Origin of the sequence: Kurthia sp. Dielmo, assembly GCF_000307285.2 — a bacterium.
GTDB classification, from domain to species: domain Bacteria; phylum Bacillota; class Bacilli; order Bacillales_A; family Planococcaceae; genus Kurthia; species Kurthia populi.
Genome location: NZ_HE578957.1, coordinates 458645 through 505241 on the forward strand (window position 1 = coordinate 458645; position 46597 = coordinate 505241).

Below are 46597 nucleotides of genomic sequence, written 5' to 3' on the forward strand. Positions count from 1 at the left end.
TTTCCACATGTCGCGCTTAATTCCGTAACAAGTCGATAATTATGCGATAGCGGTTGCTTTCCATATGTTAAACCTAATTGATTCACTGGATAAGAATGATTACCAAGCACATACTGACGAAGTACGGTCGCATCTAACGGACTATGTATACGATGATAATCTGCTGGACTTAAATAAAAGACAATAAATTGCCCCTCTTCATAGCGTTTCGCATGTTCTTCTTTCCCTAATAAATCTTGAAGAGAATAATTTTTCCCTTTCACCCTAAATTTTTGCTGTACTGTAATATTTCCAAAAGATTCGATTTTTGCATCTACTGGGCTAACAATTTCATTTGAGGCAATTGGGCGTGCTTCTGTCATTAATTTTCTTGTGAAAAATGTTTGTAAAGTTGGAAATTCATCTAATTCTTTTGAAACTTCTGTTATATCAATTCTGTAGAATTGTTTATATGATGGAATGAAACTTTTGCTAATACGGCTCGTCATTATATGTTGAAGCATTTTTGATGTTATTTTGTTATTTGTTAGTTCGATCATAGTGCGGTATACTTTTTCTTTAAGCATCTAGTTTAAACTCCCTTGTTATCTGTTTGGTTTCTTAACTAACAGTATAATAAAGCTATAAGAAAATAAAGGAGCATAATTTATGTTTTTACTCCAAAGAGTCGATGAGACTATAAAAAAAGTAAAGTCACAACTAGCGAATATTGTTACTTTATGTAATATTTCATTCGGTGGTGCCTCGATTATGGCAACGTTTAACGAAGCCTATAGTCATGCCGTCCTTTATATTTTCATTGCAGCGCTGTTGGACCGCTACGATGGGAAAATCGCTCGAAAATTCAACCAAGAATCTGAACTTGGTAAACAACTTGACTCAATGAGTGATATTATCTCATTCGGTGTCGCTCCGGCCTTATTATTATATTCATATGTATTATTCCAACTAGGTCCTGTAGGTATGATTGCAGCCGTATTATATATTGTATGCGGCGCATTTCGTCTTGCGCGCTTCAATGTCACTGAAGCAAATGGTTGTTTCACGGGATTACCTATTACTGCAGCAGGTGTTATTTTAACCGCTTCATTCTTGATTGCACCATTTATCAATCCAGGAGTTTACTTGGTTATTTTCCTTGTACTATCTTATACAATGGTTGCAAATTTTCAGCTAAAAAAAATATAGTGGACAAAATGTAAGCACGATGGATAAATCCATCGTGCTTTTTTACATAAAAAAAAGAATCGCACAATCGCGATTCTTTCCTTTTTAAATTACATTTTTTCTATTGCTTTTAATACAACTTGTGTTGAATGTTTTGCAGCAATCGTTAAAAATTCATCAAAGCTAATATCTGATTGTTTCCCTGCAATATCTGACAATGCACGAATAACAACAAATGGTGTTGCGAATTGATAGCATACTTGCGCAACTGCTGCCGCTTCCATTTCAACAGCTTTCATTGTTGGGAAGTAGTTACGTACTGTTTCAACGCGTACAGGGTCATTCATAAATGAATCCCCTGTTGTAATTAATCCTGTGGCTGATTGGTGTTCTCCAACTTCTGCTACGGCCTGCTCTGCAACTTCCATTAAACGAGCATCTGCTTTAAAGCCTACAGGCATTTGTGGTACTTGACCCATTTCATAGCCAAAAATAGTTGCATCTACGTCATGATGACGTACTTCATCCGAAATGACGATAGCACCCACATCAAGATTTTCATCATAGCCGCCTGCTGATCCTGTATTGATGACCACATCTGGTTGATATTTTTCAAGTAAAATCGTTGTCGACATTGCCGCATTCACTTTGCCAATACCTGATTTTAATAAAATAACATCTTTATCTTTATAGGTGCCTTGTGTATATTCGCTATTTGCGATTGTTTCTGTTGTTGTGTTTTCTAACGTTGCGCGTAAAAGTTCTACTTCCTCTTCCATTGCGCCGATTACTGCGATTTTCATAATAAGTGGTTCCACCTTTCAAATTCTATCTTCTATACGATATACAAAAAATCCTGTAGTCGTCAAGAACTACAGGATTTTTTTATGTTTTAATATGTGCCATCCAATGTTTTTAAGACATCGATTTGTTCAGCTTTCCATCCTTTATCTGCAATCCACTGTACCGTCACACGATATTTTTTCAAACCGTCTTCAGAAGTGACAATTCCGATTGTACGATTATTTGCGCCACCATTTTTCACACGAATAATTTTCATCGTTTCTTCTGGAATATTTGTTACAGTTGCAAATGTTTTCACTTTTTCTTGCCAGTCAAGCGATGTCCCATCATAAGCAGAAATGTGGCCTTCACCAATATTTTCTGTTTGCTCAGTTTTCGTTACTTTCCAAGCTGAATCTACAATCGTCATTTCTACATTACTGTCGCTTGATTCGCTTTGAGTTACAGTAGAACGTTCTGTAATATCTTTTTTCAAATCTTCTTCACGTTGCTTGGCTTTTTCTTCTTTCGCTTGCTCTTTGGCTTTTTGTGCATTTGTAGCACTTGAATCTGTCGCTTTTTGTTCATTTTTTGGTTCATCAACTGCTTTTTGATTAGAACCATCATATGTAAGAACAAAATAGCCAACGATTACAATTAAAATACTAACAACAGCAATCGCGATATTTAATAATTTATCGGATTTTTTATTTGGTTCCGGCGTTGGGTTATATCGTCGACGTCTTTGTTGTGGTGGTTGTTGATCCAATATCATCACCTCATAAACACATCATAGCATATTTTATATAAATCGTGCGCTCTACATATATTACAATAACGCTACATTTTGCTAACAAAATAAAAGCGACAGGAATTTTCCTGCCGCTTTTTATTTTAGAAGTTAATTATTTTACTTCAATAATTTTAACGTTAAATTCGCCACCAGGAGTAACGATTTTTACTGTTTCGCCAACTTTATGACCGATTAAGCCTTTTGCGATTGGCGAATCATTTGAAATACGACCTTCAAATGGATCAGCTTCTGCAGAGCCAACGATTTGATATGTCTCTGGTTCATCATCTTCCTCTTGAAATGTAACCGTACGACCAATTGTACATACGTCTGAACCGTCTGCAGTTTCTTCAATAATAACCGCATTACGAATCATTGTTTCAACTAATTTAATACGGCCTTCAACAAAACCTTGTTCGTCTTTCGCTGCATCATACTCAGAGTTCTCTGAAAGGTCACCATAGCCGCGAGCGATTTTAATACGTTCTACAACTTCTGGACGTTTTACGGTAATTAAATCTTCTAATTCTTTTTCTAATTTTGCTTTACCCTCTGCAGTCATTGGGTATTGTTTTTCTGCTGACATGGTAGTCACTCCTTAATTACTGTACAGTATTGAACCATTTCTTAGGAACAGAACATGATTGCTCTTATTGACTAAGCTATCCCCAGTAGTTCGTAAGGTTAAACGAGATTTCTATTCCTCCCATATCGGCAAGTAATAAAAATACTATGTCGCTTACTAAAATGTAGTAAGCGACATAGTTATTAGTTAGTTTGAAGTCGCAAATAGCAAAAGCTACCAGCTAAAAGACAAATTCTCACTATCCATAATATTACACTATGTTGTTAGATTCAAGAATTGTTTTAATTTTTGTAACCATTAAATCAATTGCGACCTTATTTTCGCCGCCTTCAGGAATGATAATATCTGCTGAGCGCTTCGTTGGTTCGATAAATTGATTATGCATTGGACGGACAACGCTTAAATATTGATCAATAACTGAATCCATTGAGCGTCCACGTTCATTAATGTCTCGTAAAATACGACGAATAATACGTAAATCTGCATCTGTATCGACGAATAATTTCATATCCATTAAATCACGTAAATTTTCATCTGCTAACACTAGAATCCCTTCGATAATAATAACGTCTTGTGGTTCAATGTGTACGGTTTCTTTTGAACGTGTGTGTAAAGCATAATCATACACAGGTTTTTCAATTGATTCACGATTTAATAGTTTTTTAATGTCTTGAGCTAATAATGCATTATCAAATGCATCTGGGTGATCATAGTTTGTTTCTAAACGTTGTTCAAATTCTAAATGACTTTGATCTTTATAGTAATAATCTTGTTCAATTACAACGACAGAACGGTCTTTAAACACATCTAAAATAGCATGTGTAACACTCGTCTTACCTGAGCCTGAACCTCCCGCAATACCAATTACAACTGGGCGACTTTTTGTCATCTATCGCATCTCCTTACGCATCATATCATATGAGTTTACTTTGTGTGGGCATTTAAAGCGTACAATTTCTAGTGGGTGACGAGCAGCATCTAATGAGTTGCCTTTTTCGTCAAAAATTTCTTCTACAACAACGCGGAAGTTTTCAATATTTGGTCCGAAAAACTCTACTTCATCACCTGGTTTGAAGTAGTTACGTTGTTGCAATGTAATCATTTGTGTTTCTTCATCATAGTCTAATACCATACCACAGAAGTCGTATGTAGTTTGTTTGCTATGAGTACCAAACATTTGTTGTTCAAAACCTGGCTCGCCTTCAAAGAATGAAGAATCCGTTTCACGATTTGCACATTTTGCAAGTTCTTCTATCCATTCTTTTTTGACAACAAAGTTTTCAGGGTCTGCACAGTACGCATCCATTACTTTACGGTAAACCGTAACAACTGTTGCAATATAGTGAATTGATTTCATACGACCTTCTACTTTCATCGAATCAATCCCTAATTCAATGATTTTAGGAATGGATTCAATTAAGTTTAAGTCTTTTGGACTCATTGCAAATGCTTCATCGCCTTGTTCAAATAATGGTTTTTCTTCACCGTCTTCAACAGCATATAAATCATAATCCCAGCGGCATGATTGACAACAGCCACCACGATTTGAATCTCGAGCTGTCATGTGGTTTGAAAGCACGCAGCGTCCTGAATAAGCGATACACATTGCACCATGAACAAATGATTCGATTTCAATATCCACATTTTCTTTCATTAATTTGATTTCTTCTGCTCCTGTTTCACGTGCTAATACAACACGGTTTAGACCTTCATCTTTCCAATATTGTACGGCTTTCCAGTTTGACAATGATTGCTGAGTTGACAAGTGGATTTCAAGTTTTGGCGCCACTTCACGGCATGTTTCAATGATAAGTGGATCCGCTACAATAATGCCTGTTACACCTGTTCCCTCAATAGCCATTAAATAGTCTTCTAGGCCATCCATATTATCATTATGTGCAAAAATATTCGTTGTTACGTAAATCTTTGCCCCGTATTTATTTGCAAATTCGACACCTTCGCGCATTTCATCAATTGAAAAGTTACCTGCATTTGAGCGTAAGCCAAATTCTTGGCCTCCGATAAATACAGCATCTGCGCCATAGTGTACAGCAATTTTTAATTTTTCTAAGTTACCCGCAGGTGCTAGTAACTCGGGTTTTTTCGTAATAACGCGTTTACCGTCGATAATCTCGCTAATACGATTATTTATTTCAATTGTTGCCATCGTATTTTGCTCCCTCCTAGTAAACTGTCTCTTTGAAGAAGAAGCCTGTATCTAATGGACGTAGTGCTGGTTGAATTGCTTCAATCGCTTCGACTAATTCTTCTTTCATATCGATATAAGTATCTTCGTTTTCGAAATATGCATCAATTGCTTTACGGTATTGTTCTACAACCGTTACAATATAAGCTTCTTCATGAAGGACCCCTTCAATACGGAACACATCAATATTTGCTTCAAATAATTCTTCTAACTCATCAATGATACACATATCTGCTGGTGAGTAGATATGTGTACCATTATAATCTTCATAAATCGGATATTTATTGCCACGTTCTTTATCGTATAAAAACATATTACGTGCTTCTTTACGATTTTCTACTTCCATAGCTTTACCTTGGTATAAAAAATAATTACCTAATAAAGGACGTTTAGACTGGAACATACAAGTCATTCCATGTACTTGTACTTCAATTTCTACATCTGCATTTTCTTTAATTTCAATAATTTCTTCTACACCTAGCTCGCGTGCAAGATACGCACGTGTAGCGCCTCGTTTGCCCCAATAATTAGCTTGAAACCAGTTGGTTGCAATCGTCTCAGCATCCCAGTGTAAAGGCGTTTTAGAGTCTAACTCGCGCTTTGTCATAACAACTGCGGGATCACCAAAATAAATGGCATCTACACCAATTTCATCAATAGCTTTCATATAAGGTGCAAGCAGTGGCACACGATCGTTATGAAAAATCGCATTCATTGCGACATATACTTTCTTGCCTGCCGCATGGACTAATGTAGTAATTGTTTTTACATCTTCCAATGTAAATTCGCCTGCTAAACGTAAACCAAATTTTTCTTCACCAATTAAAAAGGCATCTGCTCCTGCTTCAAGTAATGCTTCTACATGTGAAACGGATTTTGGTGTTACGAGTAATTCAGGTTTGTTCATCGATAGGTCACCTCTTACTTTTTAATACAAACTAATAACCCATCACCTATTGGGAAAAATGTTGATTGGTAATCGTCGTTTTGAATGACCCAATCAGCAAAGTGGTGTAGGTTACGAATCATTGTTCTTTTTCTTCTAGGTACATCTTTCATGTCTAAATCCGACAAACCATGCATATACATGTTGTCGATATATAAAATACCACCTTGTTTTACAAGTGGGCTATATTTATCAAAGAATTTTTGATATTGCCCTTTTGCCGCATCGATAAAGACGGCGTCAAAGGCTTCATGATTTGATGCGATATCTACTTCTAATGCGTCTCCTTCAATGAGCTCAATGCGCTCCGCTTCCTCTGAACGTGCTATAAAACCTTTCGCATTCGCAATACGTGTCTCGTCACGTTCAATTGTAACAATTTTACACTGTTTTACTGCTCTTGCCATACGAATAGCAGAATAGCCAATTGCACTACCTACTTCTAAAATTCGTTTAGGCTGTTGAATGCGTAACATTTGTAGCAATGTTTCAATGGCCGGTAATTGCATAATTGGCACATAATTATCTTCTGCGAACTGTTCCATTTCTAGCAATAAATCACTTCGCTCAGAAATGAAGGAGTTCGTGTATGCATCTGAAATGTTCACGTCTAACGCTCTCCTTACATCTATACAAAATACACTTTATCCTATCATAAATGCATCTAAAAAGCGAGAGTACAACAATTGTGTCACGACTTCGTAAAAAAAGAGCATTGCATTGTGCAATACTCTTTCTCTAAATACTATTTAATGTATTTTGCTACATTTTTTTGATGTTCTGCATATGTTTTAGCAAAGTGATTTTTACCATTTGAATCTGCTACAAAATAGACATACTCTGTTGAAGCTGGGTCAATTGTTGCTTTTAATGATTCAATACCTGCATTTGCAATTGGACCTGGTGGTAACCCTTTATTTGTATATGTGTTATACGGATTTTTCACTTTTAAATCTTTGTATAATACTCGATTTTTATGTTTTCCTAATGCATATAATACAGTTGGGTCCGTTTGAAGTGGCATCCCTTCTTCAATACGATTATAAAATACACTTGCAATGGTTTCACGATCTGTACTTGCTGTTGCTTCACGCTCAAGTAACGATGCAAACGTTAAGAATTCATGTACCGACATTTTCTTTTCTTTTAATGTTGGTAAGTATTGTTGGACGATTGCATCGGTTTGCTTAACCATATCTGTTGCGATTGTTTCAAGTGATGGTTCTTTTTCATAGAATGAATAAGTAGCAGGATATAAATATCCTTCTAATGCATAACGAATATCTTTATCATTGACTGCTTTTGTTACTGTATCAGGGAATTGCTCTTTCATATTCTTAATAAATGCTTTGCTTGTTACTAAATCCATAAATTGTTCTTTTGAATAATCTGTATTTTTTGCAACACGTTCAGCAATTTGATCGATTGTAAGCCCTTCTGGTACGGTTAATGTAAACTCTGGTGTTCGGTAAACCTTACCAGTTTTTAAACTCTTAATAATTTCTTCGATTGTCATTGCTGGAGACAATTTATAAGTACCAGCTTGGAATCCTGCACCATTATTAAATTTCGTATAATATTTGAAGATTTTAGCATTCTTAATAATTCCCTTATCTTCTAATGTTGCGGCGATTGTATCAATTGATGACCCAATTGGTACTTCAATTTTAACATTTTTATCAGAGTCTTTATCGACAGGTTTTAATGCACCTTGTACGTAGAAATATCCACCTACACCGACAATTAATACGAGCGCGATAATAATTGCGGTTGTAATTAATACGATTTTTTTCACAATTTTTTGCTCGCTTTGACGTTGTTTTAATTTTTCCAGTTGTTTTTCAGACGATTGAGAATCCACAACATGCCCTCCTTTTTTCCACATTTCATTATACATGGTTCTGTTCGATTGCACAAAAAAATGAGGCAACAAAACGATGCCTCATTTTTATAATTAGTTTGCTGAATCGTCTAAACTCATAATGGTATTAATAACTTCTTCAAGCATTTCCCATTCTTCTTCTGATTCAATCTCAAAAAGTGCTTCGCCACCATCATCTGCTGGTAATACTTCTGCTGCTTCAATAAATATTTCTGCCGTTTCATCATCTGTATCTTCACAGAAAATTAAATACGTTTTTTCACTATTTGTTGGTTCAACACGAGATAAAATTTTGTAAACTGTTTCGTCGCCGTCTTCATCGTATTCAACGAATGTTAGGCCATGAAAGTCTTGTGCCATTTATAACGCTCCTCTTAGTCTTCGTGACCAGATAAGATTTCAGTTAAGATTTCTTGGACTTTTTCAAACTCTTCATCAGATTCGATAGGTGCTAATCCTTGTTCGCCAGCTTCATTTTCTGTGATGATTGCTACTTGAAGTTCAGGTTCTTCTACCTCTTCTTCAACGAATGCAACATATGTTTTTTCGCCAACAGTGAAACGTGCGATAACAACAAATTTAATTTCGTTACCATTATCATCTACTGCTACGATATGTTCAGCTGATACTTCTTCATCGACACCATTTGATAAACGTTCTAGCACTTCTGCTACTGCCGCTTGATCTTCTGGCGATTCGATTGGTTGTAAATCTTCGTTACCTTCCGCATCCACAACGATAACCGCTGCTTGAACTTCAGAGCCGCCTTCTTTTTCTTCTGCAAATAAGATAAAGTTTTTATCGTTTGCTTCAAAGCGTTCGATAACTGCGAAAACGATTTCGTTTCCGTTTTCATCTACTGCTACTAAATGTTCATGGTTGTGCTCTGCCATCTGTGACATCCCCTATTCGTTATCTGTATTGTGTAATGCTTCGTCAATTAACGTCCATTCTTCTTCACTGTCAATCGGGAATAATTCTTGACCGTTTTCAGTATCTACAAGTTCAGCAGCCTGCATAACAGGTTGCGCTTCATTTTCGTCATAATAAACGATGTAGTTTTTACCATCGATTTCAAGACGACGTTCGATTGCAAAAACGATTTCATTTCCCTCGTCATCTTCTGCTACTAAATGTTCATGGTCATGTTCTTCATGATTGTGGTCATGGTCGTGACCCTGGCCTTCTTCAGGTTTAAAGTCACCTGATTCAACCAAATCATTTAACATATCATTGATTAAATCCATTTCTTCTTGCGTTTCAATTTCACCGAACGCTTCGCCGCCCATTTCTGTCGGTACTAGTGTTGCAGCTTGGATTTCATTGCCAACTGCTTCATCATTTGTCGCATAAAAGATAATGTATTTTTTATCATTTGCTTCAAAGCGCTTCACAACGACTAATTCAATTTCTTTATCCTCATCATTCTGGATATATAAACGTTCTAATTCGCTCATGTTTTTGCCGCCTTTTATGATTGTTTCGATTGCTCTTCAATAATTGATTCAATAAACTTCCATTCAGAAGTATTTTCAATTAAATCAAGTTCCCCATCGTCCGTTAAAATTACTGGAATAATATCTGTTTTTCCTGTTTCATCTTCTTCGTAACCGACAGCCGCATATAATGCGAAGCGTTTACCAAAGCGATTACCTTTTGCTTCTTTTGTAATAACAGAAAGTTGTTCGTATAGATTTTCATTGCCATCTTCATCTACTAATGTAATGACTTTAAATGGATCTTCTTGCGCTTCGATGTCTTGTGCTACAACGTTTTCATTGTTTAATTCTTCGCTCACGTTCGTAGTCTCCTATGCTTCTGTATTTTCTTCTAGGTTGTTGAAGATATCTTCAATATATTCTTGTTCTTCTGGTGTTTCGATATCGCCTAGTTCGCCATCTTCAGCATTTTCGTCGATTGACGCTACGTATACGCGTACATCTTCTTCATCTGATTCATCTTCTACATAATAAAAGATATATGATTTGCCGAATTTATTGCCTTCATCTGATGGTTCGATTTTGTAGACAATTACGGCTTGATGTTCTGCGCCTTCTTCGTCAACAATAATAAATGTTTGATTTTCTTCCATGTTTGTCACCTCTAAAATGATTTGCGATCTAAATAGCCTTGTAAAATCATTACAGCTGCCATTTTATCGATTACTTTTTTACGATTTTTCCGACGTACATCTGCTTCAATTAACACGCGTTCTGCAGCCATTGTTGTTAAGCGTTCATCCCATAAAGTTACTGGAAGAGAAAATTCTTCTTCTAATTTTTCTTTATATGCGATTGATGCTTCACCGCGTGGACCTACTGTATTATTCATGTTTTTTGGGAAGCCAACAACAAATTCTGTTACCCGGTATTCTTTGACTAATTCGCCAACACGTGCCAATCCAAATTCGCCATTTTCTTCATTAATTTTAATTGTTTCGATACCTTGTGCTGTCCAGCCTAGTGCGTCACTTACTGCAACACCAACTGTTTTTGTACCGACGTCTAAACCCATTGCTCGCATTATTTTGCCTCGTTATTCTTTTTGATATAAAACTTTACTAATTCTTCAACAATCTCATCACGCTCAAGTTTACGCATTTTTGCACGTGCATCTTGATGACGTGGGATATAGGCCGGATCGCCAGATAATAAATATCCAACAATTTGATTGACCGGATTGTAGCCTTTTTCTTCTAGTGCCGCATGTACAGAAAGCACTGTTTCCTTTACTTCCTGTTCCATAGATTCTTCCGGGAAATTAAATTTCATCGTTTGATCGAACTTACTCATGCAATGCACCCCTCTCAGATTCATTAGAAACCATATACCTAGAGTATAACGGAATTAATGATGGTTTTAAACTGATTTAACTGTTTCGTATACAGATTGTAATGCGGTATCAAGTTTCGAAGCGTCTTTCGCACCAGCCATCGCCATATCTGGGCGACCGCCACCTTTACCGCCACATTGCTCTGCTACAGATTTCACGATATTGCCTGCATGGTAATCTTTACCCGCGATATCCTTTGTTACACCTGCACAAAGCATAACTTTGTCATCTGCTACTGCACCAAGAACGATAACTGCATTGTTCATTTTCGCTTTTAAGTCATCCATTAATTGACGAAGTTGACCATTGTCTTTTGCTTCAACGCGTGTTGCAAGAACCGTTACACCATTAATTTCTTGCGCATTATTTAAAATGTCACCAGCTTGTGCTGCAGCCATTTTTGCAGATAATGATTCATTTTCACGTTGTTGTTCTTTTAATTCGTGTTGTAAATTTTCAATGCGCATTGTTAAATCTTTTGGATTTGCTTTTACTAATGCTGCTGTTGCTTCAAGTACATGTTGTTCTTCTTTTACTGCTTTATAAGCTTCTTTACCTGTTACTGCCTCAATACGTCGAGTGCCAGCGCCAATTCCGCCTTCAGAAACGATTTTGAATAAACCAATTTCAGATGAACGTTTTACATGAATACCACCACAAAGTTCGATTGAGTAATCTGATACTTGAACAACGCGTACAACGTCACCGTATTTTTCACCGAATAACGCCATTGCGCCCATTGCTTTTGCAGCGTCGATTGGCATTTCTTGAATGATTACTTCGATATCGTCCCAAATCTTTTCATTCACTTCTAATTCAATTTGTTCTAATTCTTCTTTTGTTACAGCACCGAAGTGAGAGAAGTCAAAGCGTAGACGGTCTGGACCTACATAAGAACCTGCTTGGTTAACGTGGTCGCCTAATACATGTTTAAGCGCAGATTGCATTAAGTGTGTTGCTGTATGGTTTTTCACGATTAAATTACGTGCTTCACGATTTACAGTTGCATGAACATCTGCATTTAATGCTAATTCGCCACTTTCTACGATGATTGTGTGTAATGGTTGACCATTTGGTGCTTTTTGTACATCTTTTACAGTTGCTGTGAATGCTTCGTTTGAAATCGTACCACTATCGGCTACTTGACCACCCATTTCAGCATAGAATGGTGTTTGAGATAGAATAACTAACACTTCGTCACCTTCAGATGCTACTGATACTTCTTGGCCTCCAGCAATCATTGCAACAACTTGTGTATCTACATCTAATGTGTCATATCCAACAAATTCAGATGCTTGCGTTAAGTTTGCTAACACTTCTGATTGTACATGCATTGAATCAACATCTTGACGTGCTGCGCGTGCGCGTTCACGTTGTGCTTCCATTTCTTTTTCAAAGCCTGCTGCATCAACTGTCATATCCACTTCAGCTGCATACTCTTCTGTTAATTCTACAGGGAAGCCATATGTGTCATATAAACGGAATGCGTCAGCACCAGGGATAAATGTTTCACCTTTAGCTTTTTGTGCTTCTACTACTTCATTGAAAATAGAAAGACCACCATCTAACGTTTCGTGGAAACGGATTTCTTCATTTTTCACGACTTTCATGATAAATGCTTCTTTTTCATCTACTTCTGGGTAGAAATCTTTCATTACTTCCCCAACTGTTGGTACTAATTCAAACATAAATGGTTTTTCAATACCGATTTGTTTTGCATAACGTACTGCACGACGTAATAAACGACGTAATACATATCCGCGACCTTCATTTGATGGAAGCGCGCCATCACCAATTGCAAATGCAACAGTACGAATATGGTCTGCAATAACTTTAAATGGTGTATTGATATCTTCTTCAGAACCGAAGATTTCTGATAAATCTACTTCACCAGGACGTTTGTATTTACGATTTGCAAACTGCTCGATTTTTTCAATAATAGGCATGAATAAATCTGTATCGTAGTTTGTTGGAACATCTTGTACAACAGATGCCATACGTTCTAGTCCCATACCAGTATCAATATTTTGTTTTGGAAGTGGTGTGTATGTGCCATCTGGATTATGGTTGAATTGAGAGAATACTAAGTTCCAAATTTCAAGGTAACGTTCGTTTTCGCCACCTGTATATAATTCTGGATCTGTTGGGTCATTACCATATTCTTCACCACGATCATAGAAGATTTCAGAGTTTGGACCTGAAGGACCTTCGCCAATATCCCAGAAGTTTCCTTCAAGACGAATTAATCGTTCTTCAGGAATACCAATTTCATCTTTCCAAATGTTATAAGCTTCTACATCTTCAGGGTGGATTGTAATTGATAATTTTTCACCATCAAAGCCCATCCATTTTGGATCTGTTAAGAATTCCCATGCATAGTGAATCGCTTCTTTTTTGAAATAATCGCCAATTGAAAAGTTTCCTAGCATTTCAAAGAATGTATGGTGACGTGCTGTTTTACCAACGTTTTCAATATCATTTGTACGGATGGCTTTTTGTGCATTTGTAATACGTGGATTATCTGGGATAACCGAGCCATCAAAATATTTTTTTAATGTAGCAACACCTGAGTTAATCCATAGTAACGAGTTATCATTGATTGGAACAAGCGGCATACTTGGCTCTTGTTTGTGATTTTTCTCTACGAAAAATTCGATATATTTACGGCGAATTTCTGATGCTTTCATTGTATATATTCCTCCTAGATAATGATGATTGCGATGGGCAAGCACAAAATAAAAAGTCCCCATCCCTAGAAAGGGACGAGAACTATTGGAACGTTTTCGTGGTACCACCCTAATTCATACACAGCAAAAGCTATGTATCTCTTAGCACTATAACGTAGTGAACGGCAGTGATTGGCTGCACTCCGGATTAGCTTTCGGATAAAATGTAAGGAAATTCTCACAGCCAAGGAATCTCTTTCTTTGCATTACATCACTATCGTACTTTTTCCGTCATCGTTTTCATCTATTCTATAGATGATTATAAGAAAAAGGTCTGACAGTGTCAATTGCTAGTATTAAAGAAACTGCTGTGGTGTCACGCTGTCCATCCCAATCATCGGATCAATAGTTGTAATATTTTCCGTTGTGAGACGTTTCTCCGAATTATCCGTTGAATAATCGGTTTCCTCAGCTGGTACTTCTTCAGATTCAACTTCGCCTGTTAATCGTCCTACAAGTGTTGTACGACGTGATACATCTGCAATATTTTGAATACCTCGAACAAAGGTATCCGGTTCTCCACATAAAATTAAAAAGTCTTTGGCACGTGTCAATCCAGTATATAGTAAATTTTTTCGCAACATTTTATAGTAGCTTCTTACAACAGGCATAATGACCATTGGAAATTCACTGCCTTGTGACTTATGAATCGAACAACAATAAGCAAGTGTTAATTGACTTAAATCTCCACGTGAATATGTCACTTCATTACCGTCAAATGACACAATTAACTGATCGACATTATCGGTCGTTTCTTTCGCACGGAAAATTGCAATAACTTCACCCATATCTCCGTTAAAAACATTACTTTGTGGTTGATTAACCAGTTGCAATACTTTATCGCCGATACGGTACGTTGTATCACCAAAAGCCATTTCCTTTGTTTTTATACTCTTTTTCGGATTCACTAGCTCTTGAATCATACGATTTAAATTATCAATTCCCGCATCCCCGCGATACATAGGGGCTAATACTTGCACATCATAAATCGTAAATCCTTTTTTCAGCGCACTTTGAATAATTTGTGATACAACAGTTGGAATTTGAGCTGCGTTGGACTTGATAAAAGAACGGTCAGCTGTCTTAGCTGTCAAATCTGGTGGAATGATATTATGCTTCAATTGGTGGGCCATCTCTACAATAGACGAACCACTTGCTTGACGATATACCTGTCCTAATTCCACAGTTGGTACAACATGTGAATCAAGCATATCCTTCAATACTTGCCCTGGGCCAACAGGTGGTAATTGGTCCTGATCCCCCACAAAAATAATTTGGCAGTCTTCAGGTAACGCTCTAAGAAGCTGATAGGCAAGCCAGGTATCTACCATTGACATTTCATCAATAATAATTAATTTCCCGACAATATCACGTTCTGTATCTTCTTCTGGGTCTTCTTGTCCTGTAAACCCTAATAAGCGGTGAATTGTTTGCGCAGGAAGCCCTGTTGACTCACTTAAACGTTTCGCAGCGCGACCTGTTGGTGCGGCAAGAACAATTGGAAACGGCGTATCCTTATCATATTCTTTCATATCAAGTGAAAGTCCATGAAGTTCAGCATACACATCTACAATCCCACGCACAACCGTTGTTTTCCCTGTACCTGGTCCCCCTGTCAAAATCATCGCAGCACTATTAATTGCTGTCACAATTGCATTTACTTGTGGCTCAGCATAAACAACATTAAAGCGTTCTTCTGCATCCCCAATCCATTTACGAATCTCTGAGCTAGGAAAAGCAGATTGCTCCTCATTGCGTCCGATTAACTCTACTAATTTCTCAGCAATACCAACTTCAGAATAATAAAGAGATGGCATATATAAACGCTGCGCTTCACCACAAATTTTGCCGTTTTTTCCAAGATCAATAATTGAGTTTGAAATCGCTTCGATTGAAATCGTGACAGGCTGACTTTTCTCTAATAAATCTTTTGCCTCAACAATTAAATCTTGGGCTTCCATATAGACATGACCTTCTGATAAAGCCATTTGATTTAACAAATGCAGTATAGCTGCTTTAATTCGTCCAGGATTGTCTCCTGTAATTTCAAGTTGCTCCCCTAAATCATCTGCGCGATTAAAACCGATGCCACTTACATCTTCGATTAAGCGATATGGGTTTTCTTGTAGTATTTGAAGTGTTTTACCTTCATATTTTTGATAAATACGTACTGCAATCTGTGGGCCAAATCCCCATTCGCCAAGCTTGATTAAAATACGGTCCATACCAAGATTGGCTTTTAATACTTCTCGAAGGGTCTCTTTTTTATCATCTTTTAAACGAGGGACATTATCAAGAGCATCGGGCTCTTCAATGATTTTTTTTATGGCATTAGGTCCTAGCTTTTCAACAATAAGTTCTGCTGTCCGCTTACCAATACCAGGAAATAAATCACTCGATAAATATTGAATAACACCTACTTCAGTTGCTGGGATTTCTTTTTCAAATGAAGTTGCTTGAAATTGCAGACCATATTTTGGATGTTGCTTTAAATTTCCTTGAAAACGATACATTGCTTCGGTATCGACTTGTGGAAAATAACCTGCGACGATAATTTCTTTTTCTTTATAATCTAGATTCGTCTCCTGAATTTTCAACTTAATAATCGAAAATAAATTTTCCTTATTATGAAAAATGGAGACGACAGGTCGACCCACCACAAAGAGCGGTTCTTCCGCAAAAAGTGATAAATTTTCAGTCAACACTGTCACCTCCTATTAGTCTTTACGTTGCATAAGCATATCGTAAATATATTTTGCTTGATCAAACTGTGGCGCAATTTCAAGCGCCTTTAACAAATGTGTTTTTGCCGCTTCTACATCATCTGTTGAAACTGCATATAAAACACCTAAATTGTAATAAGCATCTGCGTTATTTTCATCCAATACAAGCACAGCTTCAAGCTCTGGTTTTGCAAAATCAAACATTTCAAGTGATGCCATTAAAATCGCATTCGCTAAGCGCACTTGAATATCTTCAGGTGCTAATTCTGCTGCACGCTGCATATATGGTAGTGCAAGTTTTAAATTCCCAGCATGTTCAAGTGATTTCGCTAACATATAGTATGCATCTGGACCTTCAATACCTGCGCGAATTGAACGTTCGTAAATTTTAGCTGCTTCTTCATAACGCTCATTATTATAATAAAGATTTGCTAAGCCGTAATAAGCTGTTGCTGCTTCTTCATCTAATGAAATCGCTTTTTGGAAAAATCGTTCTGCACGCTCCATATCATTCATACCTGCAAGTAAGTTACCAAAATTAATATAACCAACTGTTTCTTCAGGTTTTTCTTCGATTGCTTGCGTAAATGCTTTTACAGCATCTTCAAAGCGTTCTTCTTGCATCGCTTTGATGCCTTCTTCATTATAATTCAATTGTGACACCTCTATTATCCTACATATGTTAATTTTTCGCCGTCTTTAAATACTTCATCAATTGTTGCGCCACCTAAGCACACTTCACCATCATACAATACAACAGATTGTCCTGGCGTAATCGCACGAGTTGGTTCTGAGAACGTTACATGCCATTGATCGTCCCCTGTAATTTCAACAGTCACTGGTACATCTTTTTGACGATAGCGGAATTTCGCTGTACAGTCGAATTTTTGTGGTAATTCACGTTTTGTTGAAAAACTTGTTTTGACGGCTGTTAAGCTTGTTGAATATAATTTATCATTGTGGAAACCTTGACCTACAAGTAATACATTACGTTCTAAATCTTTTCCGACAACAAACCAAGGTTCCCCGTCACCACCGATTCCTAGACCGTGACGTTGCCCTAATGTGTAATACATTAAGCCATCATGTTTGCCCATTACTACACCATCAAATGTTTCCATATTGCCTGGTTGTGCAGGTAAGTACTGGCTTAAGAACTCTTTAAAGTTCCGTTCACCAATGAAACAAATACCTGTTGAATCTTTTTTCTTCGCAGTCGCAAGTTCTGCTTCTGCTGCGATTTCACGTACACGTGGTTTGACAATTTCACCGATTGGAAACATAACATGTTCTAATTGTTCAGGTGATAATTGATTCAAGAAGTACGTTTGATCTTTATTATCATCAACACCACGGAGCATGACACGATTACCGTCTACATCCGTTCCCATACGCGCATAGTGACCCGTCGCCACATAATCTGCGCCAAGACGTAATGCATGTTCAAGAAACGCTTTAAACTTAATTTCTTTGTTACACATAACATCTGGGTTTGGTGTACGACCTGCTTTATATTCTTCAAGGAAGTACGTAAATACTTTATCCCAATATTCTTTTTCAAAGTTTACGGCGTAGTATGGAATCCCAATTTGGTTACATACTTTAATAACATCTTCATAATCTTCTGTTGCTGTACACATACCATTTTCGTCTGTGTCATCCCAGTTTTTCATAAAAATACCGATTACATCGTATCCTTGCTCTTTTAAAATATGAGCCGTCACGGATGAATCGACGCCTCCTGACATGCCGACTACGACACGCGTTTCTGATGGATCTTTTACTGCTTTTGTCATTGTTTTACTTCACCTTTTCTTGTTATTTCGTTAAACGTTTCACAATATCAATAACGGTTTGTGCTGCACGTTTGATTTGCGCCGAATCCAAACCATAACCAAAGCTAAAACGAATCGAATTACGTAATTCCTCTGCTCCTTTGCCATACATAGCAAGTAATACATGAGAAGGTTCTAATGAGCCTGCTGTACAAGCAGAACCACTTGAAACAGCAATTCCTTCGATATCTAGATTGATTAAGAATGATTCAACATCCATACCATTGAAGCTCACATTGAGCACATGGGGTAATGCGTGAAGGGCATCTCCATTAACATGGTAGGCTATACCCGCTTCGTCAAATGCTGAAAGAAGCATTTGACGATAACGCGCATATTCTGTTGCTTTTTCTTCCATAGAACTTTGCGCTAGCTCTACTGCCTTTGCAAAGCCGACGACTGCTGGAACATTTTCTGTACTTGCACGACGTTTTCGCTCTTGATCCCCACCAACAATAAGGGATTGTAAATGCGCTTTTGGACGTTCATAGAGAAAACCTATTCCTTTTGGACCGTTCAATTTATGTGCAGAAGTTGATAATAAATCAACCCCGAGTGCATCAACATCGATTTTTTCTAAACCAAACGCTTGTACCGCATCTGTATGGAATGTAGCGGTATGGTCTTTTAATAGCGCCCCAATTTCAGCAATTGGTTGCTTCGTACCTACTTCATTGTTCCCGTACATAATCGTAACGAGAATGGTATCGTCACGTAATGCACGTTTGAAGTCGTCGATAGCAATCATACCATGTTTGTCAACAGGAAGATATGTCACGTCAAATCCTTCTTTTTCAAGCCGTTCACATGCACGAAGGACCGCATGATGTTCCACCTGTGTTGTAATAATATGTCGGCCTTCATTTTGATGCGCATAAGCTGTGCCGAAAATTGCCAAATTATCCGCTTCAGAACCTCCACTTGTCAGGACAATTTCATGGTCTTTCGCCCCAATTGAGCGCGCAATAAAACCACGCGCATTGTCTAAATATTTGCGCGCGTGTCGACCAATGCCATGAATAGATGAAGGATTTCCATATACATCATTCATAACCGCTACCATTGCATCGATTACTTCTGGATGCATCGGAGACGTCGCTGCGTGGTCTAGATAAATTTCAGTCATTAAAAAAATCTCCTTTAATCGTACAGCTTGTGCTGCAGTTGTTTCTTAAATATAGAACATGTAATTACTGTCGTCTGTTGACTCTGTATATTTTGCTAAGTCTTCTAAATTTGTTTTATCTAACACTTCTTTAACAGCATCACGCACACGAATCCATAGCTCACGTTGTGGTGGTGCTTCATTTTCAATTCCCTCAACCGGTTGAATTGGTCCTTCTAGCACTTTAATGACATCGGCTGCAGAAATCAAATGTGGTGGCTTCGCTAACATATAACCGCCGTAAGCACCTCGTACACTTTTCACAAGTCCTGAGTTACGTAGTGGTGATACTAATTGTTCTAAGTAGGCTTCAGAAAGATGATTTTCTGAGGCAATTTGGCGCAATGGAATCGGCCCCTGACCATATTGTTTTGATAGTTCGATCATAATTGTAAGACCGTATCGTCCTTTAGTTGAAATTTTCATATAGACACCTCTGCTTCATAATACTGTTATCACCTAAGTATAGCATATTCCCTTCCAATTCACTCGGTTTTCAACTATCATAAATAGTACGAAAAAGGAGTGATTTTTATGTCCAATGAACCTCTTGCCTATCGTATGCGTCCAAAAATGCTTGATGATGTTATCGGACACCGCGACTTTATTGGCCCAGAAACGACGTTATATAAGATGATTCAAAAGGGGCATGTGCCATCAATGCTTTTATACGGTGAGCCTGGTATCGGCAAAACATCACTCGCTTTTGCAATTGCAGGAACGAGTAAATTGCCATTTTATGCATTGAATGCAACACGCGCTGGCAAAAAAGATGTAGAAGATATTGTAATAGAAGCAAATCTACAAGGAACTGTGCTACTTTTTTTAGACGAAATTCATCGTTTTAATAAACTACAGCAAGATACATTACTTCCTCATGTAGAAAGTGGCAAGGTCATTTTAATTGGGGCGACAACAGAAAATCCATTCCATGATGTCAATCCTGCCATTCGCTCTCGTTGTGGAGAAATCAAACAATTAAAGAGATTAACAAACCATGATTTAATTGATCTCTTAAACCGTGCACTGAAAGATGAAAAGCGTGGTTTAGGTCACTACAAAATAAAAATAGCAAATGAACAGCTCGAAAAAATAGCAATAGCAAGTAATGGTGACGGTCGCAAGGCATTGACATTACTTGAATCTGCTTATTACGCTTCTGATGAAGTAGAAGATGTAGCCATTATTAAAGACCGCACACTTGATCAACTGGCTGAGCGTATTGGTGTTTATGGTGATAAAAAGGGCAGCCAGTTTTATAATTTATTATCTGCACTCCAAAAATCTGTACGTGGTAGTGATGTCAATGCAGCGCTCTATTATTTAGCTATGTGCCTTGAAAATGGCGATCTTGTAGCTGTTTCTCGAAGACTTCTTGTGATGGGCTATGAAGATATCGGATTAGCCGCACCTGAAATTGGAAGTCATGTCCTTGCAGCTTGTCAATCTGCTGAACGTTTAGGCATGCCAGAAGCACGAATTCCTCTAGCACATGCAGTGATTGAAATGTGTTTAGCCGAAAAATCCAATTCAGCCATCCTTGCAATTGATAAAGCAATCGAAGCGATTCATAGTGGTAAAACTGGCGATATCCCCATGCATTTGCGTGATGCACATTACAGTGGCGCCAAAACATTAGGCGTTGAAGGCTATCAATATCCTCACAACACACCTGTAGGTACATTCGGTGGGTGGGTTGATCAACAATACTTACCAGACAATCTTGTTGGTACCGAATTCTACAAACCAGTTATAGCCGGACAAGAAAAGCGAATGGCCGGTATTTATGACCATTTGAATAGATTGATGAAAGACCATAAATAAACGTAAAAAGTCGAAATCTTTATATTAGATTTCGACTTTTTATTTTAACGCTGAATTTCACTAATAAATTTATACCGGTCTGCACGATACACACTACGAACAATTTCAAAAGGTTGCCCACTATCTAAAAAACTTGTTCGCTTAATTAATAATACGACCCCACTAGGTGGAATATGTAAAAATTGCGCATCTTCTTTTGTTGTCAAAGCGGCTTCCATTTGCTGAATTGCATTACCAATTGTCAATTGATAGTGGGATTCAATTAATGAGTAAAGAGATGTTTGTAATTTTTCAGCTGTTAAGCCTGGGAATAATTTTGCTGGCAAATACGTTCGCTCTATCGCCATTGGTTCCCCGTCCGCATTACGAATACGCATGATTGAATAAACATCTTCTCCTGACTCTATTAATAAATCTTGTGCCAATTCAAATGGTGCAGGTTTTCGTTCAAACTTTACAAGTTGGCTACTTGGAACCATACCTCGCGCTAACATATCCTCAGTAAAGCTTGTTAAGCCGTTTAAAGGTTGTTCAAGCTTAGGACTTGAAACAAAGGTACCACGCCCTTTTTCACGGTATAATAAGCCATCATTCACTAAATTTGTAATCGCTTGTCTTACCGTCATTCGACTTACATCATACTGCAAAGCCAATTCGCGCTCTGAAGGAATTACCTGTCCTACCTTATAAATTCCTTCTGCTATTTTCTTTTTTAATTGTTCTTCAATTTGCATATACACCGGAATGTGTGAACGTTTATTAATCATTTCCCCGCTCCCCCTGATTAGTCCTAGTTGTCTATACCGCTAATATTCATCATATAACAAAAAAACTGCCCGATACAACTCGGACAGTCAATAAAATTATGCTATGATTAACCTTGCACACGAGTAATTGTGATATCGCTCAAAATATCACGAATCACCCAACTCGCTGCAATCAATCCAACTGATGATGGAACAAATGCATTTGATGATGGAGGCATTTTCGCTTTACGAATTTCAGCTTCTGGTTTACCAACTGTTTCCGCCACATCTGGACGAATTACAATAGGACTTTCATCAGAAAAAATAACTGGAATGCCTTTTTTGATACCTTCTTTACGAAGTTTCACACGGATAACTTTTGCAAGTGGATCCATAAATGTTTGTGAAATATCGGCAATACGGAAGCGTGTTGGATCCATTTTATTTGCAGCACCCATACTTGAAATGATTTTCACATTACGCTTTAGACATTCTTTCATAATATGAATTTTATAAATAACTGTATCACTTGCATCAATTACATAATCAGGGTTATAGCTGAAGAATTTTTCATATGTTTCTTCTGTATAAAACATGTGCAAATCAATGACTTCACAATCTGGGTTAATATCTGCAATACGTTCTTTCATTACAGCAGATTTTGATTTACCGATTGTTGACATATACGCTACTAGTTGACGGTTAATATTTGTGATATCAACATCATCCTTATCAACTAAGATAATACGGCCAACGCCACTACGCGCCACAGCTTCTGCTGCAAATGAGCCAACGCCACCAACACCTAAGATGGCAACTGTTGTATTTTTTAATAGTTCAAGGCCTTCTTGACCAATCGCTAGTTCATTACGTGAAAATTGGTGTAACATATCATTCACTCCGTTGTGTTTAAAATTCCTACTTAAAAGTAGGCGTCTCTCAAAATATAAACAATTCGCTTCAAAATTGCAAGTAACCAACTAAGAATTGGAGGAATTTCACTATGCGTGCTATTTTTAATTTTACGCTAAATGCTCTTATTTTCGCGCTAATCGGTGCTGTCATTGCGTCATCTTTTTATCCTTCACTCGACACAAGCTACGCACAGCTACAAAAAAATTATGACGACTACGTTAACGCGCAGGCACGCTTTATGACAGAACCGTCAAAAAACAATATACAAAAAGTCGATCAACATGAGAATTTTATCTTTCCAGCAAGCTATGTTTTAGAACAACAATCCTGGTTAAATTCATTTGTTTTGCGTAAAAAACCGGTTTTAACAAGTAAACAGCAGCAAACATTACGCTATCAATTAGCAAATGCTGAAAAACTGAATGAACAATTTCAACAAACTGCTCTACAACAAGTGTATCATGCTGAAAATTTAGCACCTTATTTACGTGCAAATAATGCACAGACTGATAAACATGTTTTTGTAACACATGATAGTAATGGTACATCTATTTCATTTGATGCAAATAATACGATATTCAAAAATGTTTTCACAAATTCAATTACAGCCAATTATTTTTTAATTAAAGAAAAAGATACTACATTTTACTTACGAAAAGAACTTGGTTATCAAATCGAATCAAAAACAACTGACGCAATAACAATTAAAATGGGCAATAATCGCCTGCATTTTAATGCAATAATTAAGTCTGATGAATAAACGAAAAAGTCAGGAATCTTATTTTGAATAAGATTCCTGACTTTTTTAATTAAAGCATTTAATAATTTCGTTGTAGCATCGGATACAGTAACAAATAAATCAATCTGCCTTGTACTGGGCACCCCTCTGTATAAAAGCAATGCCTTGGATATGCTAACGGGTCAATATCTCGTTGACGATATTTGTCTACGAATGCATTCATCATAACCGCAATATTATAATTCTCTGCAATTGGATGATATGTCCAAGTAAACCAACGTGTTAGTGCATTATCTGGTAAGGTAGCAAGCAGACGTTTAGAAGCTCTATCTTCACCTAATGCACTAAGGACGGCTAGGCGTAAATATTGCTGTTCAACTGTCCAAGTAGTCATTTGATTCAAATAATCAAATGATTTTTCAAAATTTCGCATATCAAAAGAAACTGCCGCAGCTTTAAAGTATGCCCTATTACGTTCCATATCAGAAGATTTTTCACTTAGTTCTAGTGCACGCTGTAAGTATGTTTCATTTCCTTTATAATCGCTTAATAATAACAAAGCATCTACACAATTTTTATCGTACGAAAAGGATGTTTGTGCAAAGTCGAATCGTTGTTGGTCATGTGTTTGCTCATATGCTAAATAAGCAAAATGTTGTGCTAAATCATGCGCATTCTTCGGTATAAATTCAATATTCTTCGCTTTTTGCAATCGTTTACGTGTGACCTCGTCTTCAATGCTACGCTCATCACATAGTCGCGCTAATTGCCATTTTTCTCGATCTATAATCGTCGCATCTGTTCCAGAACAATATAAAGTCTGCTCATCTTCTAACAAATGCCATTCAGAAAACTCCTCTTTATAATAGTTTTCTAATTGAGCTGTATAACTATATACGGTCGTTTTCGAAACATCACAAATCGTTGCTAATTGTGTAACGGTTAAAATAGGTGGAATAAAATTAAACTTCATGCCAAATTGTAATACGCCTGCAATGAAACCACCTTTCTTACGCGCCTTTATGTGCTTAGTTGTCACATACCGATGTGTAAATAAAAATAAAGGCTCACTTTTAATATCCAATTCAATTAACGCTGCATCTAGCATGACTAGCAATTGCTTTTTGTCTGTACGCATCGTATTACTACTTAGCGATGTTTCTGAAATGAGTAATCGCCAACAATCATCGATATGCTGCTGAAAGAAATCTTTATAAGGTAGAGCTGTAACCTTATAAAGTTTGTTCCATGCTTCAAATAACGAGTCACTTGCCTTGGTTAAAATAATTCCCATGCTAAGTGAATAATAAATATTTTCTTCTAATCCTTTTACAAGTAATAATAACGTATTTTCTCCAATATGGTGTGGCATAGCAGAAAAATCAAGCACGTAGACAATTTCTTTTGTCCATGCATGCTCAATGGCTACATAACGATCTGTTACATCAATAATTTCACCAAAGAAAAATATGGGTTGTTGCCATGTATGGATGAGTTTTTTTAATTTTGATTGCGGTTCTTTCTTCATACGTTCCATCATAAAATGAGGCCAGTTTGGTACGACACCACTCAAAAAGAAATAGCTATCTTCCGCAAGTCTTCTAGCCGTATGTTCATCTAGTTTTTTCTCCATTTCTTGAAAAAACATAGGAGATAGCCAGCGTTTTACTTGATCAAAATCATTTTCATATTTCGTTAAAAATTGTTGTACAAATTTTTGTTTGATGGTCATGAAGTGATATTCTACCGGGGCAATGTTTTTTTGTGTTATAGGTTGTTTCTTCAAACCTTCCACCTCCCTTTTGAAATCAATCCGAAAAAAGAGATTGTCCTCATAAAGTATGGACAATCTCTTTGTATCGATTCATATACCCTTTTTACACACAAAAAAACAAATCCCATTGTGCCGTCAGTTTTCACATCGTTTTGAGCCCGCTTAAAGCAGTTATTTGTTCGCACAACTTGCTCGAAAGTCCCACCTAACAGGCATGATCTAAAAAGTTGTATATGAACAAAATCTCAAAAATAAATATGTTCGGTCAAAACTGATTGCAGCTGTCGTACACCGCAGGATTTGTCGTTACAGTTATACTATCACTTTATTCTATTTTGCGCAACTTTTTTATCTAATAAAACGCTTACATTATTATTTTATGAAATAAAAAAGCTCGTAGTCATCGCTTTCGCAAATCGTACGAGCCTTCATCATTCAACAATTAATCTTCGTCAGCCATTGTTTTAACACGAATGTGTAAATCATCAAGTTGAGCCGTTGCTACAGCTGATGGTGCGTCTGTTAATAAGCAGCTAGCTGAAGCTGTTTTAGGGAACGCAATTGTGTCACGTAAGTTATCGCGACCAGATAATAACATGATGAAACGGTCAAGACCGAATGCTAAACCACCATGTGGAGGAACGCCGTATTCAAAAGCATCCATTAAGAAACCAAATTGTTCTTGCGCTTGTTCTTGTGTGAAACCAAGTGCTTTGAACATTTTTTCTTGTAGATCTTTTTCATAAATACGTAATGAACCGCCACCTAATTCATAACCATTAAGCACGATATCGTACGCTTGAGCGCGAACTTTACCAGGATCTGTATCCATTAATTCTAAATCTTCATCGAATGGACGAGTGAATGGGTGGTGAGCTGCAGAGTAACGACCCGCTTCTTCATCATATTCAAGTAATGGCCAATCCGTAATCCATAGGAATGCAAAGCGAGATTCGTCAATTAAACCTAAATCTTTACCTAATTTTTTACGTAAAGCGCCTAGAGCGTCTGCTACTACTGCTGCTTTATCAGCTACGAATACTAATGTATCGCCAGGTTCTGCACCCATACGTTCCATTAATTTCACGCCGTAGTCATCTTGGAAGAATTTACCGATAGGACCTGTTAAACCTTCAACGCCTGTTTCAGTAACTTTAATCCATGCAAGACCTTTAGCACCGTAACGACCAACGAATTTTGTTAATTCATCTAAATCTTTACGAGAATATTTATCATTTGCACCTTTGATGTTTAAACCTTTAACTTGTTTACCATCTGCAACTGTTTGAGCAAATACTTTGAAGCCACAGCCATCTACAACATCTGTTAAATCGATTAATTCTAAATCGAAACGAACATCTGGTTTATCTGAACCGTAACGTGCCATTGCATCGTCATATTTCATACGTTGGAATGGACGTGGTACATCGATGCCTTTAACTTCTTTCATTACTTTTTGGATTAAGCGTTCGTTAATATCAAGAATTTGTTCTTGGTCTAAGAAGCTCATTTCCATATCGATTTGTGTGAATTCCGGTTGACGGTCAGCACGTAAATCTTCATCACGGAAACAACGTGCGATTTGGAAGTAACGTTCGAAACCAGAAACCATTAATAATTGTTTGAATAATTGTGGTGATTGTGGCAGTGCATAAAATTCACCATCATGAACACGTGATGGTACTAAATAGTCACGTGCGCCTTCTGGAGTTGATTTTGTTAAGATTGGTGTTTCTACTTCTAAGAAACCTTCATCTTGTAAGAAGTTACGTACTACTTTTGTTACGTCAGAACGTAATTTAAAAGTTTTGTACATTACAGGACGACGTAAGTCTAGGTAACGATATTTTAAACGTAAATCTTCATTTACTTGAATGCGGTCTTCAATTTGGAATGGTGGTGTTTGTGCTTTGTTGATTAATGTTACGTTATCAACATACACTTCGATAGCGCCTGTATCTAAGTTTGGGTTAACCATTTCTGGTGTACGTGCACGCACTTCCCCTTCAACTTCGATTACATATTCACTACGGAATGAATCTGCTAAATCTAATGCTGCTTGAGAGTTTTCTGGGGTGAAAACAACTTGTGTTAAACCTGTACGGTCGCGTAAGTCGATGAAAATTAAACCACCGAAGTCACGACGATATTGTACCCAACCTTTTAATACGACGCGCTCGCCAACGTTTTCAGCGCGTAAAACTCCACACTCATGTGTACGTGTTGCCATTGTGTAATTCCTCCAATTAATGTGTTTGTAAGTAGTTCACTAAATCATGGAATGGCACTTTTTCTTGTGTACCAGTTTCCATATTCTTCACAGCTGCAGCGTTGTCAGCAAGCTCTTGTTCACCTAACACAAGAACCCATTTTGCACCTTGACGGTCTGCGGCTTTCATTTGCGCTTTCATTTTACGACTCGCGTAGTCAATTTCAGTAGCGATGCCTTTTGCACGGAAGGTGCTTGCAAGCTCTACTGCTTTTTCTTTAGCGGCGTCATCCATCGATACAATGAATACTTCTAGCGCACTATCTGTTTCTAATTCTTTACCTTCTGCTTCTAATGCAAGTAATAAACGTTCGATACTCATCGCAAAACCGATACCGGCCATGTCTGGACCACCGACTTCTTGCACTAAACCATGGTAACGACCACCACCACAAAGCGTTGTAATCGAACCAAATCCTTTAGATGTGCTCATGATTTCAAATGCTGTGTGATTGTAGTAGTCAAGACCACGTACAAGGTTTGGATCTACTTCATATTCGATACCTAGTAAATCTAAATAATGTTTTACTTTTTCGAAGTATGTTGCAGATTCTTCATTTAAGAAATCTGTTAAAGAAGGTGCCGTTTCCATCAATGGATTTTCACGGTCTACTTTACAGTCTAAAATGCGTAATGGATTTTTTTCTAAACGATTTTGACAATCTGAACAAAATTCGTGAATATGTGGTTCAAAGTGGTTAATCAGCGCGGTACGATGCGCTTCACGAACCTCCTTATCGCCTAGTGAATTAATCACTAATTTTAAATCTGTTAAGCCAACTGTGCGATATACATTCATTGCAAGTGAGATAACTTCTGCATCAATTGCTGGATCTTTACTGCCGATTGCTTCAACACCAAATTGTACAAATTGACGATAGCGACCTGCTTGTTGGCGTTCATAACGGAACATTGGTCCAATATATGAAAGTTTCACTGGTTGGTCTGGTAAACCATATAGTTTATGTTCTACGTAAGCACGTACTGCTCCAGCTGTACCTTCAGGACGTAATGTTAATGAACGATTACCACGGTCTGTAAATGTGTACATTTCTTTTTGTACGATGTCAGTTGTATCCCCCACACCGCGTTGGAATAATTCAGTTGATTCAAACATCGGTGTACGAATTTCTTCATAGCGATATGTGTGGCATAGATGACGAATAGTTTCCTCTACTTTTTGCCATTTTGCTGATTGCTCTGGTAGGATATCCTGTGTTCCTCTTGGTACTTTAAACGTCATGTGTATGCTCCTTTCAAAAATACTGAATTACGTGTCGAGAAGGGACGGAAAATAAAAAAGGCCGCCGTCCCTTGCAATAAATGCAAGGGACGACAGCTCATTAAATTCAGCTTCCGCGGTTCCACCCTAGTTGGTCATTACTTTGTAATAACCCTCTCTAATCGGATAACGGCCGATTCCGTTTTCCCCTAATAAGCCTGCTGCGTTTCGAAGAAAAACCTCACGAGTGTTATTCACTAATTCACATCATAAGAAAACTTTCAGCCATGATTTTCTCTCTCTGGAAAATGTCTTGAAATTAGCTACTTGCTCGGTCATAGGTATTTGTTAATAATGTCAGATTACTTCATATCATAATAAGAAATAAGGGAGATGTCAACTTTTTCTGAAATGTTACATGATATTTCGTTCATGTCAAAGTTGTAACATTTTTGAAATATACTAGCTTTTTGATGGGAAAATTTTATACTATATAAGAAAGGGAGGACGATCATGAATAAAAAATTATCAAAAATCATGCTATTTATGATTGCTGCAATGCTTGTCATTTCAACGGTCATGATTTCTAAACCTGGCACTTCGCATGCGGCAACGACCACATATAAAACAACGGACTCGTTAAACGTACGAATTGGCCCAGGTGTGAAATATTCAAAGGTTAAAACACTTAAAAAAGGCGCAATTGTAACAAAAGTAAAAACTAAAGGAAATTGGTGGCAAGTAAAATACACAGCTTCAAAAACAGGCTGGGTAAACGCGAAATACTTAAAAGCAGTTAAAACGGTTACCGCTACTACTCCTGCTAAGAAAACGTATTATTATGTAACTGAACCAACAGGTTTAAACATGCGTGCTTCTTATACGGTTTCAAGTAAAAAAGTTGGCGTTACAATTCCTTACGGTGCTAAAGTAACAATCAAAAAAACAGCTAAAAATGGTTGGATTCAAGTAACTTACGGTAGTAAAACAGGTTGGATTAATGCAGATGAGCGCTATGGTTTCAAATCAACAACGAATATTTCCTTCACTGCGAGCGCTCCATCTCAAATTAAATATGTACTTGTTCATGATGACATGAATGTACGTAGCCTACCTTCAACAGTGGCTCCAAAATTAGGTACAGTTTCTACAAATTACTCAGCACGCATTTTACGCGTTTCGGATTCAAATTGGGCTGAAATCCAATATAGCGATTCACAAAAAGGTTGGATTTCTTTAAAAACATCTGACACAACTGTAACAACTGAAAAACCGGACCAAGTTTCAAAACCAGTAAACGGTTCATTAGCTGGTATCAAAGTCGTTGTTGACGCTGGTCACGGCGGTGGTGATCCTGGTGCAGGCGGTAAAGATTTATCTGGTAAATATGTTAGTGAATCAACACTTACATTAGCATCAGCTAAAGCATTAAAAGCACAAATCGAATCTGTTGGCGGTACAGTTTATATGACACGCGAAGGCACAGGCGCTCTTTCTTCTAACAAGACAACAGACCTTGGCTTACGCGCAAAATTAGCAGCTAAAAAAGGTGCAAATGCTTTCATTAGCTTACACTATAATTCAGCTGCAGCATCATCAGCCGCAGGTATTGAAACATTGTATTATCAATCAACTTCAAAAGAATTTGCTAATACCATTCATAAAAATATGGCTGAAGCAATTAAAGAAGAATACCCAACAATGAAAGACCGTGGTTTAAAATATCAAAATGTTATGGTACTACGTGAAAATTCAGTATTCGCAACACTAGTAGAACTAGGATTTGTGTCAAACCCTAGCGAACTATCTCGCATCAATACAGATGCGTATCGTGCTGTTGTAGCAGAAGGTATCACAAACGGTATTATCGAATATTACGGTCGCGATTAATCATCGTAAAACACGCTCAAGTATGAGCGTGTTTTTTTATGTAAACAAAAAGGAGTTACCATTTAGGCAACTCCTTTTTGTTTATTATTTCGTAGGTGAATCAAAAATAATCGTCACAGGGCCATCATTTATGAGCTCGACATCCATCATCGCGCCAAAGATACCCGTTTGGACTTCTAAGCCTTCTTTACGAAGTGCTTCATTAAAGTACTCCCATAGCGGTTCGGCGTGTTCTGGACGCGATGCACCGGTAAAACTAGGACGGTTCCCTTTTTTTGTATCAGCGTAAAGCGTAAACTGCGAAATAGATAAAATCGCACCGCCATGTTGAGCAATTGACAAATTCATTTTTCCTTCGGCATCTTCCCAAATACGTGTTTTAGCAATTTTGGCTGCTAAATAATCGGCATCTGATTTTGTATCGTCATGTGTAATACCTACAAGTAATACATACCCTTTGTTGATTTGACCTGTAATTTTTCCTTCTACGGTAACCGAAGCCTCTCGACTACGTTGTAATACGACTCTCACTTGTTCTAACTCCCCTTAGTTGTTGACACGTTGTACAGAATATATATCTGGAATTTGTTTAATACGATCTACCACTTTATATAAATGTTGAATATCACGAATTTGTAATGTTAAATGAACCGTCGCAATTTTATCACGATCTGCACGGCCATTTACTGCACTAATTTGCGTTTTTGTTTCATTTACAACTTGCATAACATCTGTAATTAAAGCCGGACGATCAAAACCAGTCACTTCAATATCAACGGCATATAATTTAGTATTATTGTCAGCAAATTCCCATTCAACATCAATTAATCGTTCTTTTTCAGATGCAGCTTGTACGTTTGGACAATCTGCACGGTGAACCGATACCCCACGCCCTTTTGTAATAAAGCCTACGATATCATCGCCAGGAACCGGGCGACAACAACGTGATAAACGAATTAATAGATTTTCTAACCCTCTAACAACAACACCGGTTTCTGTTGGTTTTGTATCTTCAGGTTTATTCATTTCCTTCGTGATTTTTTGAAGCGCTTCTTGTGAATCACGTTCTTTACGAATTTTTTCTGCTAATCGATTAACCACTTGTAAAGCAGTCATGCCATTAAAACCAACTGCAGCAATTAAATCATCGGCAGATTGGTAATTAAATTTTTCACAAGCACGCTTGAAGTTTTCCGTAGTTAATACTTCATCACGATTAAAGCCTTGTTCTTCAATCTCTTTTTCAATCATTTCGCGCCCTTTATTCACATTATCTTCACGTGCTTGCTTTTTAAAGAATTGCTTAATTTTATGTTTTGCTTGTGAAGATTGTGCTAGGCTCAGCCAATCACGGCTTGGGCCAAATGATTGTTTTGATGTAATCACTTCAACAATATCGCCTGTATGCAGTGGTGTATCAAGCGGCACCATTTTGCCATTCACTTTTGCACCAATGGTACGGTTCCCAATCTCAGAGTGCACACGATAGGCAAAGTCAATTGGTACAGAGCCTGCGGGAAGCTCAAGTACGTCGCCTTTTGGTGAAAAGACGTAAACCATATCTGAGAATAAATCGAATTTTAATGATTCCATAAATTCCTCAGCATCATTGGATACATTTTGGAATTCTAAAATCTCACGGAACCACGTTAATTTGCTATCAATATCAGATTTTTCAGTAGCTGCGTTTTTACCTTCTTTATACGCCCAATGCGCCGCAACACCGTACTCTGCAATATTATGCATATCTTTTGTACGAATTTGTACTTCTAAAGGGTCCCCGTAAGGTCCAATAACCGTCGTATGTAACGATTGATATAAATTTTGTTTTGGCATGGCAATATAATCTTTAAAACGTCCTGGCATTGGTTTCCATAATGTATGGACAATCCCTAATACGGCATAACAATCTTTAATGCTATCTACAAGTACGCGAATCGCTAATAAGTCATAGATTTCATTAAATTGTTTATGCTGAGACTGCATTTTTTTATAAATACTATAAATATGCTTTGGACGTCCCGATAGGTCTGCATGAATTTCAACATCATCCAATTGGCCATGAATTTCGTCCATCACATTTTTCAAATAAGCTTCACGTTCTGTACGCTTACGTTTCATTAAATTAACAATACGATAATATTGTTGTGGGTTTAAATAACGTAATGCCGTATCTTCGAGTTCCCATTTGATTGCTGAAATCCCTAAACGATGTGCTAATGGCGCAAAAATTTCAAGTGTTTCTTTTGAAATTCGACGTTGTTTTTCTACAGGCAAATGTTTTAGCGTACGCATATTATGTAAGCGGTCTGCTAATTTAATTAAAATAACACGAATATCTTGGGCCATCGCAACAAACATTTTACGATGGTTTTCTGCTTGTTGTTCTTTTTTCGATTTATATTTGATTTTCCCTAATTTTGTGACGCCATCAACTAACATGGCTACTTCTTCACCAAATTGCGCTACTAAATCTTCACGTGTCACTTCTGTGTCTTCTACAACATCGTGTAAAAAGCCCGCAGAAACCGTTTCTGGATCCATTTGTAAATCTGCCAAAATACCTGCTACTTGTACAGGATGCACAATATACGGCTCTCCCGAACTACGGAACTGCTCCTTATGCGCCTCTCTTGCTAGCTCATATGCGCGTCGCACAAACTCGACGTGTTCCTCATTCATATAAGAAGAAAGTATGTCAAACACTTCTTCTGATGTCATTACTTGATCCTTCGCCATGTTAAGCCCACCCTATTCATAATTTTTCCGATTAGATATAAGTTCCATTTTATAAAACAATGCCTACCTTTGTAAAGCTACTACTATTGATTTGTTCGTAAAATAAACTTTTAATTGAAGAAAAACACAAAAGCTACGCCAATGCGCAGCTTTTGTGCTTCATTCATCACTCAATGATTAGTATGGGTATTGCATTAATGTGAAGATATCATAGCCTTCAATTTTATCGCGACCGTGTAATTCTTCTAATTCAATTAAGAATGCACAGCCGACTACTTCGCCGCCTAATTCTTCGATTAATTGAATCGTTGCAGCAACTGTACCACCAGTAGCAAGTAAATCATCAACGATTAATACTTTTTGGCCTGGTTTGATAGCATCTTTGTGCATTGTTAATGTGTCTTTACCGTATTCTAAGCCGTAATCAGCTGAGATGACTTCACGAGGTAATTTACCAGGTTTACGTACCGGAGCAAATCCGATTTCTAATGCGTATGCTACAGGACATCCTGTAATGAAGCCACGCGCTTCAGGTCCGACGATAAGCTCTGCGCCTACTTTTTTAGCATATTCCACAATTTGGTCAGTAGCATATCGGTATGCTTTACCATTGTCCATAATTGTTGTGATATCTTTGAAAGAAATGCCTTCTTTAGGCCAATCTTGTACGATCGATACGTATTGTTTTAAATCCATTATTGTTCCTCCTCAGAAACTGTTTGATGTATTCGTTCATCAAACCACTGTCTTAAATCTTTATATGGTGCATACAACAGCGTCTTTTCTAACGCGAGTTGCTGCGTGCGCTCTTTGTAAATAGCAGCAGATGTTAAGTCTCGCTTTGGTGGGTTATCTACAATTTTAGCAAGTCCATTCTCTATTGTAACAAATTCAAGTTCAAAAAACACCTGTGTCATGAAAATTAGCATTGCTCGACTCCAACCTTTATGCTTCGCTAATGTATTCAAATTTTGGTGTAAATGGAATTCGCGACGTTTTCGTAAAAATGCGTAGTACCAGACAAATTGTTCACGTGTCGGCATTCCATCGAATAAATGTGGGTCTGATACGTAGAAATGCGCATAAATTCTTTCCAATTTTTCCAACGAAATAACGTGTTCTAATTGTTGAACATTCTGTGGCAAGTCGAGTAAAACAATAAATTTCTCGTATGCTTCTGCAGTATCTTCTTCGTCATAATATTTAATTTCCCGTGGAATAACACTCGTATAATGCGCAATTGTATCTTTACGAAATGCTAAAAATGTTGTTTGGTCTGCATCAATTTTCGCTAACCATTGTGAAATTTTATGTCCGCCACGAATATCAAAAAGCTGCCAAGCATCGGTATGCACGTCTTGTAGCATGAATTGTGGTTTACGACGACCATTCCACTCATTAATTTGAATATCTCCAGCAAATGAAATATCGATGCCTGGTGTCAGTTCATCGGCTAAATACCCTTTATGAAAACCAACAGCATCTAAATAATGGCCATTTTTCCCGATTTCCATTTTAATATGGTCTTCATTGGCACCAATTTTACGCATCGTTTTAATGGATAGATCTCGTAAGCCGTACAAAGGTTTTTCAAACTCCACACCAAATGGCGCTAGTTTTTTCAAATCATCCAGTGCGTCTAAATCAATTTCTTCCACATCGAGTGGAATATCAATATTTAATACCGGCACTAAATCTTCCTCACTTAAACAATCAAGTGCTTGTGTATGTAGACGACTGCGTAGCTCATCCACATCCGCTTGTTGTAACGTCATACCTGCGGCCATTGGGTGTCCACCAAATGCCGGTAAAATATCACGATTTTTATCAAGTTCCACATACATATTAAAGCCTTCAATACTACGTGCCGAGCCTTTTGCAATGCCTTTTTCGCTATCTGTCGCCAGGACGATTGTTGGACGATAGTATTTTTCTACCAGACGTGATGCGACTATTCCGACAACACCCGCATTCCACCCCTCACCTGCAACGACTAACACACGAGAATTTCCTACTCCCGGAATAGTTTCAACCATATCAATAGCTTCCTCTGTAATGGCTGCAACTAAATCTTGACGCTCTTTATTACGTTCATTTAAATAATTCGCCATATGCATGGCCTCTGTTTGTTGCTCCATCATTAAGAAGTCAACACCAGGTGCGGCATCTCCTAAGCGTCCTAGTGCATTTAAACGAGGACCAAAGCCAAAGCCGATCGTTTGCTCATCAATATCACTTAACTCTATCCCCGCAACAGTTGCTAATGCTTGGATTGCCGGTCGCGCATGATGACGCATACGTTCTAATCCTTTGATAACGAAATAACGATTTTCATCTACTAACGGAACTAAATCAGCTACTGTCCCAATCGCAACGACATCTATTAATTCCTCAGGTACGCGACCTAATAGTGCTTGAGCTACTTTAAACGCCACCCCAACACCGGCCAACTCACCAAATGGATAATTCCCCTCTGGGTGACGTGGGTGAATAATAAAGTCTGCATTCGGTAATTCTTTTCCTGGCTCATGGTGATCTGTAACAATTACATCTACACCAAGTGACTTGATAACATCAATTGGACCATTGCCTGCAATGCCATTATCGACTGTAATCAATAAGTTGGCGCCTGCTTCTGCAATTTCACGGAATAGCGCTTCATTAGGTCCATAGCCGTGCTCAAAGCGATTTGGAATAACATGCTCTACAATGGCACCAAGCTGTTGTAGCGCTGTCTTCATAACCGTTGAGCTTGTAATACCATCCGCATCATAATCTCCATAGACCACAATATTTTCCTGTTGCTCAATGGCACGTTGAATCCGCGCAACCGCTCCCTCTAAATCATGCAATAAATACGGATCATGAATAACTTCCTCATCTGTACGCAAGAAATCAAGTGCCTCATCTGCAGTTGTATACCCGCGTGTCACTAAAATTTTCGCTGCAAGTGCAGATAAACCCGTCCCCTGTGCAACGGCTTCTACTGCTTGCTCATCGGGCGTATGAATACGCCATTTTTTCTCCATAGTTCCCATATGCTCACTTCCTCACTATCTTTCATTATAACGACAAACATTCGTTTGGCACATAAAAAAGCTTAATGAGTATACCAGTTTAAAAACGCTTCTCCGTAAAAATAGGTAACCATTGTTGCAATAGCAATCGAGGGCGCAAAAGGAATTTCTCTCGTTGTAGATGCTCGACCTACGAAAAACCACACAAATCCACATAATGTCGCTAAAAATAACGATACGAACGCTAAAGGTAAGCCAAGTACTGCACCAATAATTGCATATAATTTCACATCGCCACCACCGATTCCACCATGTGATAGCCATGCAAATAATGCTAAAAATAAAAAAATGCTTGCACTTCCGACTATTCGCATGAATAATAGCTCAGGTTCAAATGAGCAAATGATAAAAATAACACTCCCAAAAAACAATAAAATACGATTGGGAATTAGTTGATAGTACATGTCACTCACTGAAATTGTGACAAATAATAAAACAAGAACAAAGCCTAGAAAAAAAGCATTCGATAGACCATAAACACTATATAATATGACAACTAAAAAGCCACTAAGTACTTCAAGAAATGGTGATAATAACGGAATCAATTTTTGGCAATGGCGACAGCGCCCTCGTAATAAAATATAAGATAAAATCGGAATCAATTCTAATGGGTTTAAGACGATGTGACACTGTTCACAGCAAGAACGTCCAACAATAAAAGATTGCTTTTTCGGCAAACGATAGCCTACCACATGACAAAACGACGCAAAACAGGCAGTAATTATAAAAAGTAATACGGGCATCTAATCAGCTCCTTTTTGACAGTGTACGTGGCATCCTTTATTTTAGCGAATTTATTTTTTTACAATAATGACAAAAAAGAAGTTATTATTTAAAAACCCATTAAAAAAAACGTGCATTTGAAAATAATCATTCAAATACACGTCCTATTATTTATTTCACCGTAAATTTAATCGCAAATGGTGTAGTAATTGCTTTTGATGTTTTTGTTTTTAATTTAGTAGGATCAATCATAATCACATAATTCCCTTTTGCTAATGTTTTGGTTGTCGTTAAACGAATAGCCTTTCCACTTGAAGCCTTCGTTAATTTAAAACCCGATACCTCTTTGCCAGCGCGGTAAATGACAACACGATTCTCTGTGAGCGTAGAAGACTTAATCGGCGTTGTAAAGCGAATCTGTGTCGTTTTCGCAGACGCCATTTTTGTTAAATTTGTCGCACTGATTTTTGTCGATTTTGTCGTAGCAGACGTTACAATCGTTTTAATTTTTTTATTGTAAGCCTTCACTAATTTCTTTTCGGGAGATGCTAAGTCACTATAAAGTGAATACAATGGTGTGAATTTTGTACGTAGACCGATTTTTCTACCTTCTTGAATTGCTGAAAGCCACGTTGTAATTTTATATTGATTATTACTAATAAACTGCTGTGCATCACTCTTCGTTTCAATCGCTTCATCATCTGTATCGATTGGTAAACCAGAGCCATCTGAGTCGCCTGGTGAAGGTGTTATCGGTTCATTTTCAACTGTTGGTAATTTTTCATCTGTCACAAACGCAGCCAAATTCGGTAAGCCGTTACCATATAAATCATCACGTCCTGACACACCTAAATCTTCACTATATTTTTTTAATAAAGCCTGAAGCTGTGCTGTAGTTGCTGTTGGGTATTTTTCCTTTAATAAAGTAATCATTGCTGTAATATGAGGTGCGGCAAATGACGTACCTGAATCCACTCTTATACCGCCGGATTTTGATAGCAATCGAAGAGACTCTCCTGGCGCTACAAAATCAACGGTATCACCTACATTTGAAAAATACGAGCGCACTTTTTGTTGATCTACCGCTCCGACACCAATCACACCTGAATAGGCTGCAGGATAATCAACCGGTGCCAATGCAGATAACGAACTTTCATTGCCGCTAGCAGCAATAATGGTGACACCTGCTGCATTTGCTGCTTTAATAGCACGCTCTAAAATAGCATCGGGTTCTGCAGAGCCGAGCGACATATTTAGCACAGTAAGATTGTTTTCAATACTCCATTCTACTGCCGATAAAATTGTCGACATTTCAGCGTTGTCTCCTTCGAAAACCTTTAGACTATAAACATCGGCATTAGGTGCCAGTCCCACAACTGTATTCGTACCATCTTTTACAGAATTCGCTGTAATGATACCAGCTACTCCCGTACCATGGTTTTCTGTGTCATAAACTGTACTCTCGTCTACTGAAGTCGCTGGATTGTCTTGTACAAAGGATAAACGTGTCACATGATCCATACCTGAGACCTTAGCAACACCTGTATCAATGACTCCCACTTTTACACCATTGCCGGTTAAACCTAATGTCCAAGGGCGTGTTATCCCCGTCATTTTCGAACTCCATGATAAATTGGTAATCGATAATAAATCAGCCGTTGTATAGCGAGCAGAAGTTTCGTATGTAGTTGCATTTTTTTCGATTACTTGAATATTCGCATCCGATTTTAATATGCGCAGTGCGTCATCACTAAATGTTCCTTCGATTGTTTTAAAGGCTTCGAAATCTTTTACAATAGCCGTTGCATTCTCCTCAATTGCTTGTTTACCGGCATCATTTTTATAAATAATAAAAACATCCTCATGCTCTGCTGCATGGGCAAATTGTGGTGCAGCTACTGCTAACCAAGCGGAAGCTCCAATTGTTAAACACCATTTTTTCCAATTCATCTTTCTTCTCTCCTACTCACTGAAAATTGGCCAACACATCCATTTATTACATCTGAATTGTTCATATTGTATCATAGAGCGTCATATTCTACGTTACTTTCATATGTCATTTCAATTACATTTCTAGTAAAAAAAGCACCCTAGCTATATGCTAGAGTGCTTTTTAATGAATCCTTAAACCATTGGCTCATCTGAACCCCATTTGCTTTCTTTTTTACTAACGTCAAGTTTGCCGCCTTGCTTTTTCATTTGGCGTACTTTAAGCACATACCAAATTTGAGCTGCGATATAAATTGATGAGTAAACACCGGTAACTAAACCGATTAATAATGCAAGTGAGAATGTTTGAATTGATGTTGCACCGAAAATCATTAGGGCAATAACAACAACTAACACCGTTACGACGGTATTCACAGAACGTGTTAATGTTTGACGTAATGATTTATTGACAATATGCGCTAAATCTTCTGCATTTTTAATAACACCAACGCGGTGAAGATTTTCTCGAATACGGTCAAATGTAACAATCGTATCATTTATCGAGTAACCGACAATCGTTAAGACTGCAGCGATAAAGGTAATGTCAACTTCGATACGGAATAAACTAAAGATCGCAATCATAAAGAATACGTCATGTAGTAATGAAATAATCGTACCGACACCCATGCGCCATTCGAAACGAACCGCAACATAAATAATAATACCAATTGCAGCGTAGACTAATGCTTTAATCGCATTTGAAACAAGCTCTGCACCAATTGTTGGCGATACAGTTGAAATGACAACTTCCGTATCATCACCGTATTGTGCTTTCATATGATCACGGAATTGTTTCACTTCGTCTTTTGAGAAATCCTCTACAAAACGTAGTACAGCTGTTTCTGATTTATCACCTGCGATTGAAATATCTTTTGGTGTTAAACCTTCTTTTTCAACTACTTTTTGAACTTCTTCCGAATTTAACGTTTGTGTCGTTTGAACTTCTACACGAGAACCAGCTGTAAAGTCGATACCTAAGTTTAATTTAAAAATACCTAGCACGATCATACCAGCTAAAATTAACACTGCTGAAAGCGCAAAGAATTTCTTACGATTATGCACAAAGTCAAAGCGGTCAAAGTGTGTTTTTAAATCAAGTGTATCAATACCTTCTGATAGCTTGTGTACTTTTTTCTTGTTTACACCAAATAACCAAGGTTTATTATCTAAATAACCTGATTGAACAAGTAAGCCGAGTAATATACGTGTACCTGCAATTGCTGTAATAAAGGTTACGACAATACTAATAATTAATGTTGTTGCGAAACCTTTTACGCTACTTGTACCGAAGTAGAATAATACAGCGGCAGCAAGTAATGTCGTGATATTGGCATCAAAGATTGCTGTGAACGATGATTTAGAACCTGATTTGAAAGCTGCTTTAACAGACTTCCCGACACGCAATTCCTCTTTAATACGTTCATACATGAGGATATTCGCATCGACGGCCATCCCAATCCCTAATACTAACGCGGCGATACCTGGTAACGTCAGCACGGCATTAATCATTTCAAATACCCATAATACGATGTACGTGAAGATTGCTAATGTAATGACTGCGATTAAACCAGGTAAACGGTAAACAACTAACATAAAGATAAAGATAGCAGCAACACCGATGATACTCGCAAATACTGTGGCTTTTAATGCGTCATCACCAAATTGTGCACCAACAGAAGTTGAATACATTTCAACTAATTTCGCTGGAAGTGCACCGGCATTTAAAATACCTGCTAAATCTTTTGTTTCTTGTACAGTGAAGTTACCTGAAATTTCAACATCTGTAGTATTTAAAACTTTATTAACTACAGCAGCAGAGGCATATGCGGGCTCTGCTTTTTGTGCTTCTTTTACGTAGGAGTCACCTTTTTGGTAATCCAACCAAATAACCATCATACGCTCATCAGGGACTGTAGGATCCGTTGAACTAGGTCTACTTGAAATATCGGCTGTAATATCTGCAAATTTTTGTGCGTCTTTTAATTTCAAGGTAACAATCGGTTTATTCTCTTGATTGAAAGCCGCTTTTGCGCCACCTTGTACTAAGTCATTACCGTTAAGTAATAGCTTATCATCGAAGTCACGGAACGTTAAGTTCGCTTGACTTGATAGCACTTCCCGCGCTTGGTCTTGGTTTTTAACACCGGCAAGCTGTACGCGAATACGATTTTTCCCTTCAATTTGAATGCTTGGCTCAGATACACCTAATACGTTGACACGTCTAGAAATCGCATCTGCTGTTGCCTTTACATCCTCTTCCGTTACTTTACCGCCATCTTTTAGCGGTTGTACTTCATACAGAACCTCAAAGCCACCCTGTAGGTCAAGACCTAAGTTGATGTCTTTTAAGACTCCGTTAATCGTCGTGCCCATTGTTGCGAATAAAGCGATCACAATCAATAAAAAGGCCGCGATTCGGCTTCTTAATTTCATTCAAAAATCCTCCTCAAACGAATGCCACAATATGTTATAAAAATAACAACATGAAAATATTATTCTTATAAAGCATTAAGAACATATACCTATGCTCTTTTGCCATTTTCTACATAACAGCCTTATTATGAAACAGCTTGGCGTTTGTGTCAAATGACGTCAAAAAATTATGATGATTCCGCGCTATGCAGGCGCCAATAATCTTGCATCGATAAGGAAAATAAATCTGCAATTAAGCTATGGATATGAAGCTGTTCTGGTTTTTCATGCTGCCATAAATACTTCAAGCAAAATTCCCACAGCTCTTCTGGTGTAAGATGTGTCCCTTGTAATGCAAAATCTTCGCATTTCATCGATAGGACGAACGCGACTTGTTGGTACAATTCATTAAATGCGACCATGCTGAACAACCTCCTCTTACTTGAATACTATTGTTATTATACCAAGAACTCGAAACTCTCGCTCACTTCACGTAGGAATATTTCGCCAAAAAAAGAAAAGGACGCCCGTTTGGACATCCTTTTTGACTTATAACGTCATTATTATTTTGTTAATGATACGCCTTCGCCTTCTAACACACGTTGAATCGCAGCGCGCTCAAAGCGTACTTTTGAACCGTCTTCAATTGATAAAACAACTGTTGAATCGTCAATTGCTTCAACTGTACCGTGTAAGCCACCAATTGTGACAACTTTGTTACCACGTGATAAAGCATTTTGCATTTCTTGTTGTTTCTTACGTTGCTTTTGGCTCGGACGAATTAACATAAAGTACATTAATGCAATGATTACGATCATTGGTAATAAACCCATTAAATCCATTTCTATCTAGTCCCCCTTTCTATCTATACAAGAAATAATTATACAAGACTTAGAAGTTTTTTGCATTCGGTTTGTTGAAGCCATATTTTTCGAAGAACTCTTCACGGAAATCGCCTAGACGGTCTTCACGGATTGCTTCACGCACTTGACGCATTAAGTTTTGCAAGAAATGTAAGTTATGTGTTGATGTTAAACGAATACCAAATGTTTCATCGGCTTTAATTAAGTGACGAATGTATGCTTTTGTGTAGTTTTTACATGTGTAGCAATCGCACTCAGGATCGATTGGTGTAAAGTCTTTTGCAAATTTCGCATTTTTCACAACGACACGACCTTGGCTTGTCATACATGTACCATTACGTGCAATACGTGTTGGTAGTACACAGTCAAACATATCGATACCGCGGATTGAACCATCGATTAATGAGTCTGGTGAACCAACACCCATTAAATAACGCGGTTTGTTTTCGGGCATTAATGGTGTTGTATATTCAAGCATACGGTTCATGATTGGTTTTGGTTCCCCTACAGATAACCCACCGATTGCATAGCCTGGGAAGTCCATTGCTACTAAATCACGTGCTGATTGTTTACGTAGCTCTTCGAATTCGCCACCTTGAATAATACCAAATAAACCTTGTTCATCTGGACGTGCATGCGCTTTTAGACAGCGTTCTGCCCAGCGTGTTGTACGCTCAACAGACGCTTTCATATATTCAAATGTTGCTGGGAATGGTGGACATTCATCAAAGGCCATCATAATGTCTGAGCCTAATGCATTTTGAATTTCCATTGCTTTTTCAGGACTTAAGAACATTTTCGAACCATTTAAGTGGTTACGGAAATGCACGCCTTCTTCTGTGATTTTACGCATATCAGATAGCGAGAATACTTGGAAACCACCTGAATCTGTTAAGATAGCACCGTCCCAGTTCATAAATTTGTGTAAGCCACCCGCTTCTTTAATTAGCTCGTGACCTGGGCGTAACCATAAATGATACGTATTTGACAGGATTATATTGGCACCCATTGCTTTAATTTCTTCTGGCGCCATTGTTTTAACTGTTGCTTGTGTACCTACTGGCATAAAAGCAGGCGTTTCAAATGAGCCGTGTGGCGTATGCACGATACCTAAGCGTGCGCCTGTTTGTTTACATTTTTTAATCAGTTCATAACGAATTGGTTGTTGAGACATGTATTAATTTCCTTTCTTTTGTGGGCGAATAAACATTGCATCACCAAAGCTGAAGAAGCGATATTTGTTTTCTACAGCGATTTTATATGCGTTTAAGACGTTTTCACGACTTGATAATGCACTAATCATCATCACAAGTGAAGATTTTGGTAAGTGGAAGTTTGTTACCATACCATCGATTGCTTTGTATTCAAAACCTGGGTAAATAAAGATTTTTGACCAACCAGATTCAGCGACAATTTCGCCATTATTATTTTGAGCGACTGTTTCAAGTGTACGTGTTGACGTTGTACCAACTGTAATAACACGACCACCATTCGCTTTTGTATCATTAATAATTTTCGCTGTATCTTCTGGAAGATTGTAAAATTCCGCGTGCATATCATGTTCTTCGATATTATCAACACTAACAGGACGGAATGTACCGATACCAACGTGAAGTGTCACGAAAGCAACTTCTACACCCTTTGCACGGATTGCATCTAGAATTTCTTCTGTGAAATGTAGACCTGCTGTTGGTGCAGCCGCAGAACCCAACTCTTTAGAGTATACAGTCTGATAGCGCTCTTGGTCATCTAATTTCTCATGAATGTATGGAGGAAGAGGCATTGTACCTAATTTTTCTAGAATTTCGATAAAAATTCCTTCATAGTCAAATTTAAATTTACGGCCACCATGGTCCATTTCACTTGTACATGTAGCAGTTAGTAAGCCATTACCAAATGATACAACGGTACCTTCTTTAATACGTTTTGCTGGTTTTACAAGTGTTTCCCATTCATCGTTTTCAGTTTGTTTAATTAATAATACTTCGATATGTGCACCAGTGTCTTTCTTTTCACCGATTAAACGAGCTGGTAATACACGTGTGTCATTTAAAATAAGGCAATCGCCTTTTTCTAATTCGTCGACAATATGTGGGAAATGGTGATGTTCCACTTCGCCTGTTTCTTTATTTAATACCATTAAACGACTCGCTGCACGATTTTCCAATGGTACTTGCGCGATTAATTCTTCTGGTAGGTAGTAATCAAAATCTTCTAATTTCATCAGTTTGTTCCTTCTTTTCTTTAAGTTTCAGATGGGTAGCTATAGCCAAAATGCTCGTACGCTGGCGCTGTTGCCATACGTCCGCGTGGTGTACGTTGAATAAACCCAATTTGCATTAAATACGGCTCATATACATCTTCGATCGTCATTGACTCTTCACCGATACTTGCCGCAATTGTATCAAGCCCTACAGGACCTCCGCGGAAGCGTTCAATCATCGTCTCCATCAATTTACGATCAATATGGTCAAGCCCTAATGGATCGACCTGTAAGAGCTCTAATGCTGTTTTGGATAAATCAATTGTAATGGCCCCGTCTCCAATGACCTGCGCATAATCTCGTACACGCTTTAATAGACGATTGGCAATACGTGGTGTCCCACGTGAGCGACGAGCTAATTCAACAGAAGCTTGGTCGTCAATCGCCACGTCAAATAAAGATGAACTACGTTTTACAATTTCGGCTAATGCTTCCTCATCATAATAGTCCAACCGTAATAATACACCAAAACGGTCTCGAAGTGGAGCAGATAGCGCGCCGGACCTTGTAGTTGCCCCAACTAATGTAAATGGTGGTAAATCTAGGCGTACAGAACGAGCAGTTGGCCCTTTTCCGACAACGATATCGAGACAGTAGTCTTCCATTGCAGGATAGAGTACTTCTTCGATCGAACGAGGTAGGCGATGAATTTCATCAATAAATAACACATCACCCGGCTCAAGGTCACTTAAAATGGCCGCTAAATCCCCTGGACGTTCAATAGCAGGGCCACTTGTCATGCGGATATTAACCCCCATCTCATTGGCAATAACGACTGCTAATGTCGTTTTACCAAGTCCTGGTGGGCCATATAATAATACATGGTCTAATGACTCTTCGCGCATTTTTGCGGCTTCAATAAAGATTTTTAAATTCTTTTTTACTTTTTGTTGTCCAATATATTGTTGTAAATTTTGTGGACGTAACGATAATTCAAATGACTCATCAAAATTTGTAGCGCTTCCTGTTACGACGCGATCATCCATCGAACGTCCTCCTCTCTTATTGTTGCTTTAATAATAATTTCAGTGCTTGTTTCATATAAGCTTCTGTTGTCGTTAAATTTTCATCATCTGCTAAAATTTTCGTTACTTTTTCAAGCTCACGTTCTGAATAGCCTAATGCAGCAAGTGCTAGCATGGCTTCGTCTAATTCATGTTGATACGCATTAACGCCGAATAAAGGCAATTCATCTTCAGCACTTTTAAGGTCAATATTTTCAAGGAATTGATCGAGCTTGCCTTTTAAATCTAAAATCATTTGACGTGCTGTTTTCTTACCGACACCCGGGAATTTCACAAGGAATTTTTCATCTTCTTGCTCAATTGCTGTCACAACCGCATTTGGCGTGCCGCTTCCGACAATCGCAAGCGCGCCTTTTGGACCAATACCCGATACTTGGATTAATTTACGGAATAACTCACGCTGTTCAAGTGATATGAAGCCAAATAATACATGCGCATCTTCGCGCACTTGTAAATGCGTAAAAACTTGTACAAGCTCTTCGC

At 37.9% G+C, this 46597-nt stretch carries 44 protein-coding genes, 1 other RNA gene and 1 other annotated feature (1 of these 46 only partly in view); of the genes, 4 read left to right on the forward strand and 41 right to left on the reverse strand.

Translation table 11 applies throughout. From position 1 onward, the window contains the following. On the reverse strand, positions 1-566 hold the 5' portion of the coding sequence (locus KTHG_RS07180; RefSeq protein ID WP_139992448.1) for a phosphatidylserine decarboxylase. The gene continues 211 nt to the left of window position 1, outside the view; only the first 566 of its 777 coding nucleotides appear in the window; it begins with the start codon at positions 564-566; the stop codon falls past the left edge of the window. Positions 567-648: 82 nt separating this feature from the next. Here KTHG_RS07180 and pssA point away from each other — a divergent pair, with 82 nt between their 5' ends. Continuing rightward, positions 649-1188 (forward strand): CDP-diacylglycerol--serine O-phosphatidyltransferase, encoded by a 540-nt coding sequence (gene pssA, locus KTHG_RS07185; RefSeq protein WP_126991132.1) that lies wholly within the window; start codon positions 649-651, stop codon positions 1186-1188. An 89-nt stretch (positions 1189-1277) separates the two neighbouring features. Here pssA and mtnN read toward each other — a convergent pair whose 3' ends face one another. The 21 genes from mtnN to cymR all read right to left on the reverse strand — a co-directional run bounded on the left by mtnN (position 1278) and on the right by cymR (position 20070). After that, complete coding sequence (gene mtnN, locus KTHG_RS07190; protein ID WP_139992450.1) at positions 1278-1970, reverse strand: 5'-methylthioadenosine/S-adenosylhomocysteine nucleosidase; 693 nt, start codon at positions 1968-1970, stop codon at positions 1278-1280. A gap of 89 nt (positions 1971-2059) precedes the next feature. Then, entirely contained in the window at positions 2060-2719 is a 660-nt protein-coding gene (locus KTHG_RS07195; protein ID WP_255512406.1) for a DUF1510 family protein, read from the reverse strand. Between the two features lie 136 nt (positions 2720-2855). After that, positions 2856-3329, reverse strand: a complete 474-nt coding sequence (gene greA, locus KTHG_RS07200; protein WP_126991129.1) for a transcription elongation factor GreA — start codon at positions 3327-3329, stop codon at positions 2856-2858. Positions 3330-3579: 250 nt separating this feature from the next. Then, entirely contained in the window at positions 3580-4218 is a 639-nt protein-coding gene (gene udk, locus KTHG_RS07205; protein WP_126991128.1) for a uridine kinase, read from the reverse strand. After that, on the reverse strand, positions 4219-5496 hold the full coding sequence (locus KTHG_RS07210; RefSeq protein WP_126991127.1) for a peptidase U32 family protein: 1278 nt from the start codon (positions 5494-5496) through the stop codon (positions 4219-4221). A 16-nt stretch (positions 5497-5512) separates the two neighbouring features. After that, positions 5513-6442, reverse strand: a complete 930-nt coding sequence (locus tag KTHG_RS07215) for a peptidase U32 family protein (RefSeq protein ID WP_139992454.1) — start codon at positions 6440-6442, stop codon at positions 5513-5515. A 14-nt stretch (positions 6443-6456) separates the two neighbouring features. Next, complete coding sequence (locus tag KTHG_RS07220; RefSeq protein ID WP_126991125.1) at positions 6457-7089, reverse strand: O-methyltransferase; 633 nt, start codon at positions 7087-7089, stop codon at positions 6457-6459. A 137-nt stretch (positions 7090-7226) separates the two neighbouring features. After that, the gene (mltG, locus tag KTHG_RS07225) at positions 7227-8342 is read right to left on the reverse strand and encodes an endolytic transglycosylase MltG (protein WP_186439520.1); all 1116 of its coding nucleotides are present in this window, start codon (positions 8340-8342) and stop codon (positions 7227-7229) included. Between the two features lie 93 nt (positions 8343-8435). Next, positions 8436-8723 carry a DUF1292 domain-containing protein gene (locus KTHG_RS07230; protein ID WP_139992459.1) on the reverse strand — a complete coding sequence of 96 codons (288 nt, stop codon included), beginning with the start codon at positions 8721-8723 and terminating at the stop codon, positions 8436-8438. A gap of 14 nt (positions 8724-8737) precedes the next feature. Continuing rightward, positions 8738-9256 (reverse strand): DUF1292 domain-containing protein, encoded by a 519-nt coding sequence (locus KTHG_RS07235; protein ID WP_255512407.1) that lies wholly within the window; start codon positions 9254-9256, stop codon positions 8738-8740. A gap of 12 nt (positions 9257-9268) precedes the next feature. Beyond that, the gene (locus KTHG_RS07240) at positions 9269-9820 is read right to left on the reverse strand and encodes a DUF1292 domain-containing protein (protein WP_139992463.1); all 552 of its coding nucleotides are present in this window, start codon (positions 9818-9820) and stop codon (positions 9269-9271) included. Positions 9821-9834: 14 nt separating this feature from the next. Next, entirely contained in the window at positions 9835-10161 is a 327-nt protein-coding gene (locus KTHG_RS07245) for a DUF1292 domain-containing protein (protein WP_126991120.1), read from the reverse strand. 12 nt (positions 10162-10173) lie between these two features. Continuing rightward, entirely contained in the window at positions 10174-10455 is a 282-nt protein-coding gene (locus tag KTHG_RS07250; protein WP_126991119.1) for a DUF1292 domain-containing protein, read from the reverse strand. A gap of 11 nt (positions 10456-10466) precedes the next feature. Continuing rightward, complete coding sequence (gene ruvX, locus KTHG_RS07255) at positions 10467-10886, reverse strand: Holliday junction resolvase RuvX (RefSeq protein WP_139992466.1); 420 nt, start codon at positions 10884-10886, stop codon at positions 10467-10469. Continuing rightward, a complete protein-coding gene (locus KTHG_RS07260; protein ID WP_126991117.1) occupies positions 10886-11155 on the reverse strand; it encodes an IreB family regulatory phosphoprotein in 270 nt (89 codons plus the stop codon). The genes ruvX and KTHG_RS07260 overlap by 1 nt, the downstream gene beginning before the upstream one ends. Positions 11156-11221: 66 nt before the next feature. Continuing rightward, positions 11222-13882, reverse strand: coding sequence for an alanine--tRNA ligase (alaS, locus tag KTHG_RS07265; protein WP_139992468.1), 2661 nt, complete (start codon positions 13880-13882; stop codon positions 11222-11224). A gap of 335 nt (positions 13883-14217) precedes the next feature. Continuing rightward, positions 14218-16623, reverse strand: coding sequence for an SF1B family DNA helicase RecD2 (gene recD2, locus KTHG_RS07270; protein WP_126991115.1), 2406 nt, complete (start codon positions 16621-16623; stop codon positions 14218-14220). 15 nt (positions 16624-16638) lie between these two features. Next, positions 16639-17298, reverse strand: a complete 660-nt coding sequence (locus KTHG_RS07275) for a tetratricopeptide repeat protein (protein ID WP_139992470.1) — start codon at positions 17296-17298, stop codon at positions 16639-16641. A gap of 14 nt (positions 17299-17312) precedes the next feature. Beyond that, positions 17313-18440, reverse strand: a complete 1128-nt coding sequence (mnmA, locus tag KTHG_RS07280) for a tRNA 2-thiouridine(34) synthase MnmA (protein WP_139992472.1) — start codon at positions 18438-18440, stop codon at positions 17313-17315. A gap of 22 nt (positions 18441-18462) precedes the next feature. Then, positions 18463-19605 carry a cysteine desulfurase family protein gene (locus KTHG_RS07285; protein ID WP_139992474.1) on the reverse strand — a complete coding sequence of 381 codons (1143 nt, stop codon included), beginning with the start codon at positions 19603-19605 and terminating at the stop codon, positions 18463-18465. Positions 19606-19650: 45 nt separating this feature from the next. Then, entirely contained in the window at positions 19651-20070 is a 420-nt protein-coding gene (gene cymR, locus KTHG_RS07290; RefSeq protein ID WP_126991111.1) for a cysteine metabolism transcriptional regulator CymR, read from the reverse strand. A 108-nt stretch (positions 20071-20178) separates the two neighbouring features. Here cymR and KTHG_RS07295 point away from each other — a divergent pair, with 108 nt between their 5' ends. Next, on the forward strand, positions 20179-21468 hold the full coding sequence (locus tag KTHG_RS07295) for a replication-associated recombination protein A (RefSeq protein ID WP_139992476.1): 1290 nt from the start codon (positions 20179-20181) through the stop codon (positions 21466-21468). A 44-nt stretch (positions 21469-21512) separates the two neighbouring features. On the opposite strand, the gene KTHG_RS07300 is transcribed toward KTHG_RS07295, so the two are convergent. Both KTHG_RS07300 and KTHG_RS07305 read right to left on the reverse strand, forming a co-directional pair. Further along, on the reverse strand, positions 21513-22235 hold the full coding sequence (locus tag KTHG_RS07300) for a GntR family transcriptional regulator (RefSeq protein WP_126991109.1): 723 nt from the start codon (positions 22233-22235) through the stop codon (positions 21513-21515). Positions 22236-22342: 107 nt separating this feature from the next. Then, a complete protein-coding gene (locus tag KTHG_RS07305) occupies positions 22343-23104 on the reverse strand; it encodes a tRNA threonylcarbamoyladenosine dehydratase (protein ID WP_126991108.1) in 762 nt (253 codons plus the stop codon). Between the two features lie 113 nt (positions 23105-23217). On the opposite strand from KTHG_RS07305, the gene KTHG_RS07310 reads away from it, so the two are divergent. Further along, positions 23218-23889: a hypothetical protein gene (locus tag KTHG_RS07310; protein WP_139992478.1), complete on the forward strand. Its 672-nt coding sequence runs from the start codon at positions 23218-23220 to the stop codon at positions 23887-23889. 58 nt (positions 23890-23947) lie between these two features. Here KTHG_RS07310 and KTHG_RS07315 read toward each other — a convergent pair whose 3' ends face one another. From KTHG_RS07315 to hisS, 4 genes are all read right to left on the reverse strand, one after another. Further along, complete coding sequence (locus tag KTHG_RS07315) at positions 23948-25654, reverse strand: hypothetical protein (RefSeq protein WP_139992480.1); 1707 nt, start codon at positions 25652-25654, stop codon at positions 23948-23950. Between the two features lie 105 nt (positions 25655-25759). Then, a non-coding RNA gene (gene ssrS, locus KTHG_RS07320) (6S RNA) lies at positions 25760-25945 on the reverse strand. A 139-nt stretch (positions 25946-26084) separates the two neighbouring features. Further along, positions 26085-27872 (reverse strand): aspartate--tRNA ligase, encoded by a 1788-nt coding sequence (gene aspS, locus KTHG_RS07325; protein ID WP_139992482.1) that lies wholly within the window; start codon positions 27870-27872, stop codon positions 26085-26087. Positions 27873-27888: 16 nt separating this feature from the next. Beyond that, positions 27889-29154 (reverse strand): histidine--tRNA ligase, encoded by a 1266-nt coding sequence (hisS, locus tag KTHG_RS07330; RefSeq protein WP_126991104.1) that lies wholly within the window; start codon positions 29152-29154, stop codon positions 27889-27891. An 82-nt stretch (positions 29155-29236) separates the two neighbouring features. After that, positions 29237-29481 (reverse strand) — a binding site (T-box leader). Positions 29482-29646: 165 nt separating this feature from the next. Here hisS and KTHG_RS07335 point away from each other — a divergent pair. After that, positions 29647-31023: an N-acetylmuramoyl-L-alanine amidase family protein gene (locus KTHG_RS07335; protein WP_139992484.1), complete on the forward strand. Its 1377-nt coding sequence runs from the start codon at positions 29647-29649 to the stop codon at positions 31021-31023. Positions 31024-31107: 84 nt separating this feature from the next. Here the strand turns inward: KTHG_RS07335 and dtd are convergent, their stop codons facing one another. The 13 genes from dtd to ruvA form a co-directional block, all read right to left on the reverse strand. Next, positions 31108-31554: a D-aminoacyl-tRNA deacylase gene (gene dtd / locus KTHG_RS07340; protein WP_139992486.1), complete on the reverse strand. Its 447-nt coding sequence runs from the start codon at positions 31552-31554 to the stop codon at positions 31108-31110. Positions 31555-31569: 15 nt separating this feature from the next. Then, a complete protein-coding gene (locus KTHG_RS07345; protein ID WP_126991101.1) occupies positions 31570-33762 on the reverse strand; it encodes a RelA/SpoT family protein in 2193 nt (730 codons plus the stop codon). A gap of 177 nt (positions 33763-33939) precedes the next feature. Next, positions 33940-34458 (reverse strand): adenine phosphoribosyltransferase, encoded by a 519-nt coding sequence (locus KTHG_RS07350; RefSeq protein WP_126991100.1) that lies wholly within the window; start codon positions 34456-34458, stop codon positions 33940-33942. Continuing rightward, positions 34458-36800, reverse strand: coding sequence for a single-stranded-DNA-specific exonuclease RecJ (gene recJ / locus KTHG_RS07355; protein ID WP_139992488.1), 2343 nt, complete (start codon positions 36798-36800; stop codon positions 34458-34460). The genes KTHG_RS07350 and recJ overlap by 1 nt, the downstream gene beginning before the upstream one ends. A gap of 62 nt (positions 36801-36862) precedes the next feature. Continuing rightward, positions 36863-37582, reverse strand: coding sequence for a prepilin peptidase (locus KTHG_RS07360; RefSeq protein WP_139992490.1), 720 nt, complete (start codon positions 37580-37582; stop codon positions 36863-36865). 151 nt (positions 37583-37733) lie between these two features. Continuing rightward, positions 37734-39512, reverse strand: a complete 1779-nt coding sequence (locus KTHG_RS07365; protein WP_139992492.1) for a S8 family peptidase — start codon at positions 39510-39512, stop codon at positions 37734-37736. 174 nt (positions 39513-39686) lie between these two features. After that, complete coding sequence (gene secDF, locus KTHG_RS07370) at positions 39687-41984, reverse strand: protein translocase subunit SecDF (protein ID WP_139992494.1); 2298 nt, start codon at positions 41982-41984, stop codon at positions 39687-39689. A 167-nt stretch (positions 41985-42151) separates the two neighbouring features. After that, on the reverse strand, positions 42152-42385 hold the full coding sequence (locus KTHG_RS07375) for a post-transcriptional regulator (RefSeq protein WP_126991095.1): 234 nt from the start codon (positions 42383-42385) through the stop codon (positions 42152-42154). Positions 42386-42526: 141 nt separating this feature from the next. Continuing rightward, the gene (gene yajC, locus KTHG_RS07380; protein WP_126991094.1) at positions 42527-42805 is read right to left on the reverse strand and encodes a preprotein translocase subunit YajC; all 279 of its coding nucleotides are present in this window, start codon (positions 42803-42805) and stop codon (positions 42527-42529) included. A 49-nt stretch (positions 42806-42854) separates the two neighbouring features. Beyond that, complete coding sequence (gene tgt, locus KTHG_RS07385) at positions 42855-44000, reverse strand: tRNA guanosine(34) transglycosylase Tgt (RefSeq protein ID WP_126991093.1); 1146 nt, start codon at positions 43998-44000, stop codon at positions 42855-42857. Between the two features lie 3 nt (positions 44001-44003). After that, positions 44004-45050, reverse strand: coding sequence for a tRNA preQ1(34) S-adenosylmethionine ribosyltransferase-isomerase QueA (gene queA, locus KTHG_RS07390; protein ID WP_126991092.1), 1047 nt, complete (start codon positions 45048-45050; stop codon positions 44004-44006). Positions 45051-45070: 20 nt separating this feature from the next. Further along, positions 45071-46075 carry a Holliday junction branch migration DNA helicase RuvB gene (ruvB, locus tag KTHG_RS07395; RefSeq protein ID WP_139992496.1) on the reverse strand — a complete coding sequence of 335 codons (1005 nt, stop codon included), beginning with the start codon at positions 46073-46075 and terminating at the stop codon, positions 45071-45073. A 16-nt stretch (positions 46076-46091) separates the two neighbouring features. After that, a partial coding sequence (gene ruvA / locus KTHG_RS07400) for a Holliday junction branch migration protein RuvA (protein WP_139992770.1) occupies positions 46092-46597 on the reverse strand: 506 nt, incomplete at its 5' end.

Coding starts and splice junctions, on each gene's coding strand:
- pssA (WP_126991132.1), top strand. CDS start 649: ATGTTTTTACTCCAAAGAGTCGATGAGACTATAAAAAAAGTAAAGTCA.
- mtnN (WP_139992450.1), bottom strand. CDS start 1,970: ATGAAAATCGCAGTAATCGGCGCAATGGAAGAGGAAGTAGAACTTTTA.
- greA (WP_126991129.1), bottom strand. CDS start 3,329: ATGTCAGCAGAAAAACAATACCCAATGACTGCAGAGGGTAAAGCAAAA.
- udk (WP_126991128.1), bottom strand. CDS start 4,218: ATGACAAAAAGTCGCCCAGTTGTAATTGGTATTGCGGGAGGTTCAGGC.
- KTHG_RS07210 (WP_126991127.1), bottom strand. CDS start 5,496: ATGGCAACAATTGAAATAAATAATCGTATTAGCGAGATTATCGACGGT.
- KTHG_RS07215 (WP_139992454.1), bottom strand. CDS start 6,442: ATGAACAAACCTGAATTACTCGTAACACCAAAATCCGTTTCACATGTA.
- KTHG_RS07230 (WP_139992459.1), bottom strand. CDS start 8,723: ATGGCACAAGACTTTCATGGCCTAACATTCGTTGAATACGATGAAGAC.
- KTHG_RS07235 (WP_255512407.1), bottom strand. CDS start 9,256: ATGGCAGAGCACAACCATGAACATTTAGTAGCAGTAGATGAAAACGGA.
- KTHG_RS07240 (WP_139992463.1), bottom strand. CDS start 9,820: ATGAGCGAATTAGAACGTTTATATATCCAGAATGATGAGGATAAAGAA.
- KTHG_RS07250 (WP_126991119.1), bottom strand. CDS start 10,455: ATGGAAGAAAATCAAACATTTATTATTGTTGACGAAGAAGGCGCAGAA.
- ruvX (WP_139992466.1), bottom strand. CDS start 10,886: ATGCGAGCAATGGGTTTAGACGTCGGTACAAAAACAGTTGGTGTTGCA.
- KTHG_RS07260 (WP_126991117.1), bottom strand. CDS start 11,155: ATGAGTAAGTTCGATCAAACGATGAAATTTAATTTCCCGGAAGAATCT.
- alaS (WP_139992468.1), bottom strand. CDS start 13,882: ATGAAAGCATCAGAAATTCGCCGTAAATATATCGAATTTTTCGTAGAG.
- mnmA (WP_139992472.1), bottom strand. CDS start 18,440: ATGACAAAAGCAGTAAAAGATCCATCAGAAACGCGTGTCGTAGTCGGC.
- KTHG_RS07285 (WP_139992474.1), bottom strand. CDS start 19,605: ATGACTGAAATTTATCTAGACCACGCAGCGACGTCTCCGATGCATCCA.
- cymR (WP_126991111.1), bottom strand. CDS start 20,070: ATGAAAATTTCAACTAAAGGACGATACGGTCTTACAATTATGATCGAA.
- KTHG_RS07295 (WP_139992476.1), top strand. CDS start 20,179: ATGTCCAATGAACCTCTTGCCTATCGTATGCGTCCAAAAATGCTTGAT.
- KTHG_RS07300 (WP_126991109.1), bottom strand. CDS start 22,235: ATGATTAATAAACGTTCACACATTCCGGTGTATATGCAAATTGAAGAA.
- KTHG_RS07305 (WP_126991108.1), bottom strand. CDS start 23,104: ATGTTACACCAATTTTCACGTAATGAACTAGCGATTGGTCAAGAAGGC.
- KTHG_RS07310 (WP_139992478.1), top strand. CDS start 23,218: ATGCGTGCTATTTTTAATTTTACGCTAAATGCTCTTATTTTCGCGCTA.
- aspS (WP_139992482.1), bottom strand. CDS start 27,872: ATGGCAACACGTACACATGAGTGTGGAGTTTTACGCGCTGAAAACGTT.
- hisS (WP_126991104.1), bottom strand. CDS start 29,154: ATGACGTTTAAAGTACCAAGAGGAACACAGGATATCCTACCAGAGCAA.
- KTHG_RS07335 (WP_139992484.1), top strand. CDS start 29,647: ATGAATAAAAAATTATCAAAAATCATGCTATTTATGATTGCTGCAATG.
- KTHG_RS07345 (WP_126991101.1), bottom strand. CDS start 33,762: ATGGCGAAGGATCAAGTAATGACATCAGAAGAAGTGTTTGACATACTT.
- KTHG_RS07350 (WP_126991100.1), bottom strand. CDS start 34,458: ATGGATTTAAAACAATACGTATCGATCGTACAAGATTGGCCTAAAGAA.
- recJ (WP_139992488.1), bottom strand. CDS start 36,800: ATGGGAACTATGGAGAAAAAATGGCGTATTCATACGCCCGATGAGCAA.
- KTHG_RS07360 (WP_139992490.1), bottom strand. CDS start 37,582: ATGCCCGTATTACTTTTTATAATTACTGCCTGTTTTGCGTCGTTTTGT.
- KTHG_RS07365 (WP_139992492.1), bottom strand. CDS start 39,512: ATGAATTGGAAAAAATGGTGTTTAACAATTGGAGCTTCCGCTTGGTTA.
- secDF (WP_139992494.1), bottom strand. CDS start 41,984: ATGAAATTAAGAAGCCGAATCGCGGCCTTTTTATTGATTGTGATCGCT.
- KTHG_RS07375 (WP_126991095.1), bottom strand. CDS start 42,385: ATGGTCGCATTTAATGAATTGTACCAACAAGTCGCGTTCGTCCTATCG.
- yajC (WP_126991094.1), bottom strand. CDS start 42,805: ATGGATTTAATGGGTTTATTACCAATGATCGTAATCATTGCATTAATG.
- tgt (WP_126991093.1), bottom strand. CDS start 44,000: ATGTCTCAACAACCAATTCGTTATGAACTGATTAAAAAATGTAAACAA.
- queA (WP_126991092.1), bottom strand. CDS start 45,050: ATGAAATTAGAAGATTTTGATTACTACCTACCAGAAGAATTAATCGCG.
- ruvB (WP_139992496.1), bottom strand. CDS start 46,075: ATGGATGATCGCGTCGTAACAGGAAGCGCTACAAATTTTGATGAGTCA.